33 protein-coding genes and 1 pseudogene (1 of these 34 only partly in view) are annotated in these 56,533 nt (G+C 57.6%); 33 read left to right on the plus strand and 1 reads right to left on the minus strand.

What is annotated here, in order from left to right:
- From HY011_04200 to HY011_04250, 11 genes are all read left to right on the plus strand, one after another.
- On the plus strand, positions 1–130 hold the end of the coding sequence (locus tag HY011_04200) for a C1 family peptidase (GenBank protein ID MBI3422116.1). It extends 1,391 nt beyond the left edge of the window; 130 of the gene's 1,521 nt are visible here — the last part of the coding sequence; its start codon lies off the left edge, out of view; its stop codon occupies positions 128–130.
- 351 nt (positions 131–481) lie between these two features.
- Positions 482–1,723: an isocitrate dehydrogenase (NADP(+)) gene (gene icd / locus HY011_04205; GenBank protein ID MBI3422117.1), complete on the plus strand. Its 1,242-nt coding sequence runs from the start codon at positions 482–484 to the stop codon at positions 1,721–1,723.
- Between the two features lie 92 nt (positions 1,724–1,815).
- Positions 1,816–2,745, plus strand: a complete 930-nt coding sequence (gene mdh, locus HY011_04210) for a malate dehydrogenase (GenBank protein ID MBI3422118.1) — start codon at positions 1,816–1,818, stop codon at positions 2,743–2,745.
- Positions 2,746–2,895: 150 nt separating this feature from the next.
- The gene (locus HY011_04215; GenBank protein MBI3422119.1) at positions 2,896–3,360 is read left to right on the plus strand and encodes a transcription elongation factor GreA; all 465 of its coding nucleotides are present in this window, start codon (positions 2,896–2,898) and stop codon (positions 3,358–3,360) included.
- Positions 3,361–3,408: 48 nt separating this feature from the next.
- Positions 3,409–3,777, plus strand: coding sequence for a PASTA domain-containing protein (locus tag HY011_04220; GenBank protein ID MBI3422120.1), 369 nt, complete (start codon positions 3,409–3,411; stop codon positions 3,775–3,777).
- Positions 3,778–3,881: 104 nt separating this feature from the next.
- The gene (locus tag HY011_04225; protein MBI3422121.1) at positions 3,882–4,580 is read left to right on the plus strand and encodes a ribulose-phosphate 3-epimerase; all 699 of its coding nucleotides are present in this window, start codon (positions 3,882–3,884) and stop codon (positions 4,578–4,580) included.
- A gap of 68 nt (positions 4,581–4,648) precedes the next feature.
- The gene (bamD, locus tag HY011_04230; GenBank protein MBI3422122.1) at positions 4,649–5,830 is read left to right on the plus strand and encodes an outer membrane protein assembly factor BamD; all 1,182 of its coding nucleotides are present in this window, start codon (positions 4,649–4,651) and stop codon (positions 5,828–5,830) included.
- A 309-nt stretch (positions 5,831–6,139) separates the two neighbouring features.
- Positions 6,140–7,213, plus strand: a complete 1,074-nt coding sequence (locus tag HY011_04235) for a response regulator (GenBank protein MBI3422123.1) — start codon at positions 6,140–6,142, stop codon at positions 7,211–7,213.
- 440 nt (positions 7,214–7,653) lie between these two features.
- A complete protein-coding gene (locus HY011_04240) occupies positions 7,654–10,425 on the plus strand; it encodes a valine--tRNA ligase (protein MBI3422124.1) in 2,772 nt (923 codons plus the stop codon).
- Positions 10,426–10,440: 15 nt separating this feature from the next.
- On the plus strand, positions 10,441–11,307 hold the full coding sequence (gene nadC / locus HY011_04245; GenBank protein ID MBI3422125.1) for a carboxylating nicotinate-nucleotide diphosphorylase: 867 nt from the start codon (positions 10,441–10,443) through the stop codon (positions 11,305–11,307).
- Between the two features lie 33 nt (positions 11,308–11,340).
- Entirely contained in the window at positions 11,341–12,144 is an 804-nt protein-coding gene (locus HY011_04250) for a biotin--[acetyl-CoA-carboxylase] ligase (GenBank protein MBI3422126.1), read from the plus strand.
- Between the two features lie 59 nt (positions 12,145–12,203).
- On the opposite strand, the gene HY011_04255 is transcribed toward HY011_04250, so the two are convergent.
- Complete coding sequence (locus tag HY011_04255) at positions 12,204–13,469, minus strand: transposase (GenBank protein ID MBI3422127.1); 1,266 nt, start codon at positions 13,467–13,469, stop codon at positions 12,204–12,206.
- 477 nt (positions 13,470–13,946) lie between these two features.
- On the opposite strand from HY011_04255, the gene HY011_04260 reads away from it, so the two are divergent.
- The 22 genes and pseudogenes from HY011_04260 to HY011_04365 all read left to right on the plus strand — a co-directional run bounded on the left by HY011_04260 (position 13,947) and on the right by HY011_04365 (position 56,206).
- Positions 13,947–16,397 carry a restriction endonuclease gene (locus HY011_04260; protein MBI3422128.1) on the plus strand — a complete coding sequence of 817 codons (2,451 nt, stop codon included), beginning with the start codon at positions 13,947–13,949 and terminating at the stop codon, positions 16,395–16,397.
- A gap of 387 nt (positions 16,398–16,784) precedes the next feature.
- Positions 16,785–17,537, plus strand: a complete 753-nt coding sequence (locus HY011_04265; GenBank protein ID MBI3422129.1) for a hypothetical protein — start codon at positions 16,785–16,787, stop codon at positions 17,535–17,537.
- 156 nt (positions 17,538–17,693) lie between these two features.
- Positions 17,694–18,935 (plus strand): class I SAM-dependent RNA methyltransferase, encoded by a 1,242-nt coding sequence (locus HY011_04270; GenBank protein ID MBI3422130.1) that lies wholly within the window; start codon positions 17,694–17,696, stop codon positions 18,933–18,935.
- Between the two features lie 359 nt (positions 18,936–19,294).
- Entirely contained in the window at positions 19,295–20,545 is a 1,251-nt protein-coding gene (locus HY011_04275) for a hypothetical protein (GenBank protein MBI3422131.1), read from the plus strand.
- A gap of 226 nt (positions 20,546–20,771) precedes the next feature.
- Entirely contained in the window at positions 20,772–24,233 is a 3,462-nt protein-coding gene (locus HY011_04280; protein MBI3422132.1) for a hypothetical protein, read from the plus strand.
- Positions 24,234–24,247: 14 nt separating this feature from the next.
- Entirely contained in the window at positions 24,248–25,393 is a 1,146-nt protein-coding gene (locus HY011_04285; protein ID MBI3422133.1) for a hypothetical protein, read from the plus strand.
- Positions 25,394–25,423: 30 nt separating this feature from the next.
- The gene (locus HY011_04290) at positions 25,424–37,213 is read left to right on the plus strand and encodes a LysM peptidoglycan-binding domain-containing protein (GenBank protein ID MBI3422134.1); all 11,790 of its coding nucleotides are present in this window, start codon (positions 25,424–25,426) and stop codon (positions 37,211–37,213) included.
- Positions 37,214–37,272: 59 nt separating this feature from the next.
- Positions 37,273–39,999: a hypothetical protein gene (locus HY011_04295; GenBank protein ID MBI3422135.1), complete on the plus strand. Its 2,727-nt coding sequence runs from the start codon at positions 37,273–37,275 to the stop codon at positions 39,997–39,999.
- Between the two features lie 125 nt (positions 40,000–40,124).
- Positions 40,125–40,787: a hypothetical protein gene (locus HY011_04300; protein MBI3422136.1), complete on the plus strand. Its 663-nt coding sequence runs from the start codon at positions 40,125–40,127 to the stop codon at positions 40,785–40,787.
- Between the two features lie 95 nt (positions 40,788–40,882).
- Positions 40,883–43,747 (plus strand): annotated as a pseudogene (locus tag HY011_04305) (DEAD/DEAH box helicase family protein).
- Positions 43,744–45,480 (plus strand): restriction endonuclease subunit S, encoded by a 1,737-nt coding sequence (locus HY011_04310; GenBank protein MBI3422137.1) that lies wholly within the window; start codon positions 43,744–43,746, stop codon positions 45,478–45,480. The pseudogene HY011_04305 and the gene HY011_04310 overlap by 4 nt, the downstream one beginning before the upstream one ends.
- On the plus strand, positions 45,477–47,096 hold the full coding sequence (locus HY011_04315; GenBank protein ID MBI3422138.1) for an AAA family ATPase: 1,620 nt from the start codon (positions 45,477–45,479) through the stop codon (positions 47,094–47,096). Before HY011_04310 ends, HY011_04315 begins: the two co-directional genes overlap by 4 nt.
- Positions 47,093–47,938 (plus strand): hypothetical protein, encoded by an 846-nt coding sequence (locus HY011_04320; protein ID MBI3422139.1) that lies wholly within the window; start codon positions 47,093–47,095, stop codon positions 47,936–47,938. The genes HY011_04315 and HY011_04320 overlap by 4 nt, the downstream gene beginning before the upstream one ends.
- A 9-nt stretch (positions 47,939–47,947) precedes the next feature.
- Positions 47,948–49,492: an SAM-dependent DNA methyltransferase gene (locus HY011_04325; GenBank protein MBI3422140.1), complete on the plus strand. Its 1,545-nt coding sequence runs from the start codon at positions 47,948–47,950 to the stop codon at positions 49,490–49,492.
- Between the two features lie 136 nt (positions 49,493–49,628).
- Positions 49,629–49,895, plus strand: a complete 267-nt coding sequence (locus HY011_04330) for a hypothetical protein (GenBank protein MBI3422141.1) — start codon at positions 49,629–49,631, stop codon at positions 49,893–49,895.
- Positions 49,896–49,907: 12 nt separating this feature from the next.
- Positions 49,908–50,303 carry a type II toxin-antitoxin system VapC family toxin gene (locus HY011_04335; protein ID MBI3422142.1) on the plus strand — a complete coding sequence of 132 codons (396 nt, stop codon included), beginning with the start codon at positions 49,908–49,910 and terminating at the stop codon, positions 50,301–50,303.
- Between the two features lie 193 nt (positions 50,304–50,496).
- Complete coding sequence (locus HY011_04340) at positions 50,497–51,393, plus strand: hypothetical protein (GenBank protein MBI3422143.1); 897 nt, start codon at positions 50,497–50,499, stop codon at positions 51,391–51,393.
- Between the two features lie 372 nt (positions 51,394–51,765).
- Positions 51,766–52,890 carry a tyrosine-type recombinase/integrase gene (locus tag HY011_04345; GenBank protein ID MBI3422144.1) on the plus strand — a complete coding sequence of 375 codons (1,125 nt, stop codon included), beginning with the start codon at positions 51,766–51,768 and terminating at the stop codon, positions 52,888–52,890.
- Positions 52,891–53,284: 394 nt separating this feature from the next.
- Positions 53,285–53,500: a hypothetical protein gene (locus HY011_04350; protein ID MBI3422145.1), complete on the plus strand. Its 216-nt coding sequence runs from the start codon at positions 53,285–53,287 to the stop codon at positions 53,498–53,500.
- A complete protein-coding gene (locus HY011_04355) occupies positions 53,497–53,751 on the plus strand; it encodes a hypothetical protein (protein ID MBI3422146.1) in 255 nt (84 codons plus the stop codon). The genes HY011_04350 and HY011_04355 overlap by 4 nt, the downstream gene beginning before the upstream one ends.
- Positions 53,748–54,746, plus strand: coding sequence for a DUF3854 domain-containing protein (locus HY011_04360; protein MBI3422147.1), 999 nt, complete (start codon positions 53,748–53,750; stop codon positions 54,744–54,746). Before HY011_04355 ends, HY011_04360 begins: the two co-directional genes overlap by 4 nt.
- Positions 54,743–56,206 carry a DNA primase gene (locus HY011_04365; GenBank protein ID MBI3422148.1) on the plus strand — a complete coding sequence of 488 codons (1,464 nt, stop codon included), beginning with the start codon at positions 54,743–54,745 and terminating at the stop codon, positions 56,204–56,206. Before HY011_04360 ends, HY011_04365 begins: the two co-directional genes overlap by 4 nt.
- Positions 56,207–56,533: the final 327 nt, after the last annotated feature.

Here is a 56,533-nt window from a genome sequence, read left to right on the forward strand (position 1 = left end):
TGACCGTGTGACACCCAAATCCACTCAAGCTGCCAGCAATGTGATCCTGAAAGTCATCAAGTCAATCATTGATGTAATGAAACAAATTGTTACTAGCCTTTTGTCACAGTTCTTAAAGCCTAGGAAGTAACGTGTACTACTTGAAGATGCCTCTACTTTGTTCCTCTACTTTGTTCCTCTACGAATGCCTCCTATAGCCCGCAGATTGCTCATACCAATGATTGTCCCGTCACGGTGAGAACGGCCAAAAGGCTTATACGGGACAGCCTCGCTACTTCTTGACAGTCCGTCAAACCGGTTGCTAGACTGCCTGTCTTTTCGTCACGGTTGATCGCCGGTACGTTTTTTCCGAGCAGCAATTTGTCAGAGAGGAAAGCGGTGCGGACGCGCCTGAACCGGTGTGCGGCCTGCGCTTGTCTTAAGCATTGCCTGCCTGTATCGCCACTAAGTTTTTGAACGTTCTGTAAGGAGTGTTGTTTTCATGCCTGTTTTTAATGGAATCGAAACCCCCGCCGACGGCAAGCGGATCACCGTGCAAAACGGCCAGCTTGTCGTCCCCGATAACCCTATCATCCCCTTTATCGAAGGCGATGGCATCGGACGCGACATCTGGCGCGCCTCGGTGCGTGTGTTTGACGCCGCCGTTGAGAAAGCTTATGGCGGGCAACGCCGTGTGGCTTGGTACGAAGTTTTTGCGGGTGAAAAAGCCTTTACCAAATTCAATGAATGGCTGCCTAAAGGCACGCTGGACGCCATTCAGCATTTCGTGGTAGCGATCAAGGGGCCGTTGACGACGCCGGTGGGTGGCGGCATTCGTTCGTTGAATGTGTCGTTGCGTCAGGTGCTTGATCTGTACGCCTGTGTGCGCCCGGTGCGCTATTTCAACGGCGTGGGTGCGCCGGTCAAACATCCTGAGAAACTGGACGTGGTGATCTTCCGCGAGAACACCGAAGATGTTTATGCGGGTATCGAGTTCCAGGAAGGCTCTGACCGGGCCAGGAAGCTGATTGAGTTTCTGCGCGATTACGGCTATCAAATCAATGAGGATTCGGGCATCGGCATCAAGCCGATTTCGATCACGGCGACGAAAAACCTGGTGCGCCGCGCGATCAAATACGCCATCGCCCGTAACAAGACCGTCGTCACACTCGTGCACAAGGGCAATATCATGAAGTACACGGAAGGCGCCTTCCGTGACTGGGGCTATCAACTCGCTAAAGAAGAGTTCCGCGCGCACATCGTGACCGAGGACGAGTTGTGGAAAGACCACAACGGCAAATTGCCTGAAGGCAAAGTGTTGATTAATGACCGCATCGCCGATGCAATGTTCCAGCAGGTGTTGCTGCGTCCTGACGAGTATCAAGTGATTGCCACGCCCAATCTGAATGGCGATTACCTATCGGATGCTTGTGCGGCGCAGGTCGGCGGCTTGGGGCTCGCGCCCGGTGCGAACATCGGCGACAACGCGGCAGTGTTTGAGGCGACGCACGGCACCGCACCGAAATACGCCGATAAAGATGTGATCAATCCGGGTTCGGTGATGCTCTCAGGCGTGATGATGTTCGAGCACATGGGTTGGGACGAAGCGGCCAAACTCATCATTGACGGTATTGTCAAAACGATTGACCAGAAACGTGTCACCTACGATCTAGAACGCCAGATGGAAGGCGCGACCAAGGTCAAGACGAGTGAATTCGGCGACGCGATTATTGAGAATATGTGAATGAGGGACTAGGGGCTAGAGAGGCTAGGGGCTAGGGTGATATTTCAACTAGCCCCAAGTCCCCAGCCCCTAGCCTCTCCTCTGGAGGTTTTATGGCGAGAAAGAAAATCACCGTGGTGGGCGCAGGCAATGTGGGCGCGACGACGGCGCATTGGCTGGTTTCCAAAGAACTGGGCGATGTTGTATTGGTGGACATCATCGAAGGCATGCCGCAAGGCAAGGCGTTGGACTTGGCGCAGGCCGGGCCGGTCGAAGGTTATGACAGCCGTCTGGTCGGCACGAATGGCTTCAAAGAGACGGCCAATTCGGACGTGGTCGTGATCACGTCGGGCATTGCGCGCAAGCCGGGCATGAGCCGCGACGATTTGCTCAACACCAACGCGGGCATCGTCGCCAGCGTGACGGAAGAGATTGTCAAGCATTCGCCGAATTGCATCATCATCGTCGTCTCAAATCCGCTGGATGCAATGACGCAGGTGGCGTGGAAAAAATCGGGCTTCCCCAAAAACCGCGTGCTGGGCATGGCGGGCGTGCTCGATTCGGCGCGCATGCGCTGTTTCCTGGCTGAGGCGTTGAATGTGTCGGTCGAGAACGTGACGGCCTTTGTGCTGGGCGGGCACGGCGACACGATGGTGCCACTGCCGCGCTATTCGACCTGCGCGGGCATTCCGATCACGGAGCTGCTGCCGAAAGAAGTGGTTGAGCAGATCGTGACGCGCACGGCCAACGGCGGCGCTGAGATCGTCAGCTTGCTCAAGACCGGCTCGGCCTATTACGCGCCCTCTTCAGCGGCGGTCGAGATGGTTGAGGCGATTCTCAAAGATAAGAAAAAGATTCTGCCTTGCGCCGTGTTGCTCGAAGGCGAGTACGGCATCAACGGGTTGTTTGTTGGCGTACCGGTCAAAATCGGTTCTAATGGGATCGAAGAAATCATTCAGATCAACCTGACCACCGACGAGCGCGCGGCTTTGCAAAAATCAGCCGCGTCCGTGCAGGAACTGGTGGATAAGTTGAATCTGTAAGCAGTTTGAATTTTGCGTGAGCTGACTTAAGCGTGGCTGCCGCAACCTCGAACGCCCTTGAGGCAACGAGTTTGCGGCAGTCGCGTTTTATTGTTGGGCTGTGCCAAAGCCCAGGGGAGGAAGTACCAAGTGAGTGAAGAAGTCAAAGAACTGAGCGGTAAAGAGAAAATTCTGGCCGAACTGAAAACGCTCGAATACGAATTCACGGTCGAATTGCCACGCGCCTTGCGCACAGCAGCAGCGCTGGGCGACCTGTCGGAAAATTCCGAATACAAATATGCTCGCGAGCGGCAGGATTACGTGCGCGCGCGCATCCGCAATTTGCAACAGCAAATGGCGAAGCTCTCGAGCATTGACCTCAGCCGCTTGCCCCATGACCGCGCTTCGTATGGTTCGACCCTGGTGCTCAAAGATTTGAATCGCGGCGAAGAGGCCACCTACCGCCTGGTGACACCGGAAGAAGCCGATTACGAAAAAGGGCTGATCTCGACTGCTTCGCCGATTGGCAAAAGTCTGCTTAACAAAGAAGAGGGCGACGAGGTCAAAGTCCAAACGCCCAACGGCGTGCGCACTTTCGAGATTGTCACACTGCGCACCATTCACGATGAAGATTAGCCCTGCTGGTTTGAAAGCTGGCTTGAGATTGAAACGGAGGCCGTTTCTTTGTCCTTTCAAAAACAACATCTTTTCCAACGGTTACTGACGGTCGCCCTGTTGCTTGGGGTTTTTATGCTGAGCGCGGGGACGATTATGTTTTTGGCCTGGCGTGGCCGCACGGTTTATGTGCCGAACGTGATCGGCAAAACGGAAGCGGCGGCGGCGGAAGAATTGGAAGACGCGGGCTTGCGCTTGCAACGCAAAGGCCGTGCGCACAACGACCAGATTCCGCTGGATGCCGTTTGCGATCAATCGCCGACAGCGGGATCAGTGGTGAAAACGGGGCAGTTGGTGCGCGTCAGTCTGAGCTTGGGCGCACCGCCCGGTGAGACCAAACCGGAGAAGAAGACCGCCAGCAAAAGCGCCAGCCGTTAGCTGAGGGCTGGATTAATTCCGGGCAAGGCGGACTGCAAGAATCCGGTTTTGAGGCGTTCACTGCTTGCCGTCCACGAATTCCAACTACATCACAGACGTTTTGCATGGCAACTTCCCACTTGATCGAACTCGCGCCCTCTATCCTTTCGGCGGACTTTACCCGCTTGGGCGAGCAACTCGCCACGGTGGAGCAGGCTGGCGCGGACATTGTTCACGTGGACGTGATGGACGGGCATTTCGTCCCGAATCTGACGCTCGGCCCCGTCATCGTCGAATGGGTGCGCCGGGCGACACGGTTGCCGATTGACACCCACTTGATGATCGAAGACCCCGACAAATACATCGGGGCCTTTGCTAAGGCGGGCGCGCATATGATTTCGGTGCATCCCGAAGCGACCTATCATTTGCACCGCACGCTCAATTACATCCGGCAGGCGGGTTGTCAGGCGGGCGTTGTGCTCAATCCGGCCACGCCGCTCAGCGCCATCGAAGAGGTGCTGGGCGAACTGGATTATGTGCTGGTGATGTCGGTCAATCCGGGCTTTGGCGGGCAAAAATTCATTCCGGCGGCATTGAATAAGTTGCGCCGCTTGCGCACGCTGCTGCAGGCACGCCGCTTGCCCGTGCGTCTTGAAATTGACGGCGGCGTGACAGTTCAGAATGCCGCTGAAGTGGTGGCGGCGGGGGCTGAAATACTGGTGGCCGGCTCCGCGATTTTCGGCCAGCCTGATCCGGCGGCGGCCGTGCGTCAGTTGCGCGCGGCTGCGGAAGCGGCGACAATGCCGCCTCGCCAATTCGCTTGAGTGCTGGCTTGAAACCACTGACTTGAAACCGGCAGACGACAAATCGCTTTTCATAGGAGTTTGCGTTTATGACATCCAAACGACTTGTCCTCACAATTCTGGCGCTGACGTTTGCGCTGGCCGCTTGCGGCGGCAAAGGCAAGGTCAAGAACGAGAACGAATACAAACCGGGCCGCGATAAAGAGCTATACGAAACGGCTGAGACGAAGCTCAAAAAAGGCCGGTTTGACGAAGCGCGCTTGCTCTATAACGTCGTGATCACGACGTACCCCGACAGCGAATACTTGCCGCTCTCCAAACTTTCCATCGCCGATTCGTTTTACCTGGAAGGCGGTTCCAGCAATCTGGAGCAGGCCATCGGCGGGTACAAGGATTTCGCCCAATACTTCCCGACGCATCCGCTGACCTGCGCGGTCAAACTCAAGATCGCCCATTCGCACATGCGCCAGATGAACGCGTTCAACCGCGACTGGACACCGGCCAAGAAAGCCGAGCTGCAATTGAAAGCCACCGAAATCAGTTGCCGGAATTCGCCGCTATTGACGCAGATTCAACAAAATCTGGATGAGGTGCGGCAGTTGCTCGGTTTGCACGAGCGCGAAATCGGCAACTTTTACATGGAGAATCGCAAAGCGTATAAAGCCGCCGAGGGCCGCTTCCGCGAAATCGTCAACAACTATCCCAATTTCACCTACCGGGATGAAGCGCTTTACAAACTCGGCGTGGCCTTGATCGAACAGGAGCAGCCCGAAGAGGCGTCGCAGTATTTCACCGATTTGCTCAAAAAATTCCCGAAGAGCGAGCATGCCGCAGACGCCAGGAAATACCTGGAAAAACTCGGCAAGCCCATTCCTGAAGCTGATCCGGACGCCGTCACGCCGGAACGTCCGGGGCGCGTGGGCCGGATGAAACTGATCCTGGGCATGAACGATTTGGATATTTCCAAAGACGGCGTGCTGGTCAGCAAAGAAGGGGACACCAAAGCCGACGAAGCCGAGAAGCTGCAAAAACCGATTGAAGCCGTCGGTGGCGTCGGTTCCGTGCGCGCTTCGACCAAAGGCCCCTCGAATACACCCGCTGCGCCTGGGACTGAAGCGGCCAGCGTTGCAGAGACGGCGAAGACCAACGGGAAAGCCGCTGCCGCAACCGAGAAAACGGTGACGCCGGAAAAGAAGGTCAACGACAAGGACAACAAGGCCAAAGACGACAAAAAGAAAAAGAAGAAAGGCGTCTTGGGGATTTTCAAATAAGCCCTTTGCCCAAGTCATTTCGAACCCGTCAGCAAAGACACAAGGCGCAGGCTTTGTGTCTTTTGCTGTTTGTGGTAAAAAGCGCCAGCCGGTTTGCCGTCATCATGGGTTCCAGGCAGAGCAGACAGGTGCAAGATTCAGAAATACGGGCGACTCTTTCCGCACAAACGACACAGTTCCACTGGAAAAATATACCGCAGACGATTCGTCTGCGGATGGCTTGGGCATTGCAGGCAGAGCGGGCGCATCGCTGATTTCCCGCCTGCGTGAAGCGAAAGTTTGGGCTTGATATGAACGACGGAGGCTAACGTGGGATATAAAATTTTGCTGGCCGATGACAGCGTGACCGTGCAGAAGATCGTCACCTTGACGTTTAGCGACGAAGGCGTGGATGTCGTCCCGGTCAACAGCGGTGACGAAGCGATCAGCCGCTTGCATTACATGCATCCGGCCTTGGTGATGGCCGATGTCTCGCTGCCCGGCAAGAACGGCTATGAAATCTGTGAGTTCGTTAAGCATCATCCCGAACTTAAAAATACGCCGGTCATTTTGCTCGTGCCCGCCTTCGAGCCGTTTGACGAAGAGCGCGCCGCCCGTGTCGGCGCCGATCATCATTTGACCAAGCCTTTCCAATCCATTCGCACCCTGATTGCCACGGTCAAGAATCTGATCGAACCGCCTGCGCCAGCGGCTCTGCCACCGCTTGCCTGGCCGACCACGCAAGCCCCGGCCACTGCCGCAACCAACGGCACGCATACAGAAGCCGAACTGCTGGCCGACGCGCCGGACACCGGCGATTTGCCGCCCGCGCCGACCACCACGCCAAGCGCACCGGCAACCGTTGCGCCGCCGGTCGTCACGGTTACCGCAACGGTCAGCGAGCCGGTCAACGAGTTGCCGAAAACCGAAACCGGTTCACCGGCATTTTTCGCCTCCGTCGGCGCCGCGCCTGTGGCGGCGGCCATAGACAATGCCTCTTACGCTAACCCGCTCGAACTGGATGATGTGCTGGAGCTGGATGATGTGTTGCCGCCCGCGCCGCTCATCGTCGCCTCGCCTAGATTTGTGACGCCGGTGGTCACACCCATTGGCACGATCACCCAGGCCGTCAAACTGACTTCGGTCGAAGCCGTGACGACGACCAGCATTCCGCAAAGCGTCATTGACGACATCGCCGCGCGCGTCACCGCGCAAGTCTCGCTGCAACTCTCGGCGCAGTTTTCGCAATTCGCCACCCAGATGTTCGAGCATCTGACCACGCGGCTGGCCCAGGACATCGCACCGCGCCTCGCCAATGAAGTGCTGGCGTGTCTGAATCAGCCGTCTGTGCCAGCGCCCGTTGTGCCACGGACGGAAGTGACAGACGCGGTGCTGGATATTTAACGGTAATTCGCAGGGGGTTTTCGTTGGAAGAAACCGCCCCTGGCAGTCACGGCTTTAGTCGTTCGGCGTGGCGCCTGGACAAATATAGGACTTACGCAAAACGCGAGCGAGATTGCCACAGAGGCACAGAGACACAGAGCTTTTTTACAGTGTTGGTGGAGTTCTCTGTTTTCCTCTGTGCCTCTGTGGCAAATCTTTGCGTAAGTCCTGAAATAAATTCGTCACTACCAGGGGCGGCTTTCTTTCTGATCGGCCATTCTTCAGCGAAGGGGTGTCCGTCAAAGCTTTGCGCAGGGTTGCGCTACCCGCGCCCAGCGGTTTGTTGCTGCGCGTGCGCAAAAAGTTGACGCATACCTCAGCGAAGTCCTCGGTTGTCAGTTCACGCCCGATTAGCGATACTTACGCCCTTATTCGCATCGCTCGAAACCTCCCAGACGATTATGGAAATTCCGAAAACCTACGAACCCAAAGACTGCGAAGGCCGCTGGTATCCCGAATGGGAACAGAATCGCTACTTCACGCCCGAAACCAACCTCGACCCCAAAGCGCCCGTGTTTACGATGGTCATTCCGCCGCCCAACGTGACGGGTTATCTGCACATGGGCCATGCCCTCAATCACACGCTGCAAGACGTGCTGGCGCGTTGGCGGCGTATGTCGGGCGACCGTGTCTTGTGGCTGCCCGGCACCGACCACGCGGGCATCGCCACGCAAATGGTGGTCGAACGCCAGTTGGAAAAAGAAGGCACTTCGCGCCGCGCGCTGGGTCGCGAAAAATTCGTCGAACGCGTCTGGCAATGGAAGGCGCATTCGGGCGGCACCATTCAAAAGCAGATGCGCATCGTCGGCGATTCGGTGGATTGGATGCGCGAACGCTTCACGATGGATGACGGCCTATCGAACGCGGTCAAGGAAGTCTTTGTGCGCCTCTCTGACGAAGGGTTGATCTATCGCGGCGAATACATGGTCAACTGGTCGCCCGGTTTGCAGACAGCGATTTCCGATCTGGAAGTCGAGATGAAAGCGGTCAAAGGCCACCTCTGGCACATCGCCTATCCCATCGGCAACGCCGTGACCGAACGCGTCGAAGGTTTGGCTGAAGCTTACGCAACGGTAAATGAAGGCGAACAGAAATCCGGTTTGCTCTCGACACCCGCAGGCGATTTCATCGTCGTGGCGACGACGCGGCCCGAAACGATGCTGGGCGATACCGCGATTGCTTTCAATCCGCACGATGAGCGTTATCAAGCGGTCATTGGCAAACAGACGAGGCTGCCGCTGGTCGGACGCGAGATTCCGTTTATCCAAGACGAGATTGTCGAAAAGGAGTTCGGCACCGGCTTCGTCAAAGTCACGCCCGCGCACGATCCGAACGATTTTGCGATGGGCAAACGCCATAAACTCGAATTCATCCAGGTCATCGGCAAGGATGCCAAGATCACCGACGCCGCGCCCGCAAAGTATCGCGGCCTGACGCGCGAAGCCGCCCGCAAACAGGTCATCGCCGATCTGGAAGAACTCGGCCTGTTGCTCAAGACCGAAGACTATTCACACAACGTCGGTCATTGCCAACGCAGCGGCACCGTCGTCGAACCGCTGCTCTCGACGCAATGGTTCATGCGCATGAAGGAACTCGCCGAACCCGCCATCGCCGCCGTCCGCGAGGGCCGCACGCGCATCATCCCCGAAAGCGTCAGCAAAATTTATTTCAACTGGCTGGAGAACATTCAAGACTGGTGCATCTCGCGCCAACTTTGGTGGGGCCATCGCATTCCGGCTTGGTACACGCCCGACGGCCAGATCATCGTCGCGCGTGACGAGGCCGAAGCGCGCGAACGGTTGCAGGCGCGCGGTCTCGATCCCACCATCGCGTTAACGGAAGACGAAGACGTGCTGGACACCTGGTTCTCGTCGCAACTCTGGCCGTTCTCGACACTGGGCTGGCCGGAAAGTGATGAAGACCTGCGGCAGTATTACCCGACCTCGGTGCTGGTCACGGCCAACGATATCATCTTTTTCTGGGTGGCGCGGATGATGATGATGGGCCTGAAATTCATGGGCGAAGTGCCGTTCCGCACGGTTTACATCAACGCCCTCGTGCTCGATCCGCACGGCCAGAAGATGTCGAAGACCAAGGGCAACGTGGTTGATCCGCTCGACGTGTTCGACAAATACGGCACCGACGCCGCGCGCTTTGCGCTGACCGCTGCTTCGACCGCTGGACTGACGCTGACCTTGCAGGAATCGAAGCTCGAATCGGCGCGCAACTTCGCCAACAAGATTTGGAACGCCACGCGGTTCGTGCTGATGAATTGCGACGAAATCTTTGAGAGCGGCGAACCGGTCGAATGGGAAGCTGAACTCGCGCCGCCCGAATTGGCCGACCTCTGGATTTTGAGTCGCTTTAACCATGTTGCGCTCGACGTACACGACGCGCTGGCCGAATTTCGCTTCCACGAAGCGGCGGCGCTGCTTTATCACTTCTTCTGGGACAATTTCTGCGACTGGTACCTGGAACTGTCCAAACCGCTCGTCACGGCCAAAGAGCGCACGCCGCAAAGCACCGCAGCCAAACGCCGCATCATCTACATTCTCGAACGCAGCTTACGCCTGTTGCATCCACTCATGCCCTTCATCACCGAAGAGCTTTGGCAACGACTGCCGGGCATCAATAACCAGAAAGGCGAAACCATTTGCCTGGCCGACTTCCCGCAACACAACGCCGCGCAATTAGACGGGCGCGCCGAGCGTGAGATGGAACTGGTGATCGAACTCGTCACCAAACTGCGCAGCATCCGCGCTACGTTTCAAATTGTGCCTTCGGTACTGCTGAAAGCCCAAATCGCGCCTGCCGACGCTGCCGTTCAAGCGGTCATTGAAAAAATGACGCCCCACATCCAGCGCCTCGCACGCATCGAGGAATTGCAACTGGTCGAACAACTTGTCGCCGAAAAAGGCTGCGCACGCGCCGTCATTGCGGGTGCAGAAGTTTCGGTCCCGCTCGCCGGCTTGATTGATTTCGACAAAGAGAAAGCGCGCCTCGATAAAGAAGCAGGGAAGCTGGCGAACGAATTGGCTGGACTGGAAAAACGCTTGGGCAATGCTGATTTCATCAGCCGCGCTGCCGCTGATGTGGTTGAAACTTCGCGTGCCCGCGCCGCTGAGTTGCAAGAGCAGATCGCCAAGTTGCAGGCAATGATTGCTGCGTTGTAAGGCGGGTAAAACCTGATGATTACTTCCCTCGACCCTGAATTCATTTTCAGCGCCGTCAACGCCGCGCTGGCCGAAGACCTAGGCCGCGGCGACCTGACCACGCGCGCGACCGTGCGCCCCGGCATCATGGCGCGCGGCAATTTTCTGGCAAAACAGGACATGGTGTTGGCTGGACTGGAAGTCGCCGCCGCCGTCTTTACCAGCTTCAACCCGCACTTTCAGATCGAATCCACCGCCAGCGACAGCGAAGAGGTCAAGGCGGGCCGCGCCTTTGCCCGCGTGACGGGCGAGGCGCAAATGTTGCTGGCCGCCGAACGCACGGCGCTCAACTTTCTGCAACGGCTTTCCGGCATCGCCACCGTCACGCGCCAATACGTCAACGCCATCGCGGGTACGCAAGCCAAGATCGTAGACACGCGCAAGACGACGCCCGGGTTGCGCATGCTCGAAAAATACGCCGTGACCTGCGGCGGCGGCCACAATCACCGGCTCGGACTGGATGACGGCGTGCTCATCAAAGACAACCACATCGCGCTGGCCGGCAGCGTAACCGAGGCCGTCCGGCGCGCCCGTGAAGCCGCCGGGCACCTGCACAAGATCGAAGTCGAGGTCGCCACACAAGACCAATTGCGCGAGGCGTTGCAGGCCAAAGCCGACATCATCATGCTCGACAACATGACGCCCGCGCAGGTGCGCGAAGCCGTCGCCATCATTCAGCAGCATGAACCAACCGAGCGCCGCACGCTGACTGAAGCGTCGGGCGGCATCACGCTGGCGAATGTGCGCGCTTACGCCGAAGCGGGCGTGAATTTGATTTCGATTGGCGCGCTCACGCATTCCGCGCCCGCCGTGGACATCAGCTTCAAAATCAAAGTGGCATAACGAATTCGGAATTCGGAATTCGGAAGTTGAGTGATGGAAGAGAAACGAAAAGCTGAAGACCAGCCATTCCGGATTCCGCATTCCGAATTCCGAATTCTTACCTTCGCCACGCTCGGCTCAACCAACGACTATCTCAAACAACTGGTCGGCGCGCCTGAATTCACCTGCGTGATTGCCGATGAACAAACCGCCGGACGCGGTCGCCGCGCGCGCGCCTGGGTTTCGACGCCGGGCGAAGGTTTGTATCTATCTGTATTGTTGCGTCCGTCGGCGCCGGCAAACATTGCGTTGCTGAGTTTGCTGGCGGCGGTGGCAGTGGCCGAAACGCTGGCGCAATACAATGTCGCCGGGTTGGACATCAAATGGCCGAACGATGTCTTGATCGGCGAACGCAAGGTCTGCGGCATCTTGGTCGAAGGCGCGAGCAGTGGCGCACAGGCCTTGCGCGTCATCGCCGGCATCGGCGTCAATTTGAATCACCAACAGTTCCCGCCGGAAATCGGCGCGACGGCGACTTCGCTGGCGTTGCAACTCGGCCACGCGGTTGACGCCGCCGAGTTTCGTGAGCGCTTGCTGGCGCGGCTGGCGCATTGGTACACCCGCTGGCAACACGATGCGGGGCGTTCCGTCCTTGAACGCTGGCAGCAACTTTCAAGTTATGCGCAGGGCCAAACGGTCGCCGTTACGCTCGATGATGAACAGGTGTTTGGCACGACGGCGGGGCTGACCAAAGACGGCGCGTTGCGCTTGCAACTGGCGGATGGAACGACGCGCACGTTATTAGTGGGCGAAGTCGCCAAATTGCGCAAAAGCCGGCTTTGCACCAAAAGTCCCTAAAACATCCGACTTTTGGTTCAGGTACGATTTCTGAACCAAAAGTCGGATGTTGCTAAATCTCAGCTTGGATCAGCAATCAGCACCTCACCGCAGAATTGCGGGACGATGCCAAATTCAAACATAGACTGAATCAGCACACAGATATTATGGCAGAGAACCTTGCATAAGGCTTCGTTGATTTGTGCCGTGTCGTCTTTACTGCGCAGGCGGGTTGAGAACTTCGCCTTGATCATGTTGAACGTGGATTCAACGTTGCTGCGCCTGTGGTAGTATGCCAAAAACTCATCACGCTTGTACTGGTAGTAGTGGTACATCTTCTGAAACAACCCGCCCTTTTCGCCTGTGGCATTCGCCTTAAACGCGATATAAGGCGTTGCCCCTACCTTCGCTATGGCGTCGTGATTTTCCAAGCTGGAATAGCCTTTATCGGCTGACACTTCTTTTACGTCAAAGCTCTTGGCAGTCTTTTCAACCAAGCCCGGCAATTGCGGCGAATCGTTGGAATCTTTGCCCGTGATTTCAACCGATGTAACGATGTGCGTTTTGACGCCGCACATCAGATGCGCCTTCACCCACTGATTTTGCGTGCGCTCTTTGCCGTATTTCTCATCAAACCAGCGCACGTAGTTGCAGGTTGAAAAGCCCGATGAATCCACAGCAAAGTCAGTTTCCAGCGCCTTTAATGGCAAGCTGCTTTGCGCGATGAGGCTTTGCAGTAATGGCGTGAGGGCTTCGTTATCCAAATCCAAGTAGCGATTGACTGAGTTGAAATGCGCTGCTTTCGAGACGTAGCCTTTTGCTTGAGCTTCCGACAAGTCAGTAGCAAAGCGGCGTGCGGACATCCCGCAATAGACCTTGAAGGCAGCGGCAAAAAGCATGTCCCGATACGCCAAGCGAGGTCTGCCCATTTCTTGTTCAGGCTCAACCACTAAACCGCAAAGGTCGTGCATTAAGGATTGAAACAGGCGTTTCTCGTTCTGCTGGGCTTGGTTGTAAGCCGTCCAGTCTTGCCCGTAAGTGACTTTCTTTGTGACTGTCACGGTTTCGGTCGTGGTTGTCGTTTCGTTCCCCTGTGCATCTGTCGTAGTGGTTGTGCTGGTTTCACGCTCAACCACGATTTCAACGGCGTAAATGTGCTTGCATTTCGCCTCGCGTTTTTCAAAGTCTGGACAGGTGCAGCGCGGCGATTTTGGATCAGGATTGACAAAGTAGTAAGCGGCGTAACCGCTCTGTGAGGGCACTTTCCAAGTGTTGCCTTGTTGAGTGATTTTGCATTTGGCAGCGATGACTAACCCGCGCTCTTTTCGTTCGGATTGTTCTGACATACTGAGCCTTGCCTTTCATTTTGGATTGGCTCACAATCAGGTTGTTCAGGCCGATGCGAGCAATCGTGTTGGTTTTCAAAAAGCCTCTGGTGGTTAGCGCCGTCAGAGGCTTTACTACTTTAAGGCTCAGTCAGCCTTAAAGTATATTTATAATATAGATAATAAATATAAAGTCAACCATTTATAGGTTGTTTTCTATATTTATTATTGGTATGATAATCCTATGAGTGAAAAGCAGGTAAAACGAGGACGACCGCCAAAGAATGCTGGCGAGCTACGCAATGAAGACCTATTGGTAAAGCTACTATCTGACGAGAAAGAGGCATTTAGGGACGCTGCAAATCTAGCTGGCGTCTCCCTTTCCACCTGGGTACGCGAGAGACTACGACAAGTAGCAATTAAGGAGCTCCAGTCAGCCTCGCAACCAATAGCTTTTCTAAAGCATTTGGCGCGGAACCATGATGTGGAGAATATGTTATGAAAGTGCCCTACACTCAGCAATTCACACCTGAACAAACACCGTTGAAAAAATTACTGCCCATTCTTCGCCAGCATACCAAGAAGAATAATTCGGGTGATTTGCGGAAGGCTATTGCATCTGCGTTTTTTAGCGACAAGAACACCCCTCAGAAGCTTGCAGGCAATACCCTGATTGCCCTGCGCACCTACGGCATCATTGATCAAAACAACGCAGCAACGGATTTCGGAGAGCAGCTTCTTTCTTTTCAGAGCAACCCAGATGAGGTACATAAAACACTGGCTAAGCACATCCTGCTTAACCTGGATGGGGTTGTTATTGTTGAAACCCTGAAAGAGATGGAGCGGGCTGCCTTAAAGATTGAACTAAAATCACTGCCCAACGAGTTACGCCAACGCGGATTTGAGGTGAGCAGCAATTCTAGTGATCTGTCAGGCTTACTGGGCTGGCTTCGACAAGCAAAGGTGCTAGATGGATACCGTGTGAATCCCGGTGAATATCAATCGCTCATCGGAACTTCAGCCGCTACGCTTGAAGCAACAAAAAATCTGAATGCTAATCAATTCCTTTTCCTGAGAGCCATGCTCGCCCTAAATGTTCAGAACTGGACACCTTATAACACGATACTAAAACACGCTGAGGAATTATACGCCGGTCAAACCCGCTATAGCTGGAAGGATGCAATCAAAACGGTACTGGTGCCACTTCAAGAAGCCGGTTTGATTGAAATTCGCAAGAAAGTAAAACAGGACACGAAAACGCCAGAAGGGCGCGGCGGTAAAGCAACGGACGTTAAGCCAACGGGGAAATTTGAAACAGAATTCGCCGAGCCAATTCTTGATATTTTGTATCGCTCCGCTGGATTCACAGCCATCCGTGAAATTCGCAGCAAGTCGCTTGACGACATTGTGGCCGACATCAAACAAGGGATAGACCAGCATAAGAGTGGTAAGGCGCTTGAGTATTTGGCAATTCGATTGTGCCAGATGCTTGATTTGAATTTCATGGGTTTGCGGGAAACCGATTCTGACGTAGCTGGCGGCGGCGAAGTAGATGCCATGATGCATTCAACGCGATTGATCTATTCACGCTGGCAAGTGCAGTGCAAGGTTGGCAATATAACCACTGAAGTTGTCGCTAAAGAGAAAGGCATGCAGGAAGTCACGTTGGCTAACGTGATCTTGATAGTAAGCACCGGTTCAGTTACCAGCGGGGCATTAACTTATCGGCGGAAGATCGTCAGCAAAAGCAATCTGAATATAATCTACATTGACGGAACTGCCTTAAATAGAATCCTGAAAGACAACTCTGCACTAATTGAGATACTGCGACAACAGGCGCAAGAGGCGTTAAATCTCAAGCCCATGCCGCTGGAGCTTAAAGGAGCGCCGCCTTCACAGGAAAGCAAGCCTGATAGGTCTAGCGGTTCAGGTAGTGGCGAAAATGAGGCCACTATATTATCCAATCAGCAAGTTCTGTTTGAGCCTGCTTACTCAACAGAAAAAGGCAGAATGTACTGCGGAGACGCGCTTGAGGTTTTACCGGCGTTAATAGCGCAGGGATTTCGAGCAAAATTGATAATGACATCGCCGCCTTTCGCATTAGTAAAGAAAAAGGAATACAGCAACGAGGATTCCGATTCTTACGTGCAATGGTTTGAGCAGTTCATTCCGCACTTTAAGCAAATCTTAGAGCCGGGTGGCAGTCTCGTTGTTGATATAGGTGGCTCCTGGATTAAAGGTTTGCCAGCAAAATCAATTTATCAATTTAAGTTACTTGTGAAGCTTTGCGAGAGCGGATTCTATCTAGCTCAAGATTTCTACCACTATAACCCCGCCCGGTTGCCAAGCCCTGCTGAATGGGTAACTGTTCGCCGAATGCGTGTCAAGGATGCAATGAATAGCGTATGGTGGCTAACACTTGACCCGTTTGTAGATGCCGATAATCGCCGTGTGCTTGTGCCTTACAGTGAGAGCATGAAGACGCTGCTGGAAAAAGGCTACAAACCTGGGTTGCGTCCATCAGGCCACGATATAAGTGACAAATTTCAGCGTGATAATGGTGGGGCAATTCCCCCGAACCTGTTCCAATTTTCTAACACGGAAAGCAATAGTCACTACCTACGGCGCTGTAAAGAAGAAAGTATAAAGCCACACCCTGCTCGATTCCCTCACGCATTACCTGAGTTTTTCATCAAGTTCCTGACTTCTCCTGACGATCTGGTTCTCGACATATTCGCAGGATCAAATGTTACAGGTGCCACTGCTGAGAGTCTGAAACGGCAGTGGATTGGAATTGAACTTGATCCCAACTACGTTGCGGCCTCGAAATTCCGGTTTGAATCTACTACGTTGCCGCTCTCAAAAGAAAAAGCCCAGAAGGAACAAGAAAAGAAGAAAGTTCCGAAAACCAAACTCTTACAACCTAGATCACCGCTGCTTTTCGATTAACGCTCAAGTTACTTTTGGTTCAGCGCGCCAACTTTTGGTTCAACTCAGACTTTTGGTGCAAAGCCGCAAAGGCCCATGAATACAGGGCGATAAAGCGTTTGCTTAAGCGCGAAAAAATAATTCCGGGCGCCGGCTTCAATCGCTTACCGCAAGTTGAACACTCCTCATTGCGCACGCTAAGATGCCTTGTGTTGGCATCTCCACAGTGGCTCCAAAAGCCAAGCTGACGTTGAAACACAAACCCCGAAAAAGACCGCCAAAAGACGTTGGACGGTTGGCCGGGCGCACACATCAGCCGCTGAGATTGGCGAAATAACTTTTTGATTGAACGGCTTTACTTAACCCGGGCGCGGCCCGCGCGGTTGCGGGGCCTCGCATACTTGCGGCATGAACTACTTTAATTACTTTACCGAAGTCGAAAACGAATTCGTCAAACGGCGCGGCAGCCACATGTTGGTCTCACCGCTCGATTGGGCGCTGATCGAAAGCTGGAAACAGCGCGGCGTCCCGCTGCACATCGTCTTGCGCGGTATCAACACCTCGTTTGATGGCTATGACAAACGCGCCCAGCGTGGGCGCAAGGTCAATTCGCTGCTCTTTTGCCAGCAGGAAATCGAAGCGCAGTACCTGGACTATTGCGAAACGCGCGTCGGCAGCAATACAACCGTCACAAGTGAAAACGGCGCAACCAACGGCCATCACGGCAATGGCAACGGCAAAAAGTCCGCCGCTGACTCGCCCTTTGCCAAAGCGCGCCTGGTTGAATTCCTGAGCGAGCATTACGAACTGCTGGAAAATTTGCGCGCCCGCAACGCCCACGACTGGCCGTTGGCCGAAACCTTCGCGCGCACGGCGGCCCGTTTGCAACAACTGCTCGACGACGTAAAAATGGCCGCGCACCCGGACACAGAAGGGCTGGAACGCGATCTGACCAGTGTGGAAGAATTGATTCTCACCGGACTCAAACAGAGCATCAGCGCCGACGCGCTGGCCGAAATCGAAGCCGATGCCAAACGCCAACTGCGCACGTACCGCGAAAAGATGGGGAAGGAGATTTATGAGCAAACGCGCGCCAATTACGGCGCGCGCCGCTTGCGCGAGCTTTATCAGGTGCCGCGCCTAAGTCTGTTTTATCTTTGATAGGGCCTCCGCAAAAGAGCATGGAGTTCAGGCTTCAGCCTGTCTTGGAAATAACGCACACAGGCTGAAGCCTGAACTCCATGCTCTTTTGCGGAGGCCCTCTTTTCCCACAAGCCCGGTTTGATTTTGCCGTGGCCGGCAAGTCCGTAATCGCCTATGGCAACTTCCACTGACGAATCAATCGCAGCAGGCGTGCTCAGCGGCACGACGCACGAAGTCACCATCGAGAAACTGGTGTATGGCGGCGATGGCCTCGCGCGCATCGGCCACCAAGCGGTCTTTGTGCCCTTTGCCGCGCCCGGCGACCGCGCGCGCATCCGCATCGTCGAAACGGGCCGCAACTTCGCCCGCGCCGTTATCGAAGAGTTGCTCACACCCGCGCCCACGCGCCGCCCGCCGCCTTGTCCGCACTTCGGCGTCTGCGGCGGTTGCCAGTTGCAACATCTGGAATACGCCACACAACTCGAAGCCAAAGCCGAGTTCGTCCGCGAATCGCTGCGCCGCCTGGGCGGTATCGAATGGACGGGCGAGATTGCCACGCGCGCGGCAGCGGAATTCGGCTACCGCGCGCGCGCCGAAATCAAACTTCAACGTGACGCCGACGATCAACTGCGCATCGGTTATTTCCGCGCGGGCACGCACGACGTTTGCCCGGTCAGCGATTGTTCCATCCTCTTGCCCGCCGCCAATCGTGAATTGCACCGCTTGCACGCCGAACCCACGCTCATCCCGCACGGCGCGACGCGCGTTTATCTGACCGCCGGCGATGACGGCGTCATCGTCACCCCCGCCACCGGCGCGGGTGACAAAGCGCACGAAGTGGACGCCCTCGGCACCGCGCATCAACACATCGTCGGCTTTGATTACAGCTTCGGCGTGCGCTCCTTCTTTCAAAGCAACCGGCTGCTGGTCGAAGAACTCGTGCGCACCGTCGTCAACGCGCGCGGCGGCGCACTCGCCGTTGACCTTTACGCGGGTGTGGGACTTTTCAGCCTGCCGCTGGCCCAACGCTTCACCCAGGTCATCGCTGTCGAAGGCAATCGCCTCGCCGCCAATCACGGCGCCGAAAACGCGCGCGGCAACGGTTTGGCGAACGTGCGTTACGACGTGGTCTCGGTCGAAGCCTGGTTGAAATACAAAGCCGCCGAACAGCCTTGCCCCGACCTCGTCCTGCTTGATCCGCCCCGCGCCGGAGCCGGAGCCGTCGTCATCGAACGCCTGGCCGCCCTGGCCCCGCCGCAACTGGTTTACGTTTCCTGCGACCCAGCCACGCTGGCGCGCGATGTGAAGCTGCTGGCGGCCTATGGTTACCAGTTAAACGCGGTGACGGTGCTGGATATGTTCCCGCAGACGTTTCATGTGGAGACGGTGGCGGAGTTGGTGTTGGCCGAAGGATAGGCGCGCCACATGACAGCAGCGTTGAGCCTGGCGCGCGGAAAAGAAATTCTCTGCTTGTTCTTTCGCGCGGTGGTCAATTCCTTGACAAGCGTTCGGCCCTGCACAATGATGCGCCCGGTAAAGGACGGACGCCTTCTTTACTTCAACAGCGCATTTGCGTTACCGACAGATACCCTGAAGATACCCGCTGACGTTCTCGTTACCCCAATTTCACATTATCAAGTTCGATGATTTACTGGCGCGGTTGAGGTCCGCGAGGCCGGGCGTGTACGTCAAGCGCCTGCTGCCGCTTTAGCCGCCGCCAATTCCCCAGGGAGGCAAAGCGCCGGGACGCGCCGCGTTTCCGCGCTGTCAGTGCTATGAACACGCTATCGAATCCGGGAGGCTCTTATCAGGTCTTTCCCTACACGCCCGCCGCCGCCACCAGCCCCGTGTTGTTTCTTTTGCCGCCGTCCTTTGGCACCGTCTCTCAGTTGCAAATCCCTTTGCTCTGGACAGGCGCGGGCGACATTACGAAAAACTACGCCAATGCGAATTTCAGCTTCAGTCTGGTGCAACAGCCGCAAACCGGCGCGCCCACGCCAGCCAATGTTTATGCCAACATCCGCATTTCGCTGGGGGCGAGTCCCTTTATTGCGGATAAGGACGGACGGCAGGCGCTCATGACCAGCTTCGCGGACTTCCTGGCAAACCTCGAAACTCAGTTCGAAATCGAAAGCAAACTGAATCCGACTCCGTTGCTGGTGCCGGGCGCGACCTTCCGCATTGGCCAGCAAATCGCCGACAACCTGCCCGCGCCGCTGACCGATACGCTCTTTTACCGCTACGCGCTTTCGTCTGGCTTGCCGCCGCTCAATGGGAATGCTTACGTGGATTTGCGGCCCGGTATGCGTATGCGCGTCGAGACCGAGATGAAGCAGTTCACGGCGCCCGGCGCGCCGTCCAATTTTTACGTGGGCAGCGGACGGTTCTTGTATTACATCAGCTCCATCCCGAACGGCAGCGGGCCGCGCCAAGTGGTGTTCGATCCCTTCCTGGGCGCGCTGCGCGCGCCGGTGATTCAGGGCGCGGGCACAACGCCATTGGTGGCCGGCGGGTTGTTCGATCTGCAACCGGTGTCGGGTCTGCAAACCTATTGGCGATTGTTTTACCCAGCCAGCATTCCGCCGCCCAGCGCGACCGGCGACACCAAAATCGGCGACAACGTGGCTTTGCTTGGAGCGGCCACGCTGGCGGCGCTCAATCAGGCGACCAGCGAATATCCGAACCCCGGCGCCGAGAGCCTGACCGCAGTCTTTTTGGGCCGCGCCGTGATCGTGCCCGAAATCCCGATCTGGCTGACGGTCAATGGCGAAGCGGCGCTCGAATACGTTTCGCTGGGCACCACGATCACGCAAATCATCGAACGCTTCACCGCGGTGCCGCTCGACGTCAATCAGCAACTCGTGACGGTAAAGCGCCCGCTGGCCTTCAATGACCTGGCGAATTGGTGTACCCGGATAGTGAGCCAGCCGCTGACGCCCGCGCGCGGCTTGCCGTCGCTCTCCGCCGCCTTGTTCGATGTGCCGCTGATTGCCGGCGACAACATTACGCTGAGTCTTTTGGGCTAACTCGGCGCACGCGCCCTGGCCACGGTAACGCCTCCGCTAGGGTGGTGGCTCAAAGAGGAGATGTCGTGCCGCCGATGAACGCTGAAAAACGCTGCTCAACCCAGTGACCCAAGCGGCTTGATCGGCGTGCCCCGCGTTGATCTGCGGCTCAGTTCTCTCCCCATTGACCCACTACCGAAAGGCAGACCAGAAAAAGGCAGACCAGAAAAAGCAGAAAGGACGACCCATGCAATTTCAGCAAAATGCGGAGGTACCGCTTCTTTACGTTGCCGCTGACAATGGCGCGGCCCCGGCGGGCACGTTGCTTTATCTGTTGCCGCCGGGCAGCGCGAGTACGCCCGCGGCCATTGCCCTGGCGGATTCGTGGAAGCTGTTCAGCGGCGTTTATCTGTTCCTCGCACAACCGCTGGCCGCCGGGCAGGCACAGACGTTCGTCAACGCGGCTCAGAAATTTTTGGCCGACCCGCGTATGCAACAAACGCGCTTCGTCTGGTTCAATCCGCCTTACGAGGGGCAGTTGCTGACCGGCCAGAACATCGCCCTCAACGCGCCGCAAGGCAACAGCACAACAGCGGCGGCGGCCAGCTTTGTCTTTCAAAACCTGACGTTCACGCTGCAAGCCGGAGCCGCCGCTACCCTTGACGAAGCCAACGCCGCGTTCAGCTTCACCGCCGCCACGGCGCAGGATTTTTTCCTGCAAACGGCCACGACGACGCTTTACAACCTGGGGCCGCAACTCAGCGTGCCGCTCATGGGCGCGCTGGCGGGTTGTTTGCAATTCACGCTGCCGCTGCAATTCGACCCGGCGCATAGCGTAGACAACCTGGCGGATTTGGATATTGGGCTGCGTTACTTTTACGCCGAGGCGTTTGACGCAAGCGGCGGGATGGCCGGCGACGCTGATTTCTTTTTGGGGACAATGCGCTACCCGGTGTTCAGCCAGGGGCTAACGCTCTATGCCAATCTCGATCCGTTGGCGGCGTTGAATCCGGCCCGCAGCTTTTTTGCCTTCAACGGCGCCGATGCCGGACAAGCGGCGGCGGGCGCGGCTCCGGCGGTCACGACGTATTACAGCGGCACGCTGGGCGATGCCTTGAGCCTCTTGCCACTGCCGGCGAGCGCGGCCAGCACCGCGTTTGCCGCGCTGGTTTTCGCCGTCAACCAGGGGGCCAGCGCGCAATCCGCGAGCGACCCGTATTACCTGGTGCCGCGCGGCGATTTCGTGTGGCAGTCCCAGCGGCGCGGCGCGGTCGAACTCATGTGCGGTCTTTCCGGCGTGGAATATGTGGGCCTGACTTTGAACCAGGCTGCGAACGAAGCTGCGAATGAAGCTGTGAATGAAGCTGCGCTGCAAACCCTCGTTTCGTTTTTTCCCGGCCACGAGGCCTTTGCGTTCGGCTTTCAACCGGGGCAGAAGCCGGGCGTCAACAGCCTGAAACCGACCGACGCGCCGACGACCGCCTTCGCCACGGTCACAGCGGCGGCAGATGCGCTTGATTACTTTGCGCAACCCGATCAGTCGGTACTCTACAACTACGACACGTCAGGCACGTTGCCGCTCACGCCGCCGGGTGCGCAGGTCGTCACGGCGCTGGCCGCCGTGCCCGTGCAAGCGGCAACGCTGACATGGCCGCCGGCTAGCGCGCCGGTTTTCCCCCTCTTGCCTTACGCGGGTTTGTCAGGGCAAGACCTGGCGGCTTATCAGCAACTCGAATCGCAGATCGTCAATCCGGCGCGGCGGCAGGCGCTGACAGCGGCTCCGCCCCAGGCGCGCCCGCGTTTGACGGACGCGCCGGCCAGCCCTTTCAACACGACGCCGCAGGGCTTGCTGGCCGATTATGCGAGCGGCGAGATTGTTTTGGCGCAAATGACCTTGCCGCAATCCGGCGCACAAACGCCCGCCCAGTTGCGCCTGGAAAATGTCGCCAACGAATTGCTGGGCGCGTTTCAAAGCAGCAAAATGTTTCTGGTCGTCTCTGATCCCGGCAAGCTGACCGGCGTGCTGCCAGCGCAATACGACCAGCTCATCCTCGGCCTCGACCCCAAAGAAGCCTGGCAATTCGATCTCGATCCGGCGCAATGGCAAGCCAACGGCACCATCGGCATTATCAAGTTTTACGACCTCAGCATCGCCGCTCTGCTGGGCCAAACCAGCGCCTGGGCGAGCGGCGATTTTTTCAACAACGGTTCGGCGGCCAATGCCGCGTCCGTGATTCAAACGATCATCGCCGAGGCCGACGCGGGCGACAGCGATTTCGCCGCCTTTTTCAACGCGGTCAACAATCCGCATTGGAACGGCATTCTCTGGCTCAACGTGCGCGCGCCGCTCGCTGAATTGCCGCCCGAACTCGCGGGTCTCGCCGTGGGCATTGACCAGAGCCGCTTCCGCGCGCACCACGTCGGCATCAACGCCGCGAAGATCAACGCGCCCGCCACGCCCGGCCCGATTACCATCGCGCCGTCTTCGATCTTCGGCCTGATTCATTACCAGGCCCCCGCGCCGTTGCAGCCTGGCTTGGGCGACTATCAATTCGAGGTCGCGCAGTTGAAGGTGCTTTTTCTGAACTCCGCCGTGGCGGGTTTTTCCAGCGTGATTGATCTGCAAATCAATACGCTCTTTGGCGAAGCGGCCACACTGGAGGGCACGCCGGACAATATCGTCAAGCTTTACGGCGTATATCAAAAACACGTCGTCAACGGCCAGACGCAGGAGTCTTACCTGTTCCAAACGCAATCGGGGCAGGCGGCGACCTTCAACATGCAAAGCAATGTGTTGAACGCCGTGCAACTGACCAAAGGCCAATTCGTCACCGTCACCAGCCAGAACCAGGGCAAAGACACGGCGGCGCAAACCGTCTCGCAATTCGTCTTCTGGGGCTTGCTCGATTTCCGGGCGCTCAGCGGGTTCGATCTGTTTTCGTTCGGGCGCGCGGACAAGGCGGACGCCCCCGCCGGACTGAATTTCAGCAAGCTGGTGATCGAGATGGATTTCGATCCGGCGGCCACGCCGCCCACGCCGCAATTCACCTTCGATGCCTCGCAACTGGCCTTTGACCTGGCGGCGAGCACGGCGCGGGCGAACAGTTTTTATCAGCATTTTCCGCTGACGGTCGGCGGTTTCACGCAGGCGCGCGAGGGCGCGACGCCGGACGGGCAGGGTTTTATGAGCGTGCAAACGCCGCTCAATCAGAGCACCTTGAGCTATCCCTGGTACTCGCTCAATTTCAACTTGAATCTCGGTTCGCCTGGCGCGCTGGCGGCCCAGGCGGGCTTCATTGCCAGTTTGACGGCGGCCTGGAGTCCGGTGGCGGCCAGCGGCGGCGCTTACCAGGTCTTCACCGGTTTGAAGCTGCCGGGTTCGAGCGGCGCGAAACGCGAGATTTCCATCGAGGGGCTGTTCAACATCACCTTCAAAACGCTGGCGCTCATTGCCAAGCCAGAGAGCGACACGTTCATCCTAGTGCTCTATAACATTGGCTTCAAGTTTCTCAGCTTCGCCTTTCCACCGGCGGGCCAGGTCAATTTCGTGCTCTTCGGCGACCCCCAACAAACGGCGGGCGGCAATGCCAGTTTGGGTTGGTATGCGGCCTATGCGAAACCGGACGCCCAGCAGCCACCCGCGCCCAAGACCGTCGCCGGGGTCAGCGACAAACGGCGGCTGGCGAACAATTCATACTCACAGGAATAAGAGGAGACAGGTTTATGCGCATCCTGGTCTGGAACATTCAGTTTTTCACGCTCAAACGCATTCAAAACGCCACCGGCGATTCGTTCTTTTTTCAGGTGCTCAACCAAGCTATTGCCCAGGCGAACCGCGATCACATTGTGTCAACCGTCACGCTGGCCGATCCGGACGTGGTGGTTATCGTCGAGCCGCGTTGCGAGCAACCCGCCAATGTTGCCGAAGTCGGTGAATTGGCCAGCGGGAGCGGGCCGGACGGGCTGATTTATCTTTACCAACTGTTGCACGCCATCAACCCCAACTGGTATCTGGTGCCGCCGCTGAAGACGGTTAGCAAAGACATTCTTTCCCAGGCTACCTACACCGAGGCAGTCGGCTTTTTTTACCGGGGTGACCGGTTCGATTTCACCGGTCCCTGGGTGTGGCCCGCGAACCATGTCGCCACCGGGCCTTCGGTGGTGCCGGGCGTCAATGTCGTGGCGGCGAATTATCCGGTGCTCTGGGCCAATCTGCTGCCGGCGAATACGCAATTCGCCTCGCAAGCGCGGTTTTACGACGCCAATCAGCAAGAGGTGCTCTTCACCACGGCGAATGACCGGCGGCCCGTCTTGACGACCTTTTGCCAGCACGGCGTCCTCAATCCGATTACCTATAAGGTGTTTGCCTGTCATACGACGCCGACCAAATACCCGAAAGCGGCGAGTTGCAGGGCCTTGGGGTTGGCCGAAGCGCTCCCCGGCGACCGTGAGGTCAGCGCCGTCGTGGGCGATTTCAACGTAGACATTCGCGACGGTAAGAATGCGGCCTTCATTAACGAAGCGGACTTGCTGTACGACTTCGATGGCGTGTTCAGGTCTACGGACGGGCCGACCACCACCAAGATGGTCAGTCAGGCAGAGCCAAGCGGTTATTTGAAAAGCGCGTCTTACGACAACATATTCGTGCGCTACGGCACGAATACCGTGGTACCGGCGCATAACAAAGCCGTCGTCAATCGCGTGGCAGGTTCGCTGCGGTTCCCCGCGGATATGGCGAACGCGCTCGCCAATTATCCGCTGCACTCCGGGGCGTTGCTGCTTCAGCGGTTTCGCACTTATTACAACTACGGCCACATCGGGAATTTCCCCGGCACCAGTGACCATCTCGCCATCGTCGCCGACATCTGATTCATCTGATTCATTGCGCAGGTAATCCCCATGACGATTCAAGAATTCGCCGCACTGCTCATCAATCAGGCCAGCAACCCGCCGGCCAACCCTTCCAACCTGATCCAATTGAGCGATGCCACGCTGCAACGCACCGGGGTCAGTGCGTTGCTCAAACAAGACCTGGGGCGCGCGGACGGCATCCTTTGGCTGACCGTGGATCACACGCAAATCCCGGCCAATCCGCCGGCCACCGGGTTCACGCTCAACGCGCTGGTGCCGGTTGCGACCGGTCAGGACTTTTTGCAACTCGCCGGACGCAACGTGTCGCTGAGCGTTTTCCCAGTCGGCGCGGCGGGCAATGCGCAGGTCGGGTTTGCGCTGGACATCAACCTCACGCAAGCCGGCCAGGCGACCGTCGCCTGGGATTTCAGCGACAGCTTTAAGGATTTGCAGGGGACGCCGTTTGACGAGGTGCCTTATCAAACGCCGCATCTGGTTTTCGCCACCGACGCGCACGAGACTGTGGCGCGGGGCCTGGCCTTTTATGCGGGCTTGGAACTCAGCGGCTTCTTCCAAAATGTGGCGACGCTGCTTGCTCACAGCGAGGCGCGCCTCACCGCTGACAGCCCGGCCCGCGCGTTGCTGGCGGAAGACAGCCAGGCGCTCACCTTGAGCGGCACCATCACGCCAGCCGCGTCAGGCACGGCGCTGGCGCTCACCTGCGATCTAGGCGTGCCCACGCTGGCGATTGGGACGGTGCTGAAACTCAAAGATCTGGGCGTAGGGGTCAGCCTGGAATACGCCCCGGCTGGCGCAATCGCTGCCTTGGTTACCGCTGATGCGCAGCCGCTGGTTCAAATTTATCTCGGCGCGACGGTTGAGCTTGGCAATAGCAGCGGCGCTTCCATGCCGCTGGATGTGCGCGTCTTGATGCCGCTCAACGGTAACCCGGATCATCTGACGTTGATGGTCTTGCCGGGCGCACCCTTCACCACCAGCCTGGGCAATCTGGGCAGCCTGATTGCCGGGCAGAGCTGGAATGAATTGTTCAGCGGTGACGCCAAAAGCATTCTGAAATACCTGGATACCTTTGGCCTCAAAAGCGCCGCCGTTGATTATTCGCTGCGCAGTTTTTCGGTACTCTCGGTCGCGGTCAATGTGGGCACGCTCTCGGCCTGGCCGCTCTGGGGCGACAACAGCGTGACCCTCGATTTGCAATGGCGCATCCTGTTCCTGCCCGGCGGCACGCGGCAAAACGTGCTGGTCAGCGCGCGTTTCCAATTCTCGCAACTGACCTTCACCATCACGGTCAACATCCCCAGCCTGGTGATTACCGGCGTCGAAGAGGGCATGAGCAGCTTCAACCTGACCGACCTCAACCAAAAGGTTTTCGACGGCAAGCTGACCATCCCGCAAAACCTGTTGGATATTGAAGTCGCGTTCGGCAATTTCAACATCTCGATTGATATTCCGAACAAGGCATACAGCATCGGCGCTTATGCCAGCGCCAGCTTCAGCCTGTTTGGCACGCAGATACTCGGCTTCAAGAACTGCGCCATCATGGTCAACATCGGCGCGGGCACAGACCCCAAGACTTACACGGCTACGCTGGACGGCATTGTGAGCCTTGGCCCGCTTGAAATGCAGGTGGATGCCGTGCTCAGCAATCAGCAGGATTGCGTGCTGACGATGCATCTGGTCAACGAGACGGTCGGCTCAATGCTCAACCACCTGGTTCATCTGGTTGATCCGACCTTCGACATCAAGTTTCCCTCGCCCTGGGATAAGTTGCTCGAAATCAGCCTCGATGCGCTGGTGCTGCAACTGAACCTGACCAAAGGCACGCTCAACCTGACCTACGACACTTCGCTCGATCTCGGCTTCATTGACATCACAGGCATCGCGCTGACCTACACCAAAGGCACGTCCGCCGCCAGTTCGGTGCAGATCGAATTGGAAGGCAAGTTCCTGGGCCAGTCGTTCGGCGGCGCTTCCGGCAATCCGGGGCTGGGCTGGGACGCGATCAATCAAAGCCCGCCCAGCGTGCCGGGCAAGGGCGATCAAATCTTCGATCTGCAATACGCCGGGCTGGGCCAGTACATCGCGTTCAAGGGCGACCAGCCCGCGACCATCGCCGCCGTGATGAAAGCGCTGCACGATTCGGTCACGCCCGCGCAGGCCGGGCAATTGCCCGACTTCGGCGCCGACGGCAGTTTGGTTTTCAGCCAGGACAGCAACTGGCTGATTGGCGCGCAATTCAGCGTGCTGGGCACGCTCTCGATCAGCGCCATCTTCAACGACCCGAATTTGTACGGCATCCTCATTCAACTGTCGGGCGAGAAGGCCAGGATTTTTGCCGGGCTGAGTTTCGAGATTCTCTATCGCAAGATCAGCGACAACCTGGGCGTCTATCACATCGAACTCAAGCTGCCCGACGCGATGCGCAACCTGCAATTCGGCGAAGTCTCGGTCACGCTGCCCATCATCGTGCTCGACGTTTACACCAACGGCAATTTCCGCGTGGACTTCGGCTTTCCGAAAGGGCTGGACTTCTCGAATTCGTTCGCGCTGCAAGTTTTCCCGTTCGTCGGTTACGGCGGGTTTTACTTTGCGCTGCTCGACGGCGCGACTTCGACGCGCGTGCCGAAGATCAGCAACGGCACGTTCTCGCCGGTGATCGAATTCGGCGTGGCGCTTTCCATCGGCGTCGGCAAAACGATTGACGAGGGCATTCTGTCAGGCGGCATCACGGTCACGGTGATCGGCATCCTGCAAGGCGTGCTGGGCTGGTTCAACCCGACGCAGCCCGCGCCGAAGGAGATGTATTACTGGTTCCAGGGCAGCATCTCGATTGTCGGCAAACTCTACGCGACGATCAATTTCGCCATCATCAGCGCCAGTTTGGATGTCACCGCTTACGCCACCGTGACGCTGACCATCGAGGCGCACCAGCCGATTTATATCGAACTGAGCGCGGGCGTTTCGGTGCGGCTGAGCGTCAAGATTTTATTCTTCACGATTCATCTCAGCTTCAGCGCGAACGTGCACGCCTCGTTCACCATCGGCCACGCGACGCCGACGCCCTGGGTGCTGGCTGATGGCAGTGGCGCTTCCTCAAGCAAGGGCGCGCTGCGGCAATTGCGCGGACAGCAAACGCTGCATTCGACGGTGCTGCGGCACGCGGGCTATGCGCGTGCTTTGCGCAGCGCGCGTGTGGCGGCCTTGCTGGCGAATTCAACCAGCAACCTGGATTGGCCAGCAGTGCTGGTGTTTTCGCAAGTGCAGACGCTGACGCTGCGCGCGTTGCCCTCGTTCACCAAATCCGAAAGCGACGCGCAGGGTGTGGATGCCGTGCTGCTCTTCACGGCGGAAAACTCGGTTGACCCGGCGGCGCAAACGCTCAGCGAACACCGCGCGCTCTTTGGCGCGGCCCCGCACACGGCGGCCTTCAATCAACTGCTGGAAGCCATGCTGCTCTGGGCCATTCACGCGCAAACCGGCGGCCTCAGCGCAGTCTCGGCGGACGATCTGGAAAGCTTGCAGCAGCAATTGAAACAGCCGGAGACAGTGGCAGCCGCGTTCGATTACACCACGCTGACCAACTTCCTGGCGGCCAATTTCGTCTTCAACGTGGCGACGGCTTCGCAATGGACGATTGAGACGGCGGCGCGCGCCAGCATGGTGGTGACGATCACGACGCCCGCGCCGCACGGGTTGACGGCGGGCGACGCCATCGTGATCGCGGGCGTGACCGATGCTTCCTTCAACGGCCAATTCACCGTCGCCACTGCCGGTGCCACGACCTTCACTTATGCGCAAGACGCGGCGGACGCGCAAAGCAGCGGCGGCACGGTGGATGAGACGACCGGCGTGGCTTTCTTCCCGATGATTCCGGCCATCAAGCTGAGCGATACGGCGGGCACGTCCGTTGATTTCGGCAGCTTCAACAGCGTGGACGAGAGCTATCAGGCGAAGGCCGCCGCTTACTTCCAACTGCTGCAAACGCAATTCCAGGAGCGCAACAACAGCCAGAGCAGAAACGCGGCGTTGACGGATCCGCCGCCCATCTCGTATGCGACGGTGATCTTTACGCACTACTTCAACATGCTTATGTCGGCGGGCATCAAAGCGGCGCTCGACCTGTTGCAAAGCTACCGTTACGAGACGCCGACGGCGCAAAGCATTGGCGACATCGCGGCCATTTTGGATGCAACGCTGACCGCCGAACCGCTGCGCCTCGTCGCGCCGAATCAGGACAATCCAGTGCTGGCGCAAGGCGCGCTGTTCACGCTGCCCAACGTCGTGCGCCAGGTGCGCAGCGGCGATACCGTTGCCAACATCGCCGCGCAGTTCGCGCAACAAGGCGCACGCAACGCCAATGGTCAGCCCTACACCGTCACCGACCTGTTCGACGCCAACGCCGCCGCCACCGGCATCTACAACACCGGACTGGCGGTGACGTTCAATGATCTGGTTTACACGACACAAACCAATGACACGCTCAACCTGATTGCCGTGCGGTTGCTGTTGCGCGTGGCTGGCCAGTCAGTCATCAATTCGCTCAACGGGCTTGGCCCGGCGGTGCAGGCGCTGTCGCAAGCCAACCCTGGCATCACCGGCCCGAACCAGCCGCTGGCCGTGTTGATCGCGCCGCAAACTGGCGCGGTGCGCGCGGGCGGCACGGCGACGATTACGACGCTCACGCCGCACGGTTTGACACAGGGCGCGCCGGTCAACCTCGCGGGCGTCAGCGATGCGAGCTTCAATGGCAGCTTCAACGTGGCGGACGTGCTCACGCCGTTGAGCTTCACCTATCAGCAAACAGGCCTGCCCGATGCCAGCAGCGGCAACGGCGTCGCGGCTTATCCGCAAGCCATCAACGTGCCGCAGGGCAACGTGTACAGCGTCGCGCCGGGCGACACCTTGACGCTGATCGCGGCTTATCCGCTGGCCTTCGCGCAAGGGCTGCTCAACGTGACGGGCTTCCTGGCGCAATTGCAAGCGCTCAATCCGAAGCTGCCCACCGACCCCACGCAAACATTGCCGCCGAACACTGACGTTGAATTGCCGCCGGTGCTGCGCGCGTTGGCGGCGGGCGATTCGATCAACACACTGGCGACGACGCTGCTGACGACGCCCGCCCTCATTCAAACCAAGCTGGCCGCCGTGCCTGCGAATACGCCATTGCTCGCGCCGCAGGCCGTCTTGCACGTGCCGTTGCAATACGCGGCCAGCGCCAAGACAGAGAATCAGGCAGGCGATACTTTCAGCGGCATCGCGGCCAAATTCGATCTGAGCTTGCGGGAAGTCGCCACCCAGGCCGTCAACGTCGCGGGCCTCTTTGCGGCACAGCAGACGCTGACCGTCAGCGATTTGCCGAGCATCGCCGTGCCGCTTTTGCTGGCCGGTCTGCTTAATCAGGCCGAATGGAACAACGCCTCGGGCCAGGTCTCGCGTTTCCTGTTATCGGGATTGCGGCTGCCTGATCCGAACGATGCGTATTTCCAGGGGCTGACGCTGGCGGACATGTCCGACCCGGCGAAGCTGGGGCCGATCAAGACGCTGCCGCTTTATCAACTGACGGGGCAGCAATACGCGCAACCGGCGGCGAAGCTGGGCGCGTACCAACTCACGCTTGCCAACGCGGCCAGCGTGCCCTGGTTGCAAATCAACGGCGCGGCGTCGGCCACCTTCGGTTTAACGGCGGATCAGCAAACGTTGATCGGCACGATTGCGAATAGCCCCATCGCGCCGCGGGTGGAAACGCTGACGCGGCTGGCGCTCTATCAAATGACGCCGCCCCGGCTGGCGCTGCAAAATCATATCGCGTGGCAGGCGGCGGTATTACCGGGCGGTTGTTTGAGCAGCGGCGGCGTGGCAGGGAATCCCTCGCTCTGGCTCTTCCCAGATTCGCTGGTGCAGCAACTGGCTGCCGCCAATGCGCAAAACAGCACGGCGTTGTTGTATGAATTGGTCGCGGCCAAACATCACGACCCCAGCCAACCGGTGACGGCGGACGAAGCCAACTGTTACGCCTGGGCCACCATCGTGGATGTCGAGATCGCGCTGCCCGCGACCGATCAACCCACACCCGCCGTCGCGAACGCTTATGTCATCAACGGCGCGGATGACACGGGCGCGGCCTTGCTGCAACAGGTTTATCAATACCTGTCTACACACAGCGGCACAGGCGCGGCGCTTTATTTGCTGTACTCGCCCAATCCCGCCAGCGGCAATCCCAGCGGCTTGGTGTCCGATCAACTCGACGCGGCGGCGAGCTATTTGCTCAAGACGAATCTTTCGACGCTGACGCACAGCGGCGGCGGCGACTTCGCGGCCTTCGCCACAGTTGACCCGACCAGCATCTACGCCGCGCCGCTCAGCGCCACCGCCGATTTCGTGGCCTTGCTGTGGGAAGCCAGCATCACGCGCAGCGGCGGCTTCTATCTGAATTACGTCAACGAGAACGGCAAGGCGGCGCTGCCCGCCAGCGTGTTTGGCGCGGCGACGACGGCGGCGTTGTCGCTGCTGGTGGTGCTGGATGCGCAAACGGCCAGCAAAGACGCGGCCATGCTGCCTTTCAACAACTGCGTCATCGTGGGCGATAACATTGACACGTCAACCACGACACTCTTTGTGCAACCGGCGCTTTACACCGTCCAGCCGGGCGATTCGTTGACTGACGCCGCCGACAGCTTCAACAAGGAATGGGGCACCAGCTATGGCTTCCAGGACGTGGCGAATTTCAATCAGCACGTGCCGCTGACGTTACAGGTCGGCGCGCAACTCACGGTTCCGAACAAACCCGCCTACACGGTTCAATACGGCGACACGCTGGCCGGCATCGCGCAAGCACAGTTCGCGGGCAGCCTGACAGCCTTGGCCGAGGCGAATCAGACCGCCGCGCTATTGGCGGCGGGCGGGCCGCTGCAATTCGCCAACGGCGTGCTGCAACCGGCGGCCACCGTGCCGCAGGGCACCGTCGGCTTCGAGTTGACACGCACCGCGCCCGACCCGGACACGGACGTGGTGGACACGCTCTTTAACCTGACCGGCTTTTCCATCGCCGCCGCCGGGCCGTTTTTGCAAAGCTGCGAGGGCTTGCCCACCACGCCCGCCGATAGTTGGCAGGCGCAATCCGACGGCTTGACGCCGCGCGCGTTGGACGACGTGCCCGCGACGCAGTGGTACTACCAGCAAACGCTGGTCATCAATCCCTTCGCCGCGCAGCCGCAAGGCAGCACGTCGCCCGCGTTGCCCGCCGCGCAAAACAATCCGTACAACGGCATCGGCGCGGGCGCGGCGGTCACGCTCAACCTGGACGTGCAGGACATCTTCGGCAACGCGCCCGCGCAGTCCGTGTTGCCGCCGCTCGCGGTGCCGGTCGGCTATTTCGACACGCTGAGCGGCTTGGCAAGCTGGCCTTCGCTGGCCGTGTCATACCAAGTCGCTTCGCCCCATGGCGCGCCGCAAATCGCCTTGAATTTGACGATGCAGCAGGCGCGCTACATTCCTTCGCTGTCGGTGCCGGTCGCGGCGGCGCAAGCCGCCATCAAGGCCGATTTGGCGAGCTATCAGAGCATTTACTATCAACTCGCGCAGCCCGACCTGACGTGTGCGTTGCAGACTTCGCTGGATACGCAAACGGCGGCTTACGCGCTCGACAAGACGCCGTTCTTCGCCTTCGCGTATGGCGCGTATGTTTATCTGGCCGCGCTGGCGAGCATGGAAGCCGTGCAACCGGTGCTGGACGGAACAGTGACGGTGGGCGCGTTGGCCGGGCAATACGGCGTGACCGCGCCGCAGCTTTTTGAGGCGAATCAGAATACGCTGCTGAGCAAGTTGTTTGACGGCGCGGCGCTGAGCGTGCCGCAAATGTACGCGACGGTGCAAAGCGATTCGCTGCAAAGCATCGTCAGCGCGCCGCAATGGCAATCCTTCCACCTGACGGTGACAGGCTTGGCTGCCTTGAATGCACAAGTGCCGCTGGGCGCGGGCGTGGATTTGAGCGCGCCCGCCGCCCGCACCGCTACGGCTGCCAGCACAGACACGCTAAACGCCGTGGCGCAACGCGCGCACGCTGCTGTGGCCGCGCTGGCCGTGGCGAATGCGCCGACGCCTGGCTTGTTGAAACAGGGCACGGTGCTGACCGTCGGCACGCAGCAATATACGCTGGCGGAGAATGACACTTTTGCCAACGCAGCCACGCAACTCAACGCGACGGTCGAGGCCGTGGCCCTGGCGAATCAATGGCTGACAAACTTGTTCGCGGGCAGCGTCACGTTGCAGGTGACTGACATTTTGAGCGGCGCGGGCGACACGCTGGCCGGCCTGGCGGCCTTGGTGAAAAGCGCTGTCGCCACGCTGGCAACCGCCAATGCGCAAGTACAGAACCTGTTTGCGCCGACGACCGACATTCAAATCGGCCTCAACACGCAAGCCGCGCCGCCCACGGCGACCGATACGCTGGCGAGTTGGGCGGGCAAGAATCAGGTCACCGTGGCGCAACTGGCACAGGCCAATCTCGCCCAGACTTTCATCAACGGCGCGCAACCGACCATCCCCGGCGCGTTGCAACAACCAACTGGCGTGGCGGGCGCGGCGCAATACAGCACCTATGTTGCCGCCGAGGGCGACACGCTCGCCGGCATCGCGCAAAAGTTCGGCACGACGGCGGCGGCGCTCACGGCGCTCAACGCCGGTTTGCAAACGGAAGTCACGCCGGGCAGCCGCTGGATTTGCCCGCCCATGCAGGGCGCTGCGCAGGGGCAGAACGCGCAACACACGCTGGCTGGGTTGGCAGCGGCTTACAACACCGATGTCGTAACGCTGGCTCAGGCGAATGCCGCCACGCTGGGCGTGCTGGCCGCACAGATCGCGTTGCCGCAATGGAACCTGACGACGGGCGCTTACGAGACGTTCAATTCGTTGGTCAATCGTTTGGCGCAGGCGAACATCCTGACCGAGGCGGGTGCGGCCTACACCGTGGCCGGCGTGGCGCAGGCCGTGGCGACGCTTGCGAACCTCATCAATCCGCAAGCTCTCATCACGCCCGTTCCGCCGCTGGCGCTCGACAGCAACGCCGTGACGATCACGCCGCACTTTGCGCAAGCGGTCTTCCCGCTCGCGGTCAATGTCAGCCTCAACCGCAACCCGCAATGGGTTGACCCGGATTTCGCCAACGTCGCGGCGGTGGCGCAGTCAACCTACAGTGTGCGGCCCGAACCCGACCAAAGCGAAGATGAGAACGCGGCCTTCACCTTCAACCAATTCGCCACGGCGCTGCAAAGCGCGCTGGACGGGCTTTTTGTCGCCACGGGCGATCCGCTGGCCGAAGGCGACGAACTGAATGCGAGCACGTTCTGGGCGGTGAATTTCGGCAACGGCGCGGGGCCGCAGTTGGGCTATCAATTCCAGGGCGGGCAGACCGCCTACTTTGCGTTGCCGCCGCTCTCAACCGCGTTGCTGGGCGGGCCGGTGGACATCATTCCGTATGTCAGCGGGCCGCATGTCAGCGGGCCGCATGTCAGCGGGCCGCATGTCAGCGGGCAAACGCCGCCGTTCACCGGGCCAGCGCAAACGCAAACTTTTCAGGCCGTTGATCTGGACGTGTGGCTCAATACCTTTCTGCAAAGCATTGACCTGTTCCTGTCGCCGGCCTATGCCGTGCCCGCCTACGCGCTCAGTCCGGCGGATGTGGTGGCAGTGATTGAACACAAGAAGAGCCTGGCGCAAAAGCTGGCCCAGCGTGTGACGTTGGTGTTGCAAGACGCGCCCACAGGCTCGATTGACGATGCACAAGCGGCCTTGCAACAGGCGTTGCTGACGCAATTGTCCAGCGCCTTCACGGTGGACACACTGGTGCAGGTGCCGGTCGGCGTGACTTCGGCTGTGCAAAACCCGCTGGCCGCGCCGCGCTTGTCGGGCCAGGTCGTGCTGGCGCAGGGCGATCAGCAATTGCCGAATGCCTTCAGCTTTTCGACCGCAAAAGTGGGACTGACCGAGGGCGGCGCGACGGCGACGTTCCTGTTCAGCGTCAAAGCGCCCGCCGCGCACAAAGAGGCGCAACTCAATCTGCAATACAGCGTCAACGAAATGGAACTGCCCGACCCGCACTCGGTCATCGGCGATTACGAAGGCTCGTCCTGGCTGAAGTTCATCCAGCCGCTGCCCGCGCAAACCGGCACGTGCAATTCGATCATCGGCAACCTAGCCATTCCGATCCCGCTGCGCGCCTATCCCAGCCCGGTCTCGCTGGTGACGCAAAGCGCGCAACAATCCGTGCCGCTGCCCGCCTCGGCGGCAGAGTTGCTGCATTGGGATTTCGGTTTTGTTTATCAGCACGACGACGCGCAACAGGACACGCCGCTGGTTGCGGTGACGTTCAACGCGGGCGCGCAAACGCCGCCGCGCGCAGCGCCAACCGATGTTGATGTGCAGGCGATCTTCCAGGCGCTGGCGCAATTTATGTCGGCCTATCCGGCGTTGAAAAACGATCTGGCCCTGTTGCCGCTGACGCCACCGGGCGCGGCCCCGGCCACGGCGCGCGCGGCGGTGCGGGCGTTCGCGCAATTGGTTAGTTGGGTGGATGCGGCTTGGCAGGCGCAGTCTCTACCGAACGCCGCGCTGCTGGTGACTGATACGTTCAACTATCAGCTACAAAAACAGCAGAGCGCCGACGCCGCGCCGGTGCTGACGACATTGACGCTGGCGGCGGTTGATCCCGCGACGGGGCAAGCCAAACCGAACCCCAGCCAGCTTTGGCCGGACGTGTTCGCCAGTTATAACAACACCGAATATCAACTCGCGCAGCTTGCGGCCAACGCCGCGCAGGCTGTTTATCAATACCCGGCCTCGGCCAAAATCCCGGCGGACGCGGCCCTGGCGCAACGCTTTGTCTTTAGCGTGGACGGCAGCCATCAACCGGCCAGTTGGACGATTGCGCCGGTCAAGGCGGGCGGGGCCGCCCGGGCGCAAGGCCTGACAACGATCACCACGACCGCGCCGCACGCCCTGAATCCGGGCGCGCGCGCGAATATCAGCGGTGTCGCCGACGCCAGCTTCAACGGCACCTTCGCGGTGTCGTCTGTGCCGACGCCGCTGACGATCACCTTCCCACAACCCAACACGCCCGACGCCACCAGCGGCGGCGGCACGGCGGCGGAATCGTTGCTGCCCGCCGGCACGACGCTGAGCGCGCCGCAGAGTTTTCTCTTCCGCGCGGTGAACATCCTGGCGCGGCAAAACGGGCGCGCGGGTGTCGAGATCGCGCGCAACCTGAATCTGGTGGCGGCGCCCACCAACCCGGCGTTTGTTTACCGCACGCCGCTGGTCAATTTTGCCAGCGCGGCGGTGCCGTTGGTGAACGCCGAAAACACCATCCCGCTGAACACGGTGAACACGCTCCCGTCGGTGATAAGCAGCGTCGCGCAGGCGCTCGGCGAATTTCTAAAGCAGCTCTTTAGCGGCCAGACCGGCGCGCTGACGATGCGGCTGGCGGCGGCCTATGCTTACCCGCTGGCGCAAAGCACGCCGGATGAATCAACACTGACGGCGCTTAGCCCGCTGGTGCCGATCACACTGATTCCGGCGTTTGCTTTCAACCCGGCGAGTGATTGGGATTGGACGCAAGCGGGCAGTTTCGTCAGCCAGGTGCAAGCCGTGCTCGACGCCTGGCGCGCCCAGCCCCAGCACGACCCGCTGCCGCCGCGCGGATTGTATCTGTTCGATCTGACTGTCTATGCCGGCGATAGCCAGTTGCAACCGCTGATTCACACGGCAAGTTTGCAATATCAACTTGACGCCCCGCCCACGCAAAACCTTGGAGGCCTCCGATGAACAACGTAAGAGCGAATCATGAAGTGGAGATGGAGCCGGCAACGGAGACGAAGTACCAAATGCCCGCAAAAACCCCTTTCGATCCGTCGCCCAACGATCCACAGAAGTCGCTGGTTCAGAAGGTGCTGGTTTATGCTTTTGACACGGATCACAACCAAATACCGCTGAAGACCCTGAAGCTCACGAATAACGCCGCTTTCCCCGTTTATCCGGTCATGCGGGATGGCAACGAGGCTGAGACGGCGCAGGGAAGCGGCGCGGGTTTATATGATCCTTACGACCCGGTTAGGACGGAATATCGCGGCTACATCGGTTACCAGGGGGACGACAATCAATACTATTTCGGCCTGCCAACGGGCCATACCATCACCATCCGGGTGCCGCTGGTTTTCTGGAATGGCGCACGCATGGGCATTGTGACCGATGGCAGATACCTGACGCCGGACGCGGGCGCTCCCAACCCGCTTCATTACGCTGCCAACGCGCAACGCGTCATCGTTGCCGCCGAACACGCAGACCCGCATGACACGTCCCCGCCCGACCCGCAAAAGGACGGAGTGGTCATGTGGTATCGGGCCAGCCTCATCGGCCCCGCGCTCGATTCGCCGGATCAACTGCTGGAATGGACGATTCGAGATCAGGAGTATTTGAGCAATCCGCAAATCAATGAGCGTACCCATCATTTGATCCCGTCTAACCAGAAAGTCACGCTCATCAATTACGATGTCTCTTATGTGGATAGCATGTTCCTCCCGGTTGCGATGGAAGCCCTCGATGTTCCCGTCCCCGCGCCGCCGACTCCCTTTAACCAGAATCGCGGGCCATACGGTTGGATCGGCTCCATAGACAAGCCTGAGGATCTCCAAACCAAAATCGAGGCCTTTACCGCCGCCCCCGGCAATAAGCTGCTGGGCCAGTATTTTGGCGGCAATGGTTGGCCTGTCTACAATATCCCCCCCGATCCGATTGGCGAGGTCAAGCTACCCGCCGGTCAAAATATCTTCGCGCAAAGCCCTTTGGCGGGCGCACTCTCCAGTTATGACGTGACCAACAATCATTTCATGCTGTCGAGCGGCGGCACGGGGCCTATCAGGGTGAATATCGGAGGCGCAGGGACGGCTTCGACTGGCAACATACTGACGCTCAGCCCGAACGAAGACGTGGATAAGGTCAAACAATTGCAACCCGAATTCACGATCCAAGGCTACGCGCCAGCGGGCCAGAAAAATCCGATTCAACCGGGAACCAAGATCGCCCGGATTCTTCATGTCAGCACAGGCGCGGGTGACCCCAGCACGCTTCAGATGGACAAGGAACTGGTCGCTTCGCAGCAAGGGTGCAACTTCGACTTCTTCAGGCCGGTCACTGATTATGCCTCCGCCGCGCTGATCAAGCTCTGGTATTCATGGGCGAATTACTATCTGACCCAAACGCAAAGCACCCCGCCGCAGACGGTCAGGGGCGCTGTCACAGTGAATAGCGCGACGCTGACTTTCAGCGAACCGGTGACCGGCTTGGTCGAAGGCATGCAAGTGACCGGCGCAGGTCTGAACAGTCCGAATCCCGGCAAAGAGACAGGCGGGGTCACGATCCTGGCGCTTGCCGCGGACAAGAAATCGGTCATCCTGAGCCAACTGGCGCGAGAAAATCACCCGCTCACAGAAAATCAGATGTACACGTTGGTGAAGCCGCAACCGCTGCCCTTAACGCCGGCAAGTTTGTTTACCCTGGATTTTTCCCAGGACCCGAAAGAACCCGCGCGCGACCCGCTGGAGTTTGCCAAAAAGGTCTATCAAATCATGGCCTCGATGGCCCAAATCCCGAAGAACCCTGACCCCCTGGTCAAGACCCCCCACGTGCTCGAACTCATGAATAATGTGATCGGAGGGAACATGGGATTCATCTTTGATACCGATGCGCGCAGGTTTTCGACGGACGGTCTGGCGATCTCGGCCATGATCCGCGACATGATCAAATCCGTCTTGCGCGGGGTCACCGATTTTACGCGTTTCCCTGAATTCGACAGCAACAACCAGCAGATTTGGTATCCCGACCCGCGTGTGCCGCGCTGCGGCCTGACCTTTAACGCGTTCAACCTCGATCCATTCGTCTGGTTCGTGCACGTGCAGTTGGGCTTTTCTGGGTACGGTTTCTCGCTGGACGATGACACGGCTGATGTCGGCGCGGGCGAAGCGGCCAGGCTTCAACTCACCATCGGCGGCGGCGCTGGCCTGCCGAACCAAAATGAATGGGCCATCCAGGCGGTGTATGGCCCCGTGAGCGGCAACGGAGACTGGGATCCGAATAAAACGGTGCGCTTTTACCTTGGCATCACGGGCGCCACGAATGCCGCTCCGATCACGATCACTTCGCCCAAGCACAACCTCGCCAACGGTGAGACGGTGACGATTGACCAGGTTGGCGGCAACACCGCCGCCAACGGTACCTGGACCGTCGCCAACGCCACCGCGAACACGTTCGAGTTGCTCAACTCCACGGGCAACGGCGATTACTCTGGCGGCGGCAGATGGACGCGCGGCCCGCTCTACTGCATCTCCGACGTCAATCGGCTGGACGTTTACTGGAAACTGAAGGGCGATGACCGTCAAGCCGGTTTTACGGGCGCGCTCGTCTCCGGCCCCGGCGTGCAGAAGAAAGGGTCGGTCAGAATTCAGCAACTGGGCGACGATAAAGAAGGCATACTCGCCCTGAACACCAAGCTGACCAATCCTGACGGCTCCCCCCTCGCCCAGGGCAATTACCAGTGGACGTTTTCCGCCAAGTAAGGGCCAAGTAAGGGCCAAGTAATGGCAGACACCAGTAATGTTCGGCAGCGTGCTTGATGGTGTGCCGAATATGACCCGTGCTTTGGGCTGACGTGAAAAGGGTTGTGCTGAAAGATTACTTTGGGATGCGCCAGCTTCGTTCACTGACGCATTCCGATGTTGAAAAATTCCAGCCTGAGCGGTTAAAGACCGAAACAGTGCGTGGGGAGCGCCGCACGCTAGCCGCCGTGAATCGTGAACTCAAACTGCCGCGCGCCGTCTGGCGGTTGGTCAAGGACGAAGCGCGCAACGAATGCGAGAGCGTCCATCGCGCGGCCAAAGTCTTTGAGCCGGTGGAGTGGAGGCGCGAGGCGTGGCGGCGCGCGCAATACCTCGCCATCCGCGAATCCTTCATTGCACAATGGCAGCCGCAAGGCGGCATTGATCTGGCGCTGATTGATATGCTGACGCAATCATTCGTCTTGTATCTGTATTGGAACGAAGTCTCAGTCACCCGCACGGAAACCGAAATGCGTGCCGATCCGCCCGCGTGGATAAAGGACAAGGCTTATCGGGAACAGGGCTACCCGCGTGAGCGTGGGCACGGTTATTGGAATCCGCCCTATGCGCACGAACAAGAAGCCGTCGAGCACGCGGCGCAGATGGCTGACCGTTATTTGCGGGCCTTTCAGCGGACGTTACGGGCGATGCGGGATTTGCGGCGTTATTCGTCGCCGGTCACGATCAATAATCCGCAGCAGGTGAACACTGCGGCGGAGGGCGGGCAGCAGGTGAATGCCATCAAATAGAAAGATTGAAAGTCGTCAGCAAAGAGCCTTGTCGTGTATAAGGGCTGCTTTATGATGGTCACCTCATCAAATTGCCCCGTCGCCGAATTACGTTTATGGACACACCGGAAGCTGTAGCACGCCAAAAAATAGACGCTGCTTTGCATCTGGCGGGCTGGATTGTGCAGAGCCGCGACCAAGTTAATTTGCACGCCGCACGCGGTGTCGCCGTGCGCGAATTTCAGTTGCGGCAAGGGTACGGAGCGGCGGATTACCTGTTGTTTGTAGATGGTAAAGCCGTGGGCGTAATCGAAGCCAAGCCCGAAGGCGACACGCTCACGGGTGTAGAAGTTCAATCCGAGCGTTACAGCGTAGGCGTGCCTTTGACTGTGCCCGCTCCCTTTCGTCCGTTGCCATTTCTTTATCAAAGCACGGGAATCGAAACACGTTTCACCAACGGCTGTGACCCTGTTGCGCGCAGCCGTCCGGTGTTTCATTTTCATTGCCCGGAAACGATAGCGAACTGGCTGGCGGATGACCTTGGGCAAGCGGGCTTACCCGCAACGTTACGCGCTCGGCTCCGCGAAATGCCTACGCTGGAAGAAAAAGGCTTGTGGCCTGCGCAATTCAAAGCCGTGCGGAATCTCGAAACTTCATTTAGCGAAGACCGGCCACGCGCGTTGATTCAGATGGCGACTGGCAGCGGTAAGACGTTCACTGCCGTCAATGCGGCTTATCGTTTGATCAAACACGCTGATGCGCGCCGCGTCTTGTTTCTGGTTGATCGCGCTAATTTGGGGCGGCAAGCGCTCAAGGAATTTCAGCAATTCACGCCGCCCGATAGCAACTACAAATTCCATGAGCTTTACAACATTCAGCATCTGGCCTCGAACAAAATTGACGGGGTTTCGCGCGTCATCATCACGACCATTCAGCGGCTTTACGCGATGTTGCAAGGCAAGGAACTCGATCCCGAGCTTGAGGAAGGCTCGCAATTCGACACGGGCGCAGGGTTGATTCGTGAGCCGGTACCAGTCGTTTATAACCCAGTAATCCCGATTGAATTTTTTGACATCATTTTCATTGATGAATGCCACCGCTCAATTTACAGCCTGTGGCGGCAAGTGCTGGATTATTTCGACGCGCATTTGATAGGGCTGACTGCGACGCCATCAAAGCAAACCTTCGGCTTTTTCAAAAAGAATCTGGTGATGGAATACGACCACGCACAAGCCGTGGCCGATGGCGTCAACGTGGACTTCGATGTTTACAAGATTCGCACGCGCATCACGGAAGGCGGCTCGACCGTCGAAGCCGGGCCGCTGGAAGTCGTAGGCCGCCGCGACCGCCAGACGCGCGCCGTGCGCTGGGAAACACTGGACGAAGATTTGAGCTACGACGCCAACGCGCTTGACCGCAATGTCGTGGCGGATGACCAAATCCGCACTGTCATCCGCACGTTCAAAGAAAAACTCTTCACCGAAATCTTTCCCGGGCGCACCGATGTGCCGAAGACGCTGATTTATGCCAAAGACGACAGCCACGCTGACGACATCGTCAAAGTCATCCGTGAAGAGTTCGGCGAGGACAACCGGTTTTGCGAGAAGATCACCTACAGAACTGGCACCGCGCGCATTGTCACCAAGCAAATGAACGAGCAAGGCGAAGCAGTCGAAGTCGTCAAATACAAATCCAGCGGCATCAAGCCCGAAGATTTGCTCTCTTCGTTTCGCAATAGCTACAATCCGCGCATCGCCGTGACAGTAGATATGATTGCGACCGGGACGGACATCAAACCGCTCGAAATGGTGATGTTTATGCGCTCGGTCAAGAGCCGCAATTTCTTCGAGCAGATGAAAGGGCGCGGCGTGCGTGTGATCGGCAAGGAAGATTTCCGGCTGATTACGCCCAACGTACCGCAAGGCAAGACGCATTTCATCATCGTGGATTGTGTGGGCGTGTGCGAACAGGAACTCAACGACACGCGCCCGCTCGAACGCCAACGCTCGGTTAGCTTCCAAAACCTGTTGCAAGCCGTCGCTTATGGCAACACAGATGCCGATGTGCTTTCGTCACTCGCCAGCCGTTTGGCGCGGCTCGAACCGCAGTTGGATGAGGGTGAACGCGCCGCCCTGACCGAAGCCGCGAACGGCACGACGTTGCGGTAAATCATCAGCGGTTTGGTCGCCGCGCTTGATCCTGACCGGCAGATTGAAGAGGCGCAGCGGCAACACGGTTTGCCCGCCGATGCCGAACCTTCGCCCGAACAGTTGGCGCAAGCGGCGGCGGAATTGCGGCGCGCGGCGGTCTGGCCGCTGGCGAGCAATCCGGTCTTGCGGGCGCAAATCCTCGCGTTGAAACAGCGGGCTGAACAGACGCTGGATGTCATCAGTCAGGATGAAGTGCTCGAAGCCGGATATTCCGCCACGGCGCGCGCACGGGCGCAAACGCTGGTGCAATCGTTCGAGCAATACATCGAAGAGCACAAAGACGAAATCACCGCGCTGCAAGTGCTTTACAGCCGTCCTTACGCCCAGCGGTTGCGGTTTGAGGACATCAAGGCGTTGGCCGAAAGCATTCAACTGCCGCCGCGTTCGTGGACGCCGGAAAAGCTCTGGCGCGCGTATGAAACGCTGGATCGCAACCGGGTGCGCGGCGCGGGCGCGACGCGGTTGATGACCGACATCGTTTCGCTCATCCGCTTTGCGCTGCATCAGGAAGAGTTGTTGATCCCCTTTGCCGACGAAGTGCGGGCGCGCTTTCAAAACTGGTTGGCGCAACAGGAACAGCGCGGACGCCGCTTCAGCGCCGAACAGCGCCAATGGCTGGAACTGATCCGCGATCACATCGCCGCCAACTTGCAAATTGAGATGGACGATTTCGATTACTTGCCCTTCATCCAACGCGGCGGCGTGGGCCGGGCATACCAAACTTTCGGAGAGGAATTGATGAATGAGTTGAACGAGGTGCTGGCTGCATGAGTAATTTGCCAAAGGGCTGGGTGAAAGCTGCTCTTGGAGAACTGCTTCACTTGGTCAACGGGTATGCTTTCAAGCCTTCAGATTGGGGGCAGGAAGGGCTGCCGATCATTCGCATACAAAACCTCAACAATCCTGACGCCAAGTTCAATCGGTGCCGCTATGAATTGCCGGAAAAGTTTCTCGTGAACTCCAGAGATTTGCTATTCGCTTGGTCTGGCACGCCAGGCACATCCTTCGGCGCGCACATCTGGCGAGGCGGCAAGGCTTGGTTGAATCAGCATATATTCAAAGTCGTGTTCGATCAGGCAAGCTTGAACAAAAGCTATCTGCGGTTCGCTATCAATCAGAACCTCAATGAGTATGTTGCAGCGGCACGCGGTGGTAGCGGACTTGCTCACATCACAAAAGGGCAATTTGAGTCATCGGAAATTCCCATTCCGCCACTCGCTGAACAACACCGCATCGTTGCCGAAATCGAAAAACAATTCACGCGCCTGGATGCTGCCGTAGCCAGTCTGCGGCGGGTGCAGGCCAATTTGAAGCGGTACCGCGCCGCCGTGCTCAAGGCTGCGTGCGAAGGCCGCTTAGTCGAAATGGAAGCTGCTCTGGCCCGCGCCGAACAGCGCCCCTACGAACCGGCGGCAGAACTGTTGCAACGCCTTCTCCGCGAGCGCCGCGCCCGCTGGGAAGCCGACCAACTCGCCAAAATGGAAGCGGCAGGTAAACCGCCCAAAGACGACAAATGGAAAGCCAATTATGATGATCCTCTTGCGCCTGACATCAGCACGTTGCCGAAGTTACCTGAAGGATGGACACACGCAAGTTTAGATGAGTGTTTCATCGTTGAGCGAGGGCGGTTTTCTATCCGTCCAAGAAATGATCCCAGATACTACAACGGCAAATATCCTTTTGTTCAAATTGGTGATTTACCTCGTGAAGGTGGGAGTATTGCAATCTACACGCAAACTCTAAACGAAAAGGGGCTTGAGGTAAGCAAGTTGTTCAAACGGGGAACTGTGTTGATTGCAATCGTAGGTGCCACTATTGCCAACACGGGCATATTAACTTTTGATAGTTGTTGTCCAGATAGTTTGGTCGCTATTCAATCTGACGATGAGGTTCGAGCGCAGTATGTTGAATTCTATTTGCGCTCAAAAAAGCTAGAAATTCGGGAATTGGCATACGCTTCGGGCGGGCAACCGAACATCAATTTGGCCCTTTTACAGCCTTATTGGTTTCCATTGCCCCCCTTTGCTGAACAGCAGCGCATTGTCGAAGAAGCTGAACGCCGCTTCTCCATCATTGACGACCTTGAAAGAAGCGTCATTGCCAGCTTGCAGCGTGCGGAGACATTGCGCCAGAAAGTGTTGCAAGACGCCTTCACCGGCAAGCTGGTCGAGCAAGACCTAAACGACGAATCGGCGAGCAAGCTGCTCGAGCGCATCAAGGCTGAACGATTGAGACGCGAAGCCGAAGAACACGAGAAACGAAAGGAGGAAAGAAAGACTGTGAAGAAGACCGGCAAAACAGCGACGGGCGAACGCCGCAAACTGGTTGAAGTGTTGCGCGAAGCCGAAAGCCCGCTTGCCCCTGAAGTGCTCTTCCGCGAAGCTGGCTTCAAACCGGAAGAAGTTGAAGCGTTTTACGACGAACTGAAACAAGCCGACCAAGACAACTTGATCACCGAAGACAAACGCCAAAGCGGTGAGGTTTACCTGAGCGCCCGCGCATGAGATTGCACGAACTCTGGATCAGCGACTACAAAAACCTGAAGGACTTCCGCATCCACTTCGACGCGGACAGCCCCATCACGGTCATTGTTGGCTGGAACGGCACTGGCAAATCGAACCTGTTTGAAGCTCTGGTCATCATCTTCCGCGATCTGGATTTGAACCAAGCCACGCCCTTCGCCTACAAGATCAAATACACCTGCCACACCGATAAAGTTGAGATTGATTACGATCCGGCGCGTCCCGGCAAAGAACGCTTGAAAGCCACTGTTACGCCGCTTGTCTTCACGCTCGAAGGAGAAAAGACAAAGAAGGAAATCCCGAAACCGGCCTTCGTCTTTGGGTATTACTCTGGCCCTAGCAATCGGTTCAAAGAACACTTCCTGGAACATCAGCGGCGTTATTACGAAGCGATCCTGAATGCGAAAGAAGCCACGCCAGCGGAATTGCGGCGGCTGAAATCCTTGCGGCGGCTGTTTTACGCCGAAACGCACCACAGCAAATATGTCCTGCTCGCCTTCTTTCTCAAACGCGATGAAAAGATTGACGGCTTTTTGCGCGAGTACCTGCGCATTGAAGGTTTGGACGGGTTGGAATCGGTGCTCTTCGTGATGAAAGAGCCTTCGTGGACAGGCAAGGAAGGCGACCCGCGTTTCTGGAACGCGCGCGGCCTAGTGCAAAAGTTTCTGGACAAGCTGTTTTCCGTTTCGCTCGCGCCTATGCGCCTATCGCAAAACCTGCCAACCGGTATCAAGAAACGCTCGAGGCAAGAACTGCTTTACCTTTACGTCCAAAGCTCAGAGAAATTGGCCGAGTTAGCGCAGGATTACGAAACGCCCAGCGATTTCTTTGCCAGCCTGGAAAGCGCCGACCTTTCCGAAGTCATCCACGATGTCATCATCAAGGTAAAAATCCGCAACCACGACGGCACGTTGACCTTCCGCGAACTGAGCGAAGGCGAACAGCAATTGCTGATGGTGCTAGGGCTGATGCGCTTCACGAAAGAAAAAGAGTCTTTGATCCTGCTGGATGAGCCTGACACGCACCTGAATCCGTTTTGGAGCACTGAATATCTCGACCTCATCAAAAGAATCGTAGACGACGAAGAAAGCAGCGAAGAGCCACAGTCACGTCACATCCTGATGTCTACGCACGACCCGTTGGTCATTGCGGGGCTGGAACGCGAGCAAATCCAAATCTTCAAACGCGATCAGGAAACAGACCGTTGTTATGCCGAAATCCCCGACCGCAGCCCGCGCGGGATGGGTTTCGAGGGCGTGTTGACCAGCGATATGTTTGGCTTCCGCTCCGCGCTAGACAAGCCGACGCTAGAAAAATTGGATAAGAAGCGGCAGCTTACGATCAAAGACCATTTGAGTCCCGACGAACAACGAGAGCTTGAGAAGTTAAACCAACAGATTGGCGAACTGGATTTCACCAACGTTGTTCGTGACGATTACTACCGGCTATTTGCCAGGGAAATGGCGAAGTACGAAGCCGAACACGAAATGCACGAAAGAGTGTTGACGCCCGCACAACGTGAAGCGCGGGAAAAGTTTGCTAAAGAGTTGGTTGCTCGATTGAAGAGGCAACAGAAGAAAGAGGATGAGCAAGAATGAGGTTCATTGACATCTCGACTTTCACCCCTAACGCTCAGTGGCTCGATGATGCGAAGACTGCAACGAATACCGCACGCGGCAAGCAAGAGGGCAAGGAACGGGCGGACTACATAAACGGTCAGTCAGACTTATGGACAAGGCTGAAGCCAAAGTTTGAAGAACTTTCCTTTCGCAAATGCTGGTATTGCGAGACACGCGAAAACAGGTCTGATCGGGCAGTTGACCATTACCGCCCCAAAAATAAAGTGCGCGATACAAAACCGTTATTTCGTGGATATTGGTGGCTTGCGTTCTGCCATAAGAACTATCGGCTTTGTTGCAATTGGTGCAATTCTCGCCGGTGCGACAGGGCGACCGGTGTCACGGGCGGCAAAGGTGACTACTTCTTGCTGATGGATGAAAAGAAGCGTGTCAGGATTGAGGGAGCTAGCTTTAAGCACGAAGGGCCTTTATTCCTTGACCCGTGCAAACCGCAAGATGTCGCTCTTTTGTGGTATGCCGATGACGGCAGAGTGATTCCAAAATTTGATGAGAAACAAAAGCCCGAAGCGTTTAAGCGGGCGGACAAGTCAATTGAGTATTACAACCTAAACGAAAGAGACATCAAAGAAGCGCGTCAAGTGCTTTACCACAAGATCAAAGAGTTGGTCGAGCAAGGAGACTATCACTTTGAAGACAGTTTTAATGGCGTGCCCGACGCGGATCATTCGCTAGGACAGGTCATAAAGAGTTTGGGCGAATTGATTGATAAAAAGGCGGAGTATTCTGCCTTCGCCAAAGCTGTTATTGAAGGATTCAAAAAGGCCGACCGCCTCTGGATGGATGCGATTGGAATGGTATAGAGAAAACACATGAGCAATCAATCATCTGGCCTAGTGCAGCGTCTTTGGAACTACTGTAATTTGCTGCGCGATGATGGCCTGTCTTATGGCGATTACGTCGAGCAATTGACCTATCTGCTCTTTCTAAAAATGGCTTGGGAGCAAACGAAAGGGCCCAACCCAAAGGTTTCTAACATCCCCGAAACGTATAGCTGGCCGAGTCTGATGAAGCTGGACGGCGAACGGCTGGAAACACGCTACCGCCGTGGCTTGGAAGAGTTGGGCAAACAAAAGGGGATGCTCGGTCTGATCTTCCGCAAGGCGCTCAACAAGATTCAAGACCCCGCCAAATTGCGCCGGTTGATCGCGGAGTTGATTGACAAGGTTGATTGGAGCAGCCTGTCAGCGGATGTGAAGGGCGACGCCTACGAAGGTTTGCTCGAAAAGAACGCGCAGGACACCAAAGGCGGGGCGGGGCAATACTTCACGCCGCGTCCCGTCATCGAAGCCATTGTCGAAGTGATCCGCCCACAACCTGGCGAGAAGATTTCCGATCCGGCTTGCGGCACCGGTGGCTTTTTGCTGGAAGCGCACCGCTACATCGAACGACACAACCCCAACTTGGATAAGACGCAAAAGCGGCATTTGAAACTTAAGGCATTGCGCGGCGTCGAGTTGGTGGATAGCGTGACGCGGCTCTGTGCAATGAATCTGCTCTTGCACGGCATTGGCCCTACAACCGAAGCCGAAGGCGAGTCGCCCGTCAAGACCGCCGATAGCCTGAGCAAAGAGCCGGAAGCGGAATTCAATGTCGTGCTGACCAACCCGCCCTTTGGTAAAAAATCCAGCGTGACTTTTGTCAACGAAGATGAGGACGAAGACGAAGACAAAAAGCAGGCGCTGACCATCGTTCGTAATGACTTCTACACTTCGACCAGCAACAAGCAATTGAACTTCCTGCAACACGTCAAGAGCCTGCTCAAAATTCACGGTCGAGCGGCAGTCGTTGTGCCTGACAACGTCCTGTTTGAAGGTGGCGCAGGCGAAACCATTCGCCGCAAACTGCTCGAAGAATGCAACGTGCATACGTTGCTGCGGCTGCCAACCGGCATTTTTTACGCGCAAGGCGTAAAAGCAAACGTGCTTTTCTTTGAGCGCATGGGGCCGGGGGCAAAGGCTTGGACGAAGCAGCTTTGGATTTATGACCTGCGCACCAACAAGCATTTCACCTTGCGCACACGCCCGCTTCAGCGCACTGATTTAAATGAGTTTGTGGAGTGCTACAAAGCTGACAATCAAAACCTGCGCAAACCGACTTGGTCAGAGGAAAATCCTGACGGGCGCTGGCGAGTTTATTCGTATGAAGAATTGCTTCAGCGCGACAAGCTGAGCTTGGATATTTTCTGGCTCAGAGATGAAAGCCTTGAAAGTTCAGCCAATTTGCCTGATGCCGACATCATCGCTGAAGAAATTGCCGACGACCTGCGGGCGGCACTCAGTCAGTTTGAAGAGATTCAGGAGGATTTGCGGTCAGGCAAAACGCAACGTGCTACTTTAGCACCAGCCGCCGTTTAATTAAGCGTAACTACAATGTGAACACAGCGCGTCGTCCACGACTGGTGTTGGAAGCGTGGGACAGGCTGAATGGCGAATAAGCAATTGCGGGTGGCATCCCGCCTGCAATCAGGCTAAAGTCAGCGTGGAGGCTGATATGAGCAGTGTTCAAGAAATCTATACACAGACCGTCCGCGTGTTGCCTGTGCGCGAAAGGTTATCGCTGGCCGCATTGATCCTCGACGACATAACCCAGGGCCAAGAGTTCGCCGCAGTGCGCCCACCTTTGAGCGAAGAGCAACGACAGGCGGCGCTGGCTGGGTTGATGCAACACGCCGGAGCGGTCAGCAGCGGCAATCCGCGTGCGGGTGACAACGAACAGATTGACGCCGATCTGGCGCGCGAATACGGCAAAGACCTGTAAGCGGAGAAGTCTATGTTGCTGGACACGTCCGGGCTACTGTGTTTTTTCGATGACAGCGACACCCGCCACACGCAAGCCGTCGCCGCCATTCAATCCGCCATAACCTTACTCACGCACGATTATGTGTTGGCGGAATTCATCCCCTTGTGCCAGACGCGCGGATTGCCGCGTGAGCGGGCGTTGCGGTTTGTGCGCGACTTGCTGGCGAACCCGATGGTTGAAATCCGCTGGACAGGTGAGGCCGATTATCACCAAGCCTTAGCCTTGCTCGAAGCCCGCCGTGACAAGACTTATTCGCTGTGCGACGCCTACAGTTTTGTGCTGATGCGCGAGCGTGGTCTGATCGAGGCCCTCACGACGGACAAGCATTTTGAGCAAGAAGGGTTTATCAAACTGCTGCCTTCCTGACAGGCCACCGACGACAGGCGGTCAACTTTTTGCCAGCGATGTCCACGTATCCGCGAAAACCCTATGATCCGCAAAGTTTCGAGCCGCAATTGGTGATTACCTACCTGAATACCACGGCACGACCGAAACCGAAAAGACGCCGCGCGGCGAACGCTTCCTGGATAATCGCAAGTTTGAAGGCCCCATCCCGGAGATGATCGAAAGCGCCTTTGATTACGTGATGGCAAGCATTCGCAAAAGCAGAATGGTCGAGGGCTTGTATACTCGCGACATCCCGGAATATCCCGAAGAGGCCGTCCGCGAAGCCATCGTCAACGCGGTGGCGCATCGTGATTACAGCCACTTCGCGCGCGGCAGCTATGTGCAAATCAGGCTCTTTGCCGACCGGCTGGAAGTGCAAAGCCCTGGCGGGTTGTACGGCAACGTGACGGAAGACACGCTCGAAGAAGAGCAATCCACGCGCAACCGTGTCCTGATGCAGTTGCTGGAAGACGTAACCCTGCCGGGCGGCAGGCACCTGGTTGAAAATCGCGGCACGGGCATTCGCGCAATGCTGGAAGCCATGCGCAAGGCCAACCTGGAACCGCCGCGTTTTCAGGACAAACGCGCGTCACTCTGGTTGACCTTCCGCAATCATACGCTGATGAGTCCACAAGCCATCGGCTGGCTCAATCAATTTTCCTCATTGCCGCTCAACGATCATCAACGGCTGGCGTTGGTCTATTTGCGCAACAATCAGCAGATCACCAATAGCTATTACCAGCGGCTGAATCACGTAGATTCTGTGACCGCCAATCGGGAGTTGCGCGGCTTGGTGCAACTTGGCCTGACCGAACAGCAGAACTCGCGGCGCTGGGCTTACTACATGCTGAGGTCAGGGAAGGATGTGCCGATGGTTTCGCCTGAACCGTCCGATGAGGAAAAGATTTTGGCTTATGTGCGCAAAGCTGGGAGCATCAGCAATGAGGAATGCCGCGCGTTGCTCAGCGTGACAATGCAGAGAGCCTCTTATTTGCTCAAGAAACTACAGACGCAGGGAACCCTGAAGCGTGAGGGGGAACGCCGCTGGGCGCGGTTTAAGTTGGCGTAGTTCTATTGGCGATCTATTAGCGTCTTGATTGCGAATAGATCGCTAATAGAAATTTTCTGCTGTGGAAGCCGCGCGAAACTGCGCGAATGGTTGACTGATTGTGGAAGTAAAAGCAAAACGGGCACCGGCTAGTGCCCGTAAGTAATTGATTTGCTTGATGCGCCCGGCACTACTCGAACGTGCGACCTTTTGGTTCGTAGCCGGTTGAGGCTACGTTGCTCAAGTTTTACACGCCGTTCCGTGTTGGTCAGTCAAGCCACTGGTCTGCAATACCTTACAGCCTTACTCTTGTAGCTTTTCGTTTCCAATTTATGACCCTGTGTTACACTCGAATGTGTTGTTTCAATGTGTTGTTCACAGGAGTCAATAAGAATGAAAGCTCGAAAAGGCTACGTTTTCAAACAAGGAAAAGTTTGGGTTGCGAGGATAACCTACGGCACCCCGGATGGGAAGCGCCACAACATCACCCGCAATGCGGCAACCAAGACCGAAGCCACCGAACTGCTCGATGATCTGCGCCAGCAGTACAAGGACTATGGGGCCAAGCCGCTCGAAGGGGCGCGGCTGAAGATGGCCGAACTGGTTGACGCTTACCTGAAGGCGAAGGTCAAGCCCGCCGAGTACCACGGCGACCGCAAAGTCGCGGGCATGCGCAACTGGCGCAGTCCGACGCTCTACGCCGCGACGATCAAGCAGCACTTCGGCAAGAAACGCATCAAGGACGTTACGCCCAGCGACATCGAAATCTTCAAAAGTCTGCGCCTAAAAACTCAGACGGTACGGGGCAAGGAACGCAGCATTGCCTCGGTCAACCGGGAGCTTGAACTATTGCGCGCCATCTTCAGCTTCGCCAAACGCGAGGGCTGGCTGTTGGTCAATCCGTTTGAGCGGTTGGAAGGTGTTATCAGCAAGGCTGACGAAACACGGCGGGAGCGCGTGTTGAGCAAGGCGGAAGAGGGCCGGTTGCTTGATGCTTGCATTGGCCCGCGCGCGCACCTGAAACCACTACTGCTGGCTGCGCTCGATACCGGCATGCGCAAAGGTGAACTGCTCACACTGCGCTGGCGCAACGTTGATCTGGCGGCGCGCACGATCACTGTGACAGCCCGGAACAGCAAGACCGCGCGTCAACGCACTGTCGGTATCACGACGCGCCTGTTCGGCGAATTAGAACACCTCTGGAAAATCTCACCGCAAGACGCCGAAGAGTTGGTCTTCGGTATCACCGACAACTTCAAACGAAGCTGGCTAGGAGCCTGCCGCGCCGCCGGCGTCGAAGGCTTCAGGTTTCATGACAGCCGCCATACCTGCATTTCACGCTGGGTGGCTTCGGGGCTGCCGATCCCGGAGATCATGCGCTTGAGCGGGCACAGCACACTGACGGCCTTTGCAATTTATGCGAATGCGACGGAGCAGACGGTGAAGCGCGGCGCCGATGCGCTCGACACCTGGCATGAGATGAACGCCATCGAAACGGTCAGCGCAATGGTGAATTGACCACGGCTTCGGCGTTGTAGTGGCACCGGAAGGCTAGAAGCGGTGAGTAAAAATGCTACTCCGAGATATATCTTGACTCGAAATGACACATCTGATAGGGTTTTTCCACTTCCTCGCTGTAACACATTTTCTTTCAAATGGTTTTGCAGCAAATTACAAAAGTGCGGCTGGGTGTGGTGGCCCGCGCGCTTTCGGAATTCAGAAAAGCGGTGGTTGAACAGAGACGTATACGTGCGTCCGTTCAACCACCGCTTTTTGTTTTTTTGACGCCACCAGATTTAGGGCAGCCGGTTTGATTGCCGTCGAGCGGCTGCCCCACGTGAACCGCACCGCGCGCTGAATTGCTCGGCGTGTGGTACGAATCCCCAAATGCATTTTCAATGAATGGAGGCACATGAGCAATCTTGAAAAACGATATTCGGAGACCGAAGTCATCGAACAGGGGTTGATCCCCGGCATCACCAACCGCATCACCCTGCATCGCAAACGCAAGGCGCGGCTGATCGGTTTTTACCGGGTTGGCAACAAAGTCTTCTATGGTGAGTCCCACATCGCGGAATTCATGGCGCGCTGCGAACGCAAGGCCAAAGGGCAGGGAGGTGGGCAATGACTCTTACAAACGCAAAGGCCGCGACGGGTGGCACCGTCACGGCCTTCAGAAACCAATCAGCAGAGCGGCGGATTGGGTTGACGGTTGCGAAAGTACCACAGCCCCCGCGCTCCACTCAACACGCATTTGCCGCGATTGACCGGCTGCTTGCCTGCGCGCTGGCGTTGGCGTGCTTCGACCTCGACTACACAGCCGAGATCGAATTGGCTCGCCAGTTGGCTGCTGCTGCAGAACGGAGGTTGATGGCATGAGCCTCTTCAACACACCACACACGCCGTTGCGTCGTGTCAATCGCCGCTATCCCTGCCCAATCTGCCAACACGCTGATTGGTGCAGTGTCCGCGAAGATGAAAGCGCGGCCATTTGCATGCGGATCGGCGACGGCGCGGCGACGCAAACCAAAGACGGCGGCTGGCTGCATATTTTGCGTGATAGCGAGGCTGCTCAGCGGGTTGCGCAGCCGGTTCGCCCGCGCAACCCGCAACCCAAGCTTGAACCGCTCACTGCACCGATTGACCGGTGCCACGCCGTCTACACCGCCCTGCTCGAATCGCTCACGTTGAGCGAACGGCACGCTGACGATCTGTTGCAGCGCGGCTTGCACGATACGGCGATTGCCTACGGCCTGTATGCGAGTGCACCAGACAGTGAGGTTGCGCAACGGCTCTGTAATGACTTGGCCGCGCGCTTCGATCTGTACAACGTGCCGGGCTTCTATCGCCAGGGCGCGACGTGGCGAATGCACGCTGGCGACTGGCGGCGCGGTTATTTCGTGCCGGTGCGCGACCTGGCCGGACGGGTTCAGGCGTTGACGACGCGGCTTGATGAACCAACCGAGAACAGCGCGAAATATCTGTGGCTGTCGTCGCGCGGCAAATTGGCTGGCGCGTCCAGCGGCGTGCCCATTCATTTCGCGGGGCGGCATCTGTTTGACAAAGGCGATGCCATCATCACGGAAGGCGCGTTGAAGGCTGAGGTCATTGGGCAGTTCGCCGAATGCGCGGTGGTGGGGCTGGCGAGTGTGACCGCGCACAGAGCCAACCTCGGATACGCGCTGCGGGCCGCAGGTGTCCGGCACGCTCGCATCGCCTTCGATGCTGACTGGCGCACGAACCCCGCCGTCCGCACGCAACTCGAACGCCTCGGCAAAGAATTGCAGGAAGCTGGCCTTGTCGTCTCCTTGTTGGATTGGTCACCGACCGAAGGCAAAGGGCTGGATGATGTACTGGCGAAGGAGGCGGCTTGACGAGGACATCAATGATTGCGCCAGATGTGCACGAAGTGTCGTTTGCACAACTACAGCAACAAAAGGCCAACGGCAAGGCGGATGATTTCGCTGCCGTATATGCGGGTACGGGAGCCAAAGCTGCAACAGTGCCGATTGCCCATGCGCAAGTGTTGCGGAACATTCTTGGCAGGTTGGAGCTTTACGCTGAGTTGAAGCGCGATGGTCTGAAGGAAAAGCAGTTGTTGGTGCTAACGATCCGGCAGTTACTTGACGTGGTTAAACAGCAGCAATTTCGGCTGGCCCGAAAGAATGACTTTGTTTTCGTTTACAACGGCGAATACTGGCGCGAGGTTGACCGTGACGCTTTGAAAACGTTTCTCAGTCGTGCGGCGGAACAGTTGGGCGTGGGGGATGTGACCGCGCAGCACTATGAATTCATTGACAAGCTCTACCGTCAATTTCTTGCCGCAGCCCACTTTGAGGAAATCGAAACCGATACCGAAAAAGTTTTGATAAATCTGCGCAACGGCACCTTTGAAATCAGCGCCAGCGCGCAGCAGTTGCGCGTTTTTGACCCTGCCGACTTTCTCAAACACCAGCTTCAATTCCAGTACGATGAAGCGGCAAAAGCTCCAAAATTCCAAGCTTACCTTGCGCGTGTGTTGCCAGAGCCAGAATTGCAAAACATTGTCGCCGAGTATTTCGGCTACATCTTTACGCGCAACCTGAAGCTCGAAAAAGCCCTGCTTTTGTATGGCGGCGGGGCAAACGGGAAGTCGGTGTTGTTCGACGTGATGAATGCGCTGCTGGGCAAAGAGAATACGGCCAACTACTCACTTGCCGACTTGATGCAGGAGCACAACCGCGCGCAAATCGCCAACAAATTGTTGAACTATGGCAGCGAGATCAACGCGGCGGTGACGAAAGATGTGTTCAAGAATTTGGTGAGTTGCGAACCGATCATGGCGCGGCTGAAGTACGGCAACTCGTTCCTGATGGAAAACTACGCCAAGCTTTGCTTCAACTGCAATGAGTTACCGCGCGACATTGAACAGACTGACGCCTATTTTCGGCGCCTGTTGATTGTGCCCTTCCGCGTCACCATTCCTGAAGAAGAGCAAGACAAAGAGTTGGCCCGCAAGATCATCGCCAGCGAACTGTCCGGCGTTTTCAATTGGGTGCTGGCCGGTTTGCAACGGCTGCTCAAACGCAAGCGGTTCACCGATTCAGAGATCGTGCGCGACACGATCAAAGCGTATCGAGAGGAAGCCGACAGCGTGGCCTGTTTCCTGAACGAATCTGAACTCAAACCCGATGGCTTGTTGAAAGAAGTCTATGCCGGCTACCGAGCTTATTGTTCTGATTCCGGGATGAAGCCGCTGGGCAAGCAAAACTTCCGCAAACGACTTGAGGCGCACGCTTACACCGTCGAACTGAACCCCAGCAGCAAGATGATGATCGTTTTCAAGCAAGCGTAAGAAAGTAGAAAAAATGTTTTTCAAAACTCCGAAAATCCGAAAATCCGGGATGGCGGCATTTCCACAGAACTCAAAGAAATGCCCCCAAGCTCAGTCTTATCAAGGTGATAACCAGAATTTAGGCATCTTCGCCGGATTTCGGGTTTACCGGATTTTCGGATTTTCGGAGTTTTGAAAAACATTTTCGGCTCATGTGTAGTCAGTTTGCATCGCCAGGGGTAAGCTTAGGGAATGATTGACTTTCCCCTTAACGATCTCCTAGATGCCGAAGCCTGCACGTTGTGGTTGGCGCAGCAGCTTCATCCGCACGGCTTGTGCTGTCCGGAC

The organism is Acidobacteriota bacterium, from assembly GCA_016196035.1.
GTDB lineage: Bacteria > Acidobacteriota > Blastocatellia > RBC074 > RBC074 > JACPYM01.

What these genes read in the sequence shown, in the direction of transcription:
- HY011_04320 (MBI3422139.1), top strand. Translation starts at nt 47,093, where the DNA reads ATGAGGTTCATTGACATCTCGACTTTCACCCCTAACGCTCAGTGGCTC.
- HY011_04285 (MBI3422133.1), top strand. Translation starts at nt 24,248, where the DNA reads ATGCGCATCCTGGTCTGGAACATTCAGTTTTTCACGCTCAAACGCATT.
- HY011_04295 (MBI3422135.1), top strand. Translation starts at nt 37,273, where the DNA reads ATGCCCGCAAAAACCCCTTTCGATCCGTCGCCCAACGATCCACAGAAG.
- nadC (MBI3422125.1), top strand. Translation starts at nt 10,441, where the DNA reads ATGATTACTTCCCTCGACCCTGAATTCATTTTCAGCGCCGTCAACGCC.
- HY011_04330 (MBI3422141.1), top strand. Translation starts at nt 49,629, where the DNA reads ATGAGCAGTGTTCAAGAAATCTATACACAGACCGTCCGCGTGTTGCCT.
- HY011_04325 (MBI3422140.1), top strand. Translation starts at nt 47,948, where the DNA reads ATGAGCAATCAATCATCTGGCCTAGTGCAGCGTCTTTGGAACTACTGT.
- HY011_04280 (MBI3422132.1), top strand. Translation starts at nt 20,772, where the DNA reads ATGCAATTTCAGCAAAATGCGGAGGTACCGCTTCTTTACGTTGCCGCT.
- HY011_04340 (MBI3422143.1), top strand. Translation starts at nt 50,497, where the DNA reads ATGATCGAAAGCGCCTTTGATTACGTGATGGCAAGCATTCGCAAAAGC.
- bamD (MBI3422122.1), top strand. Translation starts at nt 4,649, where the DNA reads ATGACATCCAAACGACTTGTCCTCACAATTCTGGCGCTGACGTTTGCG.
- icd (MBI3422117.1), top strand. Translation starts at nt 482, where the DNA reads ATGCCTGTTTTTAATGGAATCGAAACCCCCGCCGACGGCAAGCGGATC.
- HY011_04290 (MBI3422134.1), top strand. Translation starts at nt 25,424, where the DNA reads ATGACGATTCAAGAATTCGCCGCACTGCTCATCAATCAGGCCAGCAAC.
- HY011_04310 (MBI3422137.1), top strand. Translation starts at nt 43,744, where the DNA reads ATGAGTAATTTGCCAAAGGGCTGGGTGAAAGCTGCTCTTGGAGAACTG.
- HY011_04315 (MBI3422138.1), top strand. Translation starts at nt 45,477, where the DNA reads ATGAGATTGCACGAACTCTGGATCAGCGACTACAAAAACCTGAAGGAC.
- HY011_04250 (MBI3422126.1), top strand. Translation starts at nt 11,341, where the DNA reads ATGGAAGAGAAACGAAAAGCTGAAGACCAGCCATTCCGGATTCCGCAT.
- HY011_04355 (MBI3422146.1), top strand. Translation starts at nt 53,497, where the DNA reads ATGACTCTTACAAACGCAAAGGCCGCGACGGGTGGCACCGTCACGGCC.
- HY011_04360 (MBI3422147.1), top strand. Translation starts at nt 53,748, where the DNA reads ATGAGCCTCTTCAACACACCACACACGCCGTTGCGTCGTGTCAATCGC.
- mdh (MBI3422118.1), top strand. Translation starts at nt 1,816, where the DNA reads ATGGCGAGAAAGAAAATCACCGTGGTGGGCGCAGGCAATGTGGGCGCG.
- HY011_04260 (MBI3422128.1), top strand. Translation starts at nt 13,947, where the DNA reads ATGAAAGTGCCCTACACTCAGCAATTCACACCTGAACAAACACCGTTG.
- HY011_04240 (MBI3422124.1), top strand. Translation starts at nt 7,654, where the DNA reads ATGGAAATTCCGAAAACCTACGAACCCAAAGACTGCGAAGGCCGCTGG.
- HY011_04275 (MBI3422131.1), top strand. Translation starts at nt 19,295, where the DNA reads ATGAACACGCTATCGAATCCGGGAGGCTCTTATCAGGTCTTTCCCTAC.
- HY011_04255 (MBI3422127.1), bottom strand. Translation starts at nt 13,469, where the DNA reads ATGTCAGAACAATCCGAACGAAAAGAGCGCGGGTTAGTCATCGCTGCC.
- HY011_04335 (MBI3422142.1), top strand. Translation starts at nt 49,908, where the DNA reads ATGTTGCTGGACACGTCCGGGCTACTGTGTTTTTTCGATGACAGCGAC.
- HY011_04270 (MBI3422130.1), top strand. Translation starts at nt 17,694, where the DNA reads ATGGCAACTTCCACTGACGAATCAATCGCAGCAGGCGTGCTCAGCGGC.
- HY011_04225 (MBI3422121.1), top strand. Translation starts at nt 3,882, where the DNA reads ATGGCAACTTCCCACTTGATCGAACTCGCGCCCTCTATCCTTTCGGCG.
- HY011_04350 (MBI3422145.1), top strand. Translation starts at nt 53,285, where the DNA reads ATGAGCAATCTTGAAAAACGATATTCGGAGACCGAAGTCATCGAACAG.
- HY011_04300 (MBI3422136.1), top strand. Translation starts at nt 40,125, where the DNA reads ATGCGCCAGCTTCGTTCACTGACGCATTCCGATGTTGAAAAATTCCAG.
- HY011_04265 (MBI3422129.1), top strand. Translation starts at nt 16,785, where the DNA reads ATGAACTACTTTAATTACTTTACCGAAGTCGAAAACGAATTCGTCAAA.
- HY011_04345 (MBI3422144.1), top strand. Translation starts at nt 51,766, where the DNA reads ATGAAAGCTCGAAAAGGCTACGTTTTCAAACAAGGAAAAGTTTGGGTT.